The organism is Actinoplanes sp. NPDC026619 (genome assembly GCF_040638295.1).
Lineage (GTDB): Bacteria > Actinomycetota > Actinomycetes > Mycobacteriales > Micromonosporaceae > Actinoplanes.
The window spans coordinates 674,191-731,708 of sequence record NZ_JBEZYA010000001.1 but is presented as its reverse complement, the minus strand read 5'-3'; the positions used below and the strand labels follow the sequence as shown (position 1 = coordinate 731,708).

Annotated in this window: 44 protein-coding genes (2 of these 44 only partly in view); 24 read left to right on the top strand and 20 right to left on the bottom strand. The window is 72.0% G+C overall.

Going from position 1 to position 57,518, the window contains the following annotated elements; all coding sequences use genetic code 11:
* Both AB0E90_RS03485 and AB0E90_RS03480 read left to right on the top strand, forming a co-directional pair.
* On the top strand, window positions 1-1,662 hold the 3' portion of the coding sequence (locus AB0E90_RS03485; protein ID WP_360398543.1) for a BTAD domain-containing putative transcriptional regulator. It extends 135 nt beyond the left edge of the window; only the last 1,662 of its 1,797 coding nucleotides appear in the window; its start codon lies beyond the left edge, outside the window; its stop codon occupies window positions 1,660-1,662.
* A 22-nt stretch (window positions 1,663-1,684) separates the two neighbouring features.
* The gene (locus AB0E90_RS03480; protein WP_360398541.1) at window positions 1,685-2,071 is read left to right on the top strand and encodes a Rid family detoxifying hydrolase; all 387 of its coding nucleotides are present in this window, start codon (window positions 1,685-1,687) and stop codon (window positions 2,069-2,071) included.
* A gap of 82 nt (window positions 2,072-2,153) precedes the next feature.
* Here AB0E90_RS03480 and AB0E90_RS03475 read toward each other — a convergent pair whose 3' ends face one another.
* The 3 genes from AB0E90_RS03475 to AB0E90_RS03465 all read right to left on the bottom strand — a co-directional run bounded on the left by AB0E90_RS03475 (window position 2,154) and on the right by AB0E90_RS03465 (window position 7,869).
* A complete protein-coding gene (locus AB0E90_RS03475; protein WP_360398539.1) occupies window positions 2,154-2,348 on the bottom strand; it encodes a hypothetical protein in 195 nt (64 codons plus the stop codon).
* 92 nt (window positions 2,349-2,440) lie between these two features.
* Complete coding sequence (metH, locus tag AB0E90_RS03470) at window positions 2,441-6,076, bottom strand: methionine synthase (protein ID WP_360398537.1); 3,636 nt, start codon at window positions 6,074-6,076, stop codon at window positions 2,441-2,443.
* Window positions 6,077-6,195: 119 nt separating this feature from the next.
* A complete protein-coding gene (locus tag AB0E90_RS03465) occupies window positions 6,196-7,869 on the bottom strand; it encodes a bifunctional 3'-5' exonuclease/DNA polymerase (protein ID WP_360398535.1) in 1,674 nt (557 codons plus the stop codon).
* Window positions 7,870-7,967: 98 nt separating this feature from the next.
* Here AB0E90_RS03465 and AB0E90_RS03460 point away from each other — a divergent pair, with 98 nt between their 5' ends.
* Genes AB0E90_RS03460 through AB0E90_RS03445 form a run of 4 tightly spaced genes read left to right on the top strand, consistent with a single transcriptional unit; the run spans window position 7,968 to window position 11,683 of the window.
* Complete coding sequence (locus tag AB0E90_RS03460; RefSeq protein WP_360398533.1) at window positions 7,968-8,627, top strand: response regulator transcription factor; 660 nt, start codon at window positions 7,968-7,970, stop codon at window positions 8,625-8,627.
* Between the two features lie 10 nt (window positions 8,628-8,637).
* Window positions 8,638-10,002: a HAMP domain-containing sensor histidine kinase gene (locus AB0E90_RS03455; RefSeq protein ID WP_360398531.1), complete on the top strand. Its 1,365-nt coding sequence runs from the start codon at window positions 8,638-8,640 to the stop codon at window positions 10,000-10,002.
* A gap of 35 nt (window positions 10,003-10,037) precedes the next feature.
* Complete coding sequence (locus tag AB0E90_RS03450) at window positions 10,038-10,937, top strand: ATP-binding cassette domain-containing protein (RefSeq protein ID WP_360398529.1); 900 nt, start codon at window positions 10,038-10,040, stop codon at window positions 10,935-10,937.
* Window positions 10,934-11,683 carry an ABC transporter permease gene (locus tag AB0E90_RS03445; RefSeq protein WP_360398527.1) on the top strand — a complete coding sequence of 250 codons (750 nt, stop codon included), beginning with the start codon at window positions 10,934-10,936 and terminating at the stop codon, window positions 11,681-11,683. The genes AB0E90_RS03450 and AB0E90_RS03445 overlap by 4 nt, the downstream gene beginning before the upstream one ends.
* A gap of 293 nt (window positions 11,684-11,976) precedes the next feature.
* Here the strand turns inward: AB0E90_RS03445 and AB0E90_RS03440 are convergent, their stop codons facing one another.
* Window positions 11,977-12,342: a DoxX family protein gene (locus AB0E90_RS03440; protein ID WP_360398525.1), complete on the bottom strand. Its 366-nt coding sequence runs from the start codon at window positions 12,340-12,342 to the stop codon at window positions 11,977-11,979.
* 100 nt (window positions 12,343-12,442) lie between these two features.
* Here AB0E90_RS03440 and AB0E90_RS03435 point away from each other — a divergent pair, with 100 nt between their 5' ends.
* Window positions 12,443-12,811, top strand: coding sequence for a helix-turn-helix domain-containing protein (locus AB0E90_RS03435; RefSeq protein WP_360399426.1), 369 nt, complete (start codon window positions 12,443-12,445; stop codon window positions 12,809-12,811).
* Here AB0E90_RS03435 and AB0E90_RS03430 read toward each other — a convergent pair.
* Window positions 12,808-13,635: a metal-dependent hydrolase gene (locus AB0E90_RS03430; protein WP_360398523.1), complete on the bottom strand. Its 828-nt coding sequence runs from the start codon at window positions 13,633-13,635 to the stop codon at window positions 12,808-12,810. The genes AB0E90_RS03435 and AB0E90_RS03430 overlap by 4 nt on opposite strands.
* Before the next feature lie 76 nt (window positions 13,636-13,711).
* A complete protein-coding gene (locus tag AB0E90_RS03425) occupies window positions 13,712-14,170 on the bottom strand; it encodes a DUF1707 domain-containing protein (RefSeq protein ID WP_360398521.1) in 459 nt (152 codons plus the stop codon).
* A gap of 218 nt (window positions 14,171-14,388) precedes the next feature.
* On the opposite strand from AB0E90_RS03425, the gene AB0E90_RS03420 reads away from it, so the two are divergent.
* From AB0E90_RS03420 to AB0E90_RS03400, 5 genes are all read left to right on the top strand, one after another.
* Complete coding sequence (locus AB0E90_RS03420) at window positions 14,389-15,621, top strand: histidine kinase (protein WP_360398519.1); 1,233 nt, start codon at window positions 14,389-14,391, stop codon at window positions 15,619-15,621.
* Window positions 15,618-16,292 carry a response regulator transcription factor gene (locus AB0E90_RS03415; protein WP_360398517.1) on the top strand — a complete coding sequence of 225 codons (675 nt, stop codon included), beginning with the start codon at window positions 15,618-15,620 and terminating at the stop codon, window positions 16,290-16,292. Before AB0E90_RS03420 ends, AB0E90_RS03415 begins: the two co-directional genes overlap by 4 nt.
* 180 nt (window positions 16,293-16,472) lie before the next feature.
* Entirely contained in the window at window positions 16,473-16,829 is a 357-nt protein-coding gene (locus AB0E90_RS03410; RefSeq protein WP_360399423.1) for a YciI family protein, read from the top strand.
* Window positions 16,830-16,876: 47 nt separating this feature from the next.
* On the top strand, window positions 16,877-18,049 hold the full coding sequence (locus AB0E90_RS03405; protein ID WP_360399420.1) for a sigma-70 family RNA polymerase sigma factor: 1,173 nt from the start codon (window positions 16,877-16,879) through the stop codon (window positions 18,047-18,049).
* A gap of 96 nt (window positions 18,050-18,145) precedes the next feature.
* Window positions 18,146-21,529, top strand: a complete 3,384-nt coding sequence (locus tag AB0E90_RS03400) for an Hsp70 family protein (RefSeq protein WP_360398515.1) — start codon at window positions 18,146-18,148, stop codon at window positions 21,527-21,529.
* Here AB0E90_RS03400 and AB0E90_RS03395 read toward each other — a convergent pair.
* The gene (locus AB0E90_RS03395) at window positions 21,526-23,439 is read right to left on the bottom strand and encodes an amylo-alpha-1,6-glucosidase (RefSeq protein WP_360398513.1); all 1,914 of its coding nucleotides are present in this window, start codon (window positions 23,437-23,439) and stop codon (window positions 21,526-21,528) included. The two genes, AB0E90_RS03400 and AB0E90_RS03395, sit on opposite strands and share 4 nt — an antisense overlap.
* A gap of 91 nt (window positions 23,440-23,530) precedes the next feature.
* Here AB0E90_RS03395 and AB0E90_RS03390 point away from each other — a divergent pair, with 91 nt between their 5' ends.
* Window positions 23,531-26,140, top strand: a complete 2,610-nt coding sequence (locus tag AB0E90_RS03390; RefSeq protein WP_360398511.1) for a glucosidase — start codon at window positions 23,531-23,533, stop codon at window positions 26,138-26,140.
* 130 nt (window positions 26,141-26,270) lie between these two features.
* Window positions 26,271-28,577, top strand: a complete 2,307-nt coding sequence (locus AB0E90_RS03385) for a carboxypeptidase regulatory-like domain-containing protein (protein ID WP_360398509.1) — start codon at window positions 26,271-26,273, stop codon at window positions 28,575-28,577.
* A gap of 112 nt (window positions 28,578-28,689) precedes the next feature.
* On the opposite strand, the gene AB0E90_RS03380 is transcribed toward AB0E90_RS03385, so the two are convergent.
* Window positions 28,690-34,686, bottom strand: coding sequence for a LamG-like jellyroll fold domain-containing protein (locus tag AB0E90_RS03380; protein WP_360398507.1), 5,997 nt, complete (start codon window positions 34,684-34,686; stop codon window positions 28,690-28,692).
* A 180-nt stretch (window positions 34,687-34,866) separates the two neighbouring features.
* On the opposite strand from AB0E90_RS03380, the gene AB0E90_RS03375 reads away from it, so the two are divergent.
* Window positions 34,867-35,769 carry a class I SAM-dependent methyltransferase gene (locus tag AB0E90_RS03375; protein WP_360398505.1) on the top strand — a complete coding sequence of 301 codons (903 nt, stop codon included), beginning with the start codon at window positions 34,867-34,869 and terminating at the stop codon, window positions 35,767-35,769.
* Entirely contained in the window at window positions 35,766-36,593 is an 828-nt protein-coding gene (locus AB0E90_RS03370) for a hypothetical protein (RefSeq protein WP_360398503.1), read from the top strand. The genes AB0E90_RS03375 and AB0E90_RS03370 overlap by 4 nt, the downstream gene beginning before the upstream one ends.
* A gap of 5 nt (window positions 36,594-36,598) precedes the next feature.
* On the opposite strand, the gene AB0E90_RS03365 is transcribed toward AB0E90_RS03370, so the two are convergent.
* Both AB0E90_RS03365 and AB0E90_RS03360 read right to left on the bottom strand, forming a co-directional pair.
* The gene (locus AB0E90_RS03365; RefSeq protein WP_360398501.1) at window positions 36,599-37,114 is read right to left on the bottom strand and encodes a hypothetical protein; all 516 of its coding nucleotides are present in this window, start codon (window positions 37,112-37,114) and stop codon (window positions 36,599-36,601) included.
* Between the two features lie 230 nt (window positions 37,115-37,344).
* Window positions 37,345-37,836, bottom strand: coding sequence for a GNAT family N-acetyltransferase (locus tag AB0E90_RS03360; protein WP_360398499.1), 492 nt, complete (start codon window positions 37,834-37,836; stop codon window positions 37,345-37,347).
* 62 nt (window positions 37,837-37,898) lie between these two features.
* Here AB0E90_RS03360 and AB0E90_RS03355 point away from each other — a divergent pair, with 62 nt between their 5' ends.
* Window positions 37,899-38,654, top strand: a complete 756-nt coding sequence (locus AB0E90_RS03355) for a DUF899 domain-containing protein (RefSeq protein WP_360398497.1) — start codon at window positions 37,899-37,901, stop codon at window positions 38,652-38,654.
* Here the strand turns inward: AB0E90_RS03355 and AB0E90_RS03350 are convergent.
* Window positions 38,585-39,766 carry an MFS transporter gene (locus AB0E90_RS03350; RefSeq protein WP_360398495.1) on the bottom strand — a complete coding sequence of 394 codons (1,182 nt, stop codon included), beginning with the start codon at window positions 39,764-39,766 and terminating at the stop codon, window positions 38,585-38,587. The genes AB0E90_RS03355 and AB0E90_RS03350 overlap by 70 nt on opposite strands.
* A 71-nt stretch (window positions 39,767-39,837) precedes the next feature.
* On the opposite strand from AB0E90_RS03350, the gene AB0E90_RS03345 reads away from it, so the two are divergent.
* Window positions 39,838-40,434, top strand: coding sequence for a CGNR zinc finger domain-containing protein (locus AB0E90_RS03345; RefSeq protein WP_360398493.1), 597 nt, complete (start codon window positions 39,838-39,840; stop codon window positions 40,432-40,434).
* Between the two features lie 8 nt (window positions 40,435-40,442).
* Complete coding sequence (locus AB0E90_RS03340) at window positions 40,443-41,384, top strand: methyltransferase domain-containing protein (RefSeq protein ID WP_360398491.1); 942 nt, start codon at window positions 40,443-40,445, stop codon at window positions 41,382-41,384.
* On the opposite strand, the gene AB0E90_RS03335 is transcribed toward AB0E90_RS03340, so the two are convergent.
* From AB0E90_RS03335 to AB0E90_RS03305, 7 genes are all read right to left on the bottom strand, one after another.
* Window positions 41,385-41,822 (bottom strand): nuclear transport factor 2 family protein, encoded by a 438-nt coding sequence (locus AB0E90_RS03335; protein ID WP_360398489.1) that lies wholly within the window; start codon window positions 41,820-41,822, stop codon window positions 41,385-41,387. It abuts the gene before it with no gap.
* A complete protein-coding gene (locus AB0E90_RS03330) occupies window positions 41,819-43,189 on the bottom strand; it encodes an MFS transporter (RefSeq protein WP_360398487.1) in 1,371 nt (456 codons plus the stop codon). The genes AB0E90_RS03335 and AB0E90_RS03330 overlap by 4 nt, the downstream gene beginning before the upstream one ends.
* The gene (locus AB0E90_RS03325) at window positions 43,186-44,436 is read right to left on the bottom strand and encodes a pyridoxal phosphate-dependent aminotransferase family protein (protein WP_360398485.1); all 1,251 of its coding nucleotides are present in this window, start codon (window positions 44,434-44,436) and stop codon (window positions 43,186-43,188) included. Before AB0E90_RS03325 ends, AB0E90_RS03330 begins: the two co-directional genes overlap by 4 nt.
* 29 nt (window positions 44,437-44,465) lie before the next feature.
* Window positions 44,466-47,522, bottom strand: a complete 3,057-nt coding sequence (locus AB0E90_RS03320; RefSeq protein WP_360398483.1) for an EAL domain-containing protein — start codon at window positions 47,520-47,522, stop codon at window positions 44,466-44,468.
* A gap of 108 nt (window positions 47,523-47,630) precedes the next feature.
* Entirely contained in the window at window positions 47,631-50,174 is a 2,544-nt protein-coding gene (locus AB0E90_RS03315) for a hypothetical protein (protein ID WP_360398481.1), read from the bottom strand.
* Between the two features lie 49 nt (window positions 50,175-50,223).
* On the bottom strand, window positions 50,224-50,625 hold the full coding sequence (locus tag AB0E90_RS03310; protein WP_360398479.1) for a TIGR03668 family PPOX class F420-dependent oxidoreductase: 402 nt from the start codon (window positions 50,623-50,625) through the stop codon (window positions 50,224-50,226).
* On the bottom strand, window positions 50,622-51,452 hold the full coding sequence (locus AB0E90_RS03305) for an LLM class F420-dependent oxidoreductase (RefSeq protein WP_360398477.1): 831 nt from the start codon (window positions 51,450-51,452) through the stop codon (window positions 50,622-50,624). The genes AB0E90_RS03310 and AB0E90_RS03305 overlap by 4 nt, the downstream gene beginning before the upstream one ends.
* A 73-nt stretch (window positions 51,453-51,525) precedes the next feature.
* Here AB0E90_RS03305 and AB0E90_RS03300 point away from each other — a divergent pair, with 73 nt between their 5' ends.
* The 3 genes from AB0E90_RS03300 to AB0E90_RS03290 all read left to right on the top strand — a co-directional run bounded on the left by AB0E90_RS03300 (window position 51,526) and on the right by AB0E90_RS03290 (window position 54,041).
* Entirely contained in the window at window positions 51,526-51,690 is a 165-nt protein-coding gene (locus AB0E90_RS03300; RefSeq protein ID WP_360398475.1) for a hypothetical protein, read from the top strand.
* 137 nt (window positions 51,691-51,827) lie between these two features.
* The gene (locus AB0E90_RS03295; protein WP_360398473.1) at window positions 51,828-53,489 is read left to right on the top strand and encodes a hypothetical protein; all 1,662 of its coding nucleotides are present in this window, start codon (window positions 51,828-51,830) and stop codon (window positions 53,487-53,489) included.
* Window positions 53,490-53,519: 30 nt separating this feature from the next.
* Window positions 53,520-54,041, top strand: a complete 522-nt coding sequence (locus AB0E90_RS03290; RefSeq protein ID WP_360398471.1) for a pyridoxamine 5'-phosphate oxidase family protein — start codon at window positions 53,520-53,522, stop codon at window positions 54,039-54,041.
* Here the strand turns inward: AB0E90_RS03290 and AB0E90_RS03285 are convergent.
* Window positions 54,031-55,278: a protein kinase gene (locus tag AB0E90_RS03285; RefSeq protein ID WP_360398469.1), complete on the bottom strand. Its 1,248-nt coding sequence runs from the start codon at window positions 55,276-55,278 to the stop codon at window positions 54,031-54,033. The two genes, AB0E90_RS03290 and AB0E90_RS03285, sit on opposite strands and share 11 nt — an antisense overlap.
* Window positions 55,279-55,341: 63 nt before the next feature.
* On the opposite strand from AB0E90_RS03285, the gene AB0E90_RS03280 reads away from it, so the two are divergent.
* On the top strand, window positions 55,342-55,803 hold the full coding sequence (locus AB0E90_RS03280) for a DUF1203 domain-containing protein (RefSeq protein WP_360398467.1): 462 nt from the start codon (window positions 55,342-55,344) through the stop codon (window positions 55,801-55,803).
* Between the two features lie 687 nt (window positions 55,804-56,490).
* On the opposite strand, the gene AB0E90_RS03275 is transcribed toward AB0E90_RS03280, so the two are convergent.
* The gene (locus AB0E90_RS03275; RefSeq protein WP_360398465.1) at window positions 56,491-56,862 is read right to left on the bottom strand and encodes a hypothetical protein; all 372 of its coding nucleotides are present in this window, start codon (window positions 56,860-56,862) and stop codon (window positions 56,491-56,493) included.
* 6 nt (window positions 56,863-56,868) lie between these two features.
* Here AB0E90_RS03275 and AB0E90_RS03270 point away from each other — a divergent pair, with 6 nt between their 5' ends.
* Window positions 56,869-57,518, top strand: the 5' portion of a protein-coding gene (locus tag AB0E90_RS03270) for a hypothetical protein (RefSeq protein WP_360398463.1). 82 nt of this gene lie beyond the right edge of the window; the window shows 650 of its 732 coding nt (coding positions 1-650); the start codon lies at window positions 56,869-56,871; the stop codon falls past the right edge of the window.

Below are 57,518 nucleotides of genomic sequence, written 5' to 3'. Positions count from 1 at the left end.
CTGCTCGCCCTGGCCTCACTCAGCGAACGCCCGGTGCCACGGCGCGAGCTCGTGCGGATGCTGTTCCCCGACGCGAGCGACGCCCCGGCGGCGCTGCGCTGGTCGCTCTCCGAGCTGCGTCGTGGCCTGCGCTCCGACGCGCGCCTCGACGGCGACCCGGTGGCCCTGGACCTCGGCGGCGACACCGTCGTCGACGCGCAACTGCTGCTGGCCGGCCGCGCGGGCCCCGAAGTCGGGGCGGAGGAACTGCTGGCCGGCATCGACCTGGCCGACTGCCCCGAGTTCGACCTCTGGCTGGCGCACCAGCGCGAACGGGTGGCGACGGCGCTGCGTGCGGCGCTGCGAGCCGAGATCAACACCCGGCTGACCGCCCGGCGCCCGGCCGAGGCCGTGCCTCCGGCCCGCCGGCTGGTGCAGCTGGCGCCTTGGGAAGAGCAAAATCACGAGCTTCTGGTACGCGTCCTGGCCGCGACCGGCGATCGCATAGCCGCCCACGCCGCGGCCGCCGCGTGCACCGCCCTGTTCCAGCGCGAGCTGGGCGTCCGCCCATCACCCCGGGTCGCCCTGGCCGCCGCCCTGGCCACTTCCGGCGGTGGCACGGGCCTGCGCGAGCCCGGGCCGGCCGGGGGCCTCACTCTGCTGCCGGACGGGCGGCGGCTGATGGCCCGGCTCGAGGTGGAGGCGGGCAAGGCCGCGCTGGCGGCGGGCGCGACGGCGGATGGGCTGGATCGGCTGCGGTCGGCGGTCGCGATGGCCGGCGACCTCGGTGACCAGCGGGTCGAGGGCGAGGCCCAGGCGGCGCTCGGCGCGGCGATGGTCCACGCGGTGTCGCTGACCGAACCGGCCGGGGTGGCCGCACTCCGGCGGGCGGCGGCACTGGCCCGGGCGGCCGGCGACCGGGAAACCGCGGCCACCGCCGGTCGGGAGCTGGCCTTCGTGGCGCTCGGCTCGCGCGACAACGCCGGCGGCGCCCTGCTGCGCGCGGCCCGCGAACTGGCCGGCGACGACGACGGCAAGCTGTCGGCCGTGCTCGGGGTGGAGGCGTTCGCGCTCACCGACAGCGGCCGGGCCGGGCCGGCGTCGGCCCAATTCCGGCGTTCGGTCGAGTTCGCCGAGCGGGCCGGCGAGCCCCGCAAGGCGGCCTGGTCACTGACGCTGCTGGCCCGTTCCGAGCTGATCGACGGCAATCCGGAGGCGGCCCGCGAGCACATCGACCGGGCGATGGGGCTGGTCACCGCCGAGCGGTGGACCGCCTTCCGGCCGCTCGCGCTGGCCGTGGCGGCCGAGCTCGACCTGCACGAGGGCCGGCTCGACGAGGCCGGCCAGCAACTGGCCGCCGCCTGGACCGCCGCTGTCCGGCTGAGCGACCCGTGCTGGCTGTCGGTGACCCGCCGCGGGCTCGGTCTGCTGGCCGCCCGGCGCGGCAATCCCGCCGAGGCCCTGCAGTGGTTGGACGGCGCCTATCACCCTGCCACCGACCGGCCGCCGCCGATCTGCCGCTGGATGGACGCCGACACCCTCGACGCCATCTGCGACGTCGCGACGACCTTCCGGCTGCCGCGCGCGCGGGCGGCGGTGGCCGAGCTGGCGGCGCTGGGCTCACAGACCCGGATGCCGGTCTACGCGGCCAAGGCCCGCACCTACGCGACCCTGCTGCCGTGAAGACCCCGAGGGAAAGGACGTCATGGAACGAATCGCAGTTTCCACTGATCAGGCGCCGGCCGCGATCGGGCCGTACAGCCAGGCCGTAGTCGCCGGTGGCTTCGTCTTCTGCTCGGGCACCGCGGGAATTGACCCGCGGACCGGGGAGATCCCGGCCGGCATCGAGGAGCAGACCCGGCTCGCGCTGCGCAATCTCGACGCTGTCCTGGCCTCGGCCGGCGCTTCGATGTCGACCCTGGTCAAGACCACGATCTTCTATCGCAACCTGGCCGATTTCGCGACGATCAACGAGATCTACGCCCGCTACATGCCGGACCCGCCGCCGGCCCGCTCGGCCCCGGGCGGTGTCGAGCTGCCGCGCGGCCTGCTCATCTCGATCGAGGCGATCGCGACGGTGATCACCGGCTGAGGGCTCCGGGGAACGAAACGGCCACCGGCTGAGGGCTTCGGGAACGAAGCGGCCGGCCGCGAATCGCGACCGGCCGCTATCTTCACCAGAACCGGCGACGGCGGCGGTAGTGGCCGTGGTGCCGGTAGTGCCCGTGGTGTCGGTAATGCCCGTGATGACGGTAGTGACCGTGGTAGCCGTACTGCGGGTGCTGCGTGGGGCGCGCCCCGTGCCGGTGCGCCATCCGGTCGACCTTCGACTGGATCATCGAGAGCAGGAGACGCTTGAAGCCACTCACCGTGTGTGCCGTCCCTCCGTTTCGGAAGCTGGCACTTAACCGTAGCGAGTCGAGTCGAGCACTCCCTGTGACCGGCCTGTGCGGTTCCTGAGTCAGGCGTCGTAGGCGAGGTTGGGTCGCAGCCAGCGTTCGACCTCGTCGACCGGCATCCCGCGCCGCTTCGCGTAGTCGGTCACCTGGTCCTTGCCCAGGCGGCCGACGGTAAAGTAACGCGACGACGGGTGCGCGAAGATCAAGCCGCTGACAGCGGCGGCGGGCATCATCGCGTACGACTCGGTCAGTTTGATGTTGATCTTGTCGGTGCCGAGCAGGTCGAAGAGGTCCTTCTTCTCGCTGTGGTCGGGGCTCGCCGGGTAGCCGAGAGCGGGGCGGATGCCGCGGAACCGCTCGGCGTGCAGGTCGGCGAGGTCGGGCTGGGCGTCCGGCTCGAACCACTCGCGCCGGGCCTTGAGGTGCAGGAACTCGGCGAACGCCTCGGCCAGCCGGTCGGCCAGCGCCTTCACCATGATCGCCCGGTAGTCGTCGTTCTCGGCCTCGTATTTCTTGGCCAGCTCGTCGGCGCCGTGGATCGCGACCGCGAAGCCGCCCAGGTGGTCGCCCTGGCCGGCCGGCGCGATGTAGTCGGCCAGCGAACGGTTGGCCCGCCCGCGCGGCTTCTCGGTCTGCTGGCGCAGCATCGGGAACGACACGCCGTCGCCGAGCACGATGTCGTCGCCGTCGGAGTGTGCCGCCCAGAAGCCGTACAGACCGCGGGCCTGGAACGAGCCGTCCGCGATGATCTGGTCGAGCAGGGTGTTGGCGTCGTCCCACAGCTCGCGGGCGACCGGCTGCTCGAGGATCGCCGGGAACTTGCCCTTGAGCTCCCAGGCCAGGAACAGGAACGTCCAGTCGACCATCTCGCGCAGCTCGGCGATGGACGGCTCCACCATGCGCACGCCGGTGAAGGCCGGAGTGGGCAGGTCGCTGAAGTCGACCTCCTCGCGGTTGGCCCGGGCCTGCTCGAACGTCAGCAGCGGCTGGGCGTGCCGGTTGGCGTGCTGCTCGCGCAGCCGCTCCTGCAGGGCGCGGTTGTCGATGTCCAGCTTCTCGGCGCGGTCCGCGTCGAGCAGGTCGGAAACCACGCCGACGACCCGGGACGCGTCGAGCACGTGCACCGTGGAGCCCTCGTAGGCCGGGGCGATGCGCACCGCGGTGTGCTGCTTCGAGGTGGTCGCGCCGCCGATCAGCAGCGGCAGCTTGATGCCGCGCCGCTGCATCTCGGCGCCGACCGAGACCATCTCGTCGAGCGACGGGGTGATCAGGCCGGACAGGCCGATCACGTCGGCGCCCTCGGCCACGGCGGTGTCCAGGATCTTGGCGGCCGGCACCATCACGCCGAGGTCGATCACCTCGTAGTTGTTGCAGCCCAGCACCACGCCGACGATGTTCTTGCCGATGTCGTGCACGTCGCCCTTGACCGTGGCCAGCACGACCTTGCCCTGGCCGCGGTCGGCCTCGGCGCGGCCCTCGAGGCGCGCCTGCTCCTTCTCGGCCTCCATGAACGGCTCGAGGTAGGCCACCGAGCGCTTCATCACCCGGGCGCTCTTGACCACCTGCGGCAGGAACATCTTGCCCGAGCCGAACAGGTCGCCGACGACCTTCATGCCGTCCATCAGCGGGCCCTCGATCACCTGCAGCGGCCGGGGGAGCTGCTGCCGGGCCTCCTCGGTGTCCGCCTCGATGAAGTCGACGATGCCGTGCACCAGCGCGTAGGACAGTCGCTCGCCGACCGTGGCCTCGCGCCAGGACAGGTCGACCTCGCGCTGCTTGCCCTTGCCGGTGACGGTCGAGGCGAACGTGACGAGCCGGTCGGTGGCGTCCTCGCGGCGGTCGAAGAGCACGTCCTCGACCAGCTCGAGCAGGTCGGCCGGGATGTCCTGATAGACGGCGAGCTGACCGGCGTTGACGATGCCCATGTCCAGGCCGGCCTGCACCGCGTAATAGAGGAACGCCGAGTGCATGGCCTCGCGGACCACGTCGTTGCCGCGGAACGAGAACGACAGGTTGGAGATGCCGCCGCTGGTCCGGGCGCCCGGGCAGCGCGCCTTGATCAGCGGAAGGGCCTCGAGGAACGCCTTCGCGTAGCCGTTGTGCTCGCTGATGCCGGTGGCGACGGCGAGCACGTTCGGGTCGAAGATGATGTCGTCGGGGGCGAACCCGGCCTTGCCGACCAGCAGGTCGTAGGCGCGGCCGCAGATCGCGACCTTGCGGTCGCGGGTGTCGGCCTGGCCCTGCTCGTCGAAGGCCATCACGACCACGCCGGCGCCGAACGACTTGATCTTGCGGGCGTGCTCGAGGAAGGGCTCCTCGCCCTCCTTGAGGCTGATCGAGTTGACCACGCCCTTGCCCTGCACGCACTTGAGGCCGGCCTCGAGCACGGTCCACTTCGAGCTGTCGATCATCACCGGGATGCGGGCGACCTCGGGCTCGGTGGCGATCAGATTGAGGAACGTGGTCATCGCCTGCTCGCTGTCGAGCAGGTCGGCGTCCATGTTCACGTCGAGCACGTTGGCGCCGCCGCGCACCTGGTCGAGGGCCACGTCGACGGCGCTCTGGTAGTTGTCGGCCTCGATCAGCCGGCGGAACTTGGCCGAGCCGGTGACGTTGGTGCGCTCGCCGATCATCACGAAGCCGGTGTCCGGGCCGATCGCGAACGGCTCCAGGCCGCTGAACCGGGTGGTCGGCGCGGGCGGGTTGATCTCGCGCGGTTTGAACTGAGCGACCGCCTTGGCGATCTCGCCGATGTGCGCCGGCGTCGTCCCGCAGCAACCGCCGACGATGTTGACCAGCCCGTCCGCCGCGAAGCCCTGGACCAGCGACGAGGTCTGCGCGGGGGTCTCGTCGTAACCGCCGAAGGCGTTGGGCAGGCCGGCGTTCGGGTGGGCGGCGACGAAGGTGTCGGACAGCCGGGCCAGCTCGGCCACGTGCGGGCGCATCTCGGTCGCGCCGAGCGAGCAGTTCACCCCGACCACGAGCGGGTGGGCCCGCTCGATCGACCGCCAGAACGCCTCGACGGTCTGGCCGGACAGCGTGCGGCCGGACAGGTCGACGATCGTCACCGAGATCCACAGCGGCAGGTCGGGCGCGACCTCCTGGGCGGCCGCGATGGCCGCCTTCGCGTTCAGCGTGTCGAAGATCGTTTCGACCAGCAGCAGGTCGACGCCGCCCTCGACCAGGGCCGTGATCTGCTCGGCGTAGGTCGCCTTGACCTGGTCGAAGGTGACCGCGCGGTAGGCCGGGTCGTCGACCTTGGGGGAGAGCGAGAGGGTGACGTTGAGCGGGCCGACCGAGCCGGCCACGAACCGGGGGCGCCCGTCGCGGGCGGCGGCCTCGTCGGCGGCCTGGCGGGCCAGCTGGGCGCCGCGCACGTTCATGTCGTGGACCAGCGACTCGAGCCCGTAGTCGGCCTGCGCGATGCCGGTCGCGGTGAACGTGTTGGTGGTGGTGATGTCGGCGCCGGCCGCCAGATATTGTCGGTGGACGTCGAGGATCACGTCGGGGCGGGTGAGGATGACCAGGTCGGGGTCGCCGGTGACGTCCTGCAGATGGTCCGGCGGGATCAGGTCACCGCGATAGTCCTCGGGCTTGAGCTTGGCGCCCTGCAGCATCGTGCCCCAGGCGCCGTCGAGCACCACGATCCGCTCAGCCAGAAGTCGCTTCAGCTCGGCGACACGCGCGCTTCTTTCCATACCGACCACCTCCGTGGTTACAACGGAGGCGCCCTTGGTCGGAATTCACCGAGCGAGCGTGGCGGGTGTCACCCCGTTGCAGCGCCTCTCGCGTCGGACCAACAAAGCTACCCCACTCGTCACTTGCCATCGGCGTAGACACCAACTACTGAGACGTCGAGGGGAAAGCGCACCGAGGTGTCACCGAACAGCAACCGGCCGGCCCGCTCCGCGCTCTCGTGCACGGCGGCCACCACCGCCTCGGCCTCGCCGGCCGGGCAGTGCACCACGACCTCGTCGTGCACGAAGAACACCATCTCCGCCTTCTTGCCCACCAGCGCGGTGCGCAGCGTGGCCAGCAGGACCAGGGCCCACTCGGCCGCGGTGGCCTGCACCACGAAATTGCGGGTGAACCGGCCCCGGGCCCGGCCGGACGCGCCGCCCTGCGGCATCTCGGCCGAACCGGCCTCCTCCGGCGGGTCGAGGCCGGCCTCGCGCCAGGACGCCGCGGCGGGCGGGCAGGTGCGGCCCAGCCAGGAGCGGACCAGGCCGCCTGCCTCGCCGGTGCGGGCCGCGGCCTCGACGAACTCGAACGCCTTAGGGTAGCTCTTGCGCAGCACGGCCAGGGCCGGGATCGCGTTGCCGCCGGTCTGCCCGTACATCGCGCCGATCAGGGCGACCTTGGCCTTGGCGCGGTCGCCGTCGAACGAGTCGGCGGCCAGCGCGGCATAGAGGTCGCCGGCCGCGCCGGCCGCGGCGAACCGCTCGTCGCCGGAGACGGCCGCGAGCATGCGCGGCTCGAGCTGGCCGGCGTCGGCCACCACGAACTGCCAGCCCGGGTCGGCCACCACCGCGCGGCGCATGACCTTGGGCACCTGCAGTGCGCCGCCGCCACGTGCGCCCCAGCGGCCGGAGACCACGCCACCGGGCACGTATTCCGGGCGGAAGCGCCCGTCGCGCACCCACGCGTCGCACCAGGACCAGCCGTGCGCCACCCAGATGCGGTAGAGCTCCTTGTATTCCAGCAGGGGGCGCACCGCCGGATGGTCGACCTGTTTCAGCACCCAGGCGCGCGTGTTCGGCACGTCGACCCCGGCCTTGGCGAACGCGCGCATCACCTCGGCCGGGGAGTCGGGGTGCAGGCCGCGGGTGCCGAACGCGTCGTTGATCTCGGCGGTCAGCTCGGCGAGCCGGCGGGGCGGACCGACCGGCTGCGGCGCGCCGAGCATCTCGCGCAGCAACTGGTCGTGCAGGTCGGCCCGCCACGGCAGGCCGACGTGCCCCATCTCGGCCCCGACCAGGCCACCGGCCGACTCGGCCGCGACGAGCAGCCGGAACCGCCCGGGATGCTCGGTGGTGGCGATGCGGGACTGCTGATCCGCGTACACCTGCCAGACCGCCTCCAGCACGTCGAAGCCGGCGGAGGCGGGCGGAGCGCTGGTGGTCTCGAAGAGGGCGCCCTGGGCGAAGCCGGGCGGCTCGGCCGCCAGGCGAGGCGTGTCGGCCGGCACCGGCAGGCCGTGCAACCGGGCCCGGGCCGCCGCCAGCGCTCGCGGCGCGCCCCATCGGCCGGCCGCGCCGAGCAGCAGCGCCTCGGTCAGCTCGAGGTCGTGGCAGCGGTCGACCCGCACACCGGCCCGCAGCAGCACCGGGTAGAGATCGCTGGTGGCCGGCCACACCCAGCGCGGATGGTCGGCCGCCTCCTGAGCGGCGATCGCGGCGGCCAGATCGGGCACGTGCCGGGGCGGGCCGAGGGGAGACCCATCGGCCCGCAGATCCTGAAGGCGCCCGTCGGGCGCCACCGCTACCAGCACCCCGCCATTCTGCGGCCCGGGTATGACAAAAACCCGGGTCTGAGAGTTCTCTCAGACCTTCTCAAGCTGCTCTCAGCCGGCTCCGGGACAGTACGACGATGAGCACCCGACTGCTCGTGGTCGACGACGAGGACACCGTGCGCGGCCTGCTCGCCGACGCGCTGCGGTTCGCCGGCTTCGTGGTCACCGCGGTCGCCACCGGCGCGGACGCCGTGCGGGTGGCCCGCGACGACCCGCCCGATCTGATCGTGCTGGACGTGATGCTGCCCGGGATGGACGGTTTCGAGGTGGTGCGCAAGCTCCATCGGCGGGTGCCGGTGTTGTTCCTGAGCGCCCGGGACGCCCCCGAGGACAAGGTCAACGGCCTGACCCTGGGCGGCGACGACTACGTCACCAAGCCGTTCCATCTGCCCGAGCTCATTGCCCGGATCCACGCCGTGCTGCGCCGGGCCGGCGGCCTGCTCACGGTCGGTGACCTCAGCCTCGATCCACTCGACCACTCGGTCACCCGGGCCGGCGAGCCGGTGCGGTTGTCGCCCACCGAGTTCCGGCTGCTGCACTGCCTGATGACCAACGCCGGGCGGATCGTGGGGAAGCCGGAGATCCTCGAGCTGGTCTGGCGGTACGACTTCGCGGGCGACACCAGCATCGTCGACACGTACGTCAGCTACCTGCGCCGCAAGGTCGACACGGTCGCGCCCAAGCTGATCCACACCGTGCACGGCGCCGGTTACGTGCTGCGGGTCCCACGGCGATGAGAGAGCGGCGATGAGAGGGCTCCGCGGCCGGCTCCTGCTGATCACGACGATGCTGCTGGTGGCCGGGATCGTGGCGAGCGACGTGGTCGTCGTCGGGGTGCTGCGACACAACCTCGTGGAACGGGTGGACCGGCAACTGGCCCAGCTCGCCCAGATCCTGTCCCGGTTCGATCCGGCGCTCTTCGCCGGAGTTCCGGGCACCCAGATCAGCGATCTGGAGGTGACCGTCACCTATTTCTCGGCCGCCGGCCAGGTCCAGAGCACCGCCCACAGCGGCACCGAGTCGGCCCGCCTCGGGCCGGACCCCGCCGCCGAGGTCAGCGGCACCGGCGGTTCGCGCTGGCGGGTGGCGACCGTCCCGCGCCCCGCCGGGCGCGGGACGGTCGCGGTGGCCGGGAACCTGGCCGGTGTGCAGGACACGGTCGGCCGGCTCCGGCTGGTCTGCACGATCACCGGCCTGGTCCTGGTGCTATTCCTGGCCGCGGCCGGCTGGTTCGCGGTGCGCCGGGGGCTGCGCCCGCTGCGGACGATCGAAAGCACCGCCATTGCCATCGCGGCTGGCGATCTCACCCACCGCATCCCCGCCGCCGGGCCGCCCGGCACCGAGATCGCCCGGCTCACCGGCGCGCTCAACGGCATGATCGCCCAGCTGGACCGCGCCTTCGCGGCCCGCACCGCGTCGGAGGCGCGGATGCGCCGTTTCGTCGCCGACGTCAGCCACGAGCTGCGCACCCCGCTGTTCGGCATCAAGGGCTCCACGGAGCTGCACCTGATGGGCGGTGGCGGCGACCCGGAACAGGCCCTGCGGCGCATCGACACCGAGGCCGGCCGGCTCGCGGCGCTGGTCGAGGACCTGTTGCTGCTGGCCCGGATGGACGAGACCGAGCCGGTCCTGGATCGCGCGCCGATGGACCTGCGCACCCTGGCCGCGTCGGCCCGTGCCGACCTGCTGGCCCTCGACCCGGTGCGGCCGGTGCGGATCACCGGTCCGGGCGGGGCCGGCGAAGCGACGGCCGCGCCGGTCCACGGCGACGAGGCCCGGCTGCGCCAGGTGGTCGTCAACCTGGCAGGCAACGTGCACGCGCACACCCCGCCGGACGCGCCGGTCCGGATCGGTGTCGGCCGGGTCGGCGGCGCATCGGTCCTGGAGATCGCGGACAGCGGTCCCGGTTTCCCGTCCGATCTGGCGATCTTCGACCGGTTCGTACGGGGCGACGCGTCCCGGAGCCGGGCCAGCCGCGCGGGCGCCGGCCTCGGGCTCGCCATCGTCCACTCGCTCGTCACGGCGCACGGCGGCCGGTTGACCGCCACGTCCGACGGGTCCGGGGCGACGTTCCGGATCGTGCTGCCCACAGCGGACTCCCAGAACCTCTGACCGGATTCGCAGCCGCCGGCGACACCCTCGGCGGCATGATTGAACTGCGCGGACTCACCAAACGCTTCGGCGCTGCCACCGCGGTCGACGATTTGACCTGCACGTTCCGGCCGGGCCAGGTCACCGGCTTCCTCGGCCCGAACGGCGCCGGCAAGACCACCACCATGCTGATGACGCTCGGCCTGCAGCGCCCGACGGCCGGCCGGGCGCTGGTCGGCGGCCGTGGTTTCACCGCGATCGAGGCGCCGATGCGCGAGGTCGGCGCCCTCCTCGACGCGCGGGCCGTCCACCCGGGCCGGACCGGCCGCAACCACCTGCTCGCCCTGGCCGTCAGCAACGGCCTGCCGCGCCGCCGGGTCGACGAGGTCCTCGGCCTGGTCGGGCTCACCGCGGTGGCCGGCAAGAAGGCCGGCACCTATTCGCTCGGCATGAGCCAGCGGCTCGGCATCGCCGGCGCGCTGCTCGGCGATCCGCCCGTGCTGCTCTTCGACGAGCCGGTCAACGGCCTCGATCCGAGCGGCATCGCCTGGGTGCGCACGCTGATGCGGGACCTGGCCGCCGAGGGGCGCACGGTGGTGGTCTCCAGCCACCTGATGAGCGAGATGGAGCTGACCGCCGACCACCTCGTGGTGATCGGCCGGGGCCGGCTCATCGCGGACACCTCGCTGTCGGAGTTTCTGGACGGCGCGACGGCCGGGCTGGTGGTGCGGGCGGAGGAGCCGGCCTTCGCGTCGACGCTGCGCGCCGCCGGCGGCACGGTCGAGATCGGCGCCGGGAGCTGGGTGGTCACCGGACTCGAGGCGTACGACGTGGGCCGGCTCGCCCTGGCGAACCAGGTGATCCTGACCGAGCTCACCCCGCGCCGGGACTCGCTGGAACAGACGTTCATGCGGCTGACCGAGCAGAGCGTCGAGTTCTCCGGAGGTGCCCGATGACCACGATCCGCTCCGAATGGGTGAAGTTCCGCTCGCTGCGCTCGCTGCTCGCGACGGTGGTGGCGGTGATCGTGCTGACCGCGGGCCTCGGCTGCCTTTTCGCCTACGCCCGGGCCCGGCACACCGACGGCGATGCCTTCGATCCGACCGCGGCCAGCCTCTCCGGCATCCTCCTGGCCCAGATCGCCGTCTGCGTGCTCGGTGTGCTCACGATCAGCAGCGAATTCGCGAGCGGCACCATCCGGTCCAGCCTGGTCGCGGTGCCCGGCCGCAGCCGGCTGCTGGCCGCCAAGGCGGCCACGCTGACCGTGGTGGCGCTGGTCATCGGCTGGGCCGGCGGCCTGGCGGCGTTCCTGCTCGGCCAGCCGCTGGTCCGCGGCGAGGGCGTGGCCGCGGCATCGCTCGCGGATCCCGCGCCGGTGCGGGCGGTCGTCGGCGCCGGCCTCTACCTCACCATCGTGGCGCTGTTCGGCCTCGCGCTCGGCGCGCTCATCCGGTCCACGGCCGGCGCCCTGACCACCGCCATCGTGGTGCTGCTGATGGTGCCGATCTTCTCGCCGGCGCTGCCGGACGGGATGGCCGCCTGGGTGTCCCGGTGGTGGCCGTCGATGGCCGGGTTGCGGGTCGCGACGGTGGTGCCCGACCCGGCCGCCCTCGGTCCGTGGGAGGGGCTGTCGGTGCTGGCCGGGTTCGTGGCCGCCACTCTGCTGGCCGCCTTCCTGGGTTTCCGTCGCCGGGACGTCTAAACACGTTTCGTCGTCAAGGTCCGTTTCCGTCTCCCCTGCGCCGCGCGTCATCCGGAGGCTTGCGGAGGCCCGATTTCCAGAAAAGTGGCCTCTCCCGGGCACAACGAAGGCTCTACTTGCCGGAAAACGGCCTGTCCTGCCGCGGCGTCGCGCGTTTCTCTCATGCACTTTTTCGCGTACGTGGTGCCCTGCTCCCGTGCCAGTCGGTCCCGGCAGGTGCAGCCCACCCTCCGCGCGCCCGCTACGGGCGGGCCCGGCCCCGACACCCTCCCGGCGGACCACCGAAGCTCTCTCTAGAACCAGACCGTTGCCAGCCAGGCGGTTACGGCCGCGACGATCAGCAGGACGGCGTTGAGCCAGAGCACGCTCGTCTCGCCGCGGCGCAGGTGCACGATCAGGCCACCGACCTGGACCAGGACCAGGCCGATCGCCGCGGCGAGGGCGAGGCCGGCCGCGATGCCGGTCAGCGGGGGCAGGATCAGCCCGAGCGCGCCGAGGATCTCCAGCGTGCCGATCAGCCGGACGACCGGCATCGGGATCTGGTCGACCCAGCCCATCATCGGCCGCAGCTTCTCCTGGCTCTGGCTGACCTTCTGGACGCCGGCGAAGAGGTAGAAGACGGCGAGGAGGCCGGCGACGATCCAGTAGGTGATTTCCATGGCTGTCCCTTGGTTACGATCAGTAAGTAACCACATGATGGGGTACTCAAGAAGCATTTACAAAAGGCACATTCATGTGCCTGACGAACAGGCGGTGGCCATGAAGTACGTGCACAGTTGCATGATCCGCGGGGACGGCGGCAAGACGCTGCGGGCGATCCTCGACCAGATCTGCAACAAGTGGACCCTGCTGGTGGTGGCCACCCTCGAGGAGGGCACGCTGCGCTTCAAGGAGCTCCACCACAAGATCCCGGGCATCTCCCAGCGGATGCTGACCTTGACCCTCCGCAACCTGGAGCGCGACGGGCTGGTCTCGCGCACCGTGCACGCCGAGGTGCCACCCCGGGTGGAGTACGCATTGACCGTGACCGGCCGCAGCCTGCTGAAGCCGGCGCTGGCCCTGGCCGGCTGGGCGATCGAGAACGTGCCGGCGATCGAGGCCAGCCGGGCGGCCTACAGGAAGGGCTAAGGGGCGCTGCCCGCCGATGTCTCGAACTCGAAGCGGTGCAGCAGGCCCGGGGCGAACATCGCGGCGATCGCCACGACCGCGATCAGGGTGAACGCGGTGCGCAGCACGATCGTCTCGACCTTGCCGCCGACCCGGACGGCCATCCCGTTGGGCACGCCGACCATCCGCCACATCCGCCGGCCGACCGGTATCGGCCACAGGATCGGCACGCCGGCCGAGGTGATGATGTCGCCGAGCAGGTGCATGACGCAGCCCACGCCGACCGCGAAGCCGAGCATCGGGTAACCGCGGTCGCCGGGCAGGTTGCCGGCGGTCAGCCAGGCGATCACGGCCGAGCAGATCGTCACGATCAGCCAGCCGGCCCGCTCGGCCCACTCGTCGAACAGGCCGCGCAGCGCGAGACCGGCCATGAAGAAGATGATGCCCAGCACGGCCCACTTGCCGTAGTGCGTGGCCAGCGCCGTGGTGCCCCAGCCGACCAGGGCCGCGAACGGCAGCGTGTGGGTGAACGTGCGGTGCCCGTTGTTGCGCCGCGGGTCGCGGCGGAGTCGGGTCGCGGTGTAGATGCCGAGCGAGATCTTCTCGATCACCTCGGCCGCGAACAGGGAGAACACCCCGAACGTGCGGGCCACGGTGGCGCCGCCCTGGTTGCGGGTGACCTTGCCGGACAGGTCGAGGTCGGGCAGCAGCGCGCCGCCCGCGCAGACCGTGGCGCCCACCGCGACCGCCAGGGGCGACTGCCCGTAACCGGCGAAATGGTCCAGCGCCCAGGAGCCGGCCAGCCACGCGGCCGCCCCCGAAAGGGCGTGCGACGGTCCCATCATGTTGTGTTGTCCCTCCCCGCCGCACACTTTCGCAGAGCGGGGAGGGGCTTTCAACGACCGTCAGTCCACTGTGGAGTCAGCGCCACTCGGGCGCGTTCCACGGCGCCACCCGGTGGGCGTAGTGGAAGCGGCGCTCGTAGTGGCCCCAGCGGGCGTGCCGCACCAGGCCCATGACCAGGAAGACCAACGGGATGGCCGGCCAGAAGAACTGCGCTCCGGACAGCATCCACAGCCCGGTCAGGATGCCGGCGGCGATCAGCACGAAGCTGGTGTGCCGGCGCAGCGACCGGCGTGTCGCGAGCCGGGCCTCCGGCCCACGGACCTCGGCCATCGTCCGCGGGCTCGCGCCGGGGAGATCTTTCGTCAGCGGCCCCAGCTCATCGCGATATTTTGCGGCGTACGTCGCGGTCAGGCGCTCCTCGCCCTCCTGGAGGGTCAGTCGGCCCTCGGTCATCGCGGCGCGCAGGAACTCGGCGATCTGCTCGCGCTCGGAGTCGGAGGTTCGCATGCGGGCCGGGCCTTCGTTGGGATTCACGGTGTCCTCCTCGTGGGGTCGTGTCTCCAGAGTCGGCCTTTCGCCGCGCCGCGGCGTCGGCCCGGGGTCGCATCTTCCGGGCGGCTTCCGGGCCTTCCGAACCCGTGCGCGTACGCCGCCGGGGGCAGTCCCGTACCGCCGCCTACGCCCCTGGTGGTAGCCGCGCCTCAGACCCAGCTCCGATGTCCCGGCCGCTTCGGTGCCGTAGCTTCGGCCGCATGGATCAGACGCAGCCGTGGGGACCGCCGTGGCGGGAGGACCGCCGTGCCGGCCGGTTCCGCCGGCGCGGCTGGGCGCACCCCGGCGCGGCCGTCGTCGCGGGCTTCATCCAGGCGATGGGGGCCGACGACGTCACCTGGCACCCGATGACCCGGTGGATGGGGGCGGTGCTGCTGATCGGCCCGGCGGCGCTGGTGGCCCGCAAGCACTTCCCGGTCGTGGTCTTCATGATCGCCGCGGCCTCCTCGATCGGCTTCGCCACCTGGGCCAGCCCGCGCTGGACCTATGCGGTGGCCCCCGCGTTCGCCCTGTTCAACCTGGCCCGGCTGGGCCGGCCGCGGGCCGCCATGATCGCCGCCGCCGCGTCCTTCGCGGCCTATTTCACGGTCTGCTGGGCGTTCAGTCACCGGTTCGGCATGCCCGACTTCGTCCGCCCCGGCCCGCGCGAGGCCGTGCTGCTGGCCGCCGCCATGGTGGTGCTGATCTTCCTGGGCGGCGCCGCGAAGGTCCGCTCCGAGCACATGGCCGAGGTGATGAAGGCGCGGGCCGAGCGGGCGCGGGCCAAGGACGAGCAGGAGCGCCGCCAGGCGTCGGAGGAGCGGCTGCGGATGGCCCGCGAGCTGCACGACGTGCTCGGCCACCACCTGTCGCTGATCAACGTGCAGGCCGGTGTCGGCCTGCACCTGATGGAGAAGCAGCCGGAGCAGGCCCGCGAGGCGCTCGCCGCGATCAAGACGGCGTCGTCCGAGGCGCTGCGCGAGGTCCGCGCGGTGCTCGACATCCTGCGCGCGGAAAACGAGGCCGCCCCGCGGCAGCCCGCTCTCGGCCTGAGCCGCCTCGACGACCTCACCGCCGATGCCGGCCTGCCGATCACCACCAAGGTCACCGGCGACGAGCGGCCGCTGCCGCCCGAGGTCGACCGGGCCGCCTACCGGATCGTCCAGGAGGCGCTGACCAACGTGCGCAAGCACGCCGGCCCGGGCGCCACCGCGTCGATCGCCGTCGACTACCTCCCGACCGCCCTGCACCTGGCCATCCGCAACGAGGGCCCGGCTGATCCGGCGGCCGGGGCGAGCTCCGCCGACGGCGAGGGCACCGGGATCGCCGGGATGCGTGAGCGGGCGCAGACTCTCGGTGGCAGCGTGGAGGCCGGGCCGGTCGACGGCGGCTTCCTGGTCTCGGTCCTGCTGCCCACCCCCGACGCCACCCTCGACAACGGGAGCCCATCGTGATCACCGTGTTGCTGGCCGACGACCAGGCCCTGCTGCGGGCCGGGTTCCGGGCGCTGCTCAACGCCGAGCCCGACATCACGGTGGTGGCCGAGGCGGCCGACGGCCTGGAAGCGGTCAGACAGGCCCAGCAGACCCACCCCGACGTGGTGCTGATGGACATCCGGATGCCCGGCGTCGACGGGCTCGAGGCGACCAAGCGGATCGCCGCCGACCCCGGCCTGTCCGAGACGCGGGTGGTGATCCTGACGACGTTCGAGCTCGATGAATACGTTTTCGAGGCCCTGCGCGGGGGCGCCTCCGGCTTCCTGGTGAAGGACACCGAGCCGGTCGAGCTGCTCCGCGGGATCCGGGCGGTGGCGGCCGGCGACGCCCTGCTGTCGCCGAGCGTGACCCGCCGGGTGATCGGCGAGTTCGCCGGGATTCAGGCCCAGTCCCGGCCGGCGGCTCCGCCCGCGCTGCTCGACGCCCTGACCGACCGCGAGCGGGAGGTCCTCGTCCTGGTCGCCGAGGGCCTGTCCAACGACGAGATCGCCGCCCGGCTGGTGATCAGCCCGGCCACCGCCAAGACCCACGTGAGCCGCTCCATGATCAAGCTGGCCGCCCGCGACCGCGCCCAGCTGGTCGTCTTCGCCTACGAGGCCGGCCTGATCCGCCCCGGCTGGCTGGCGTGAGCCTCCCGCGGAGGCCGCCGCTGCGGGCTCCGCGGGGGCGTGGGCTGGGGGTTCCGCGGGCGGGATTCACTCTTGCGGGATTCTCGCCGATTTTTCTTACGGGTTTGTCGAGAACGGGTGGGCCACGGCGTCATCACTTCGCCGGCGTCGCAGAGGGCGGCGCCCGGGAGGGAGATTTCCATGCACTACGCGCTGCTGATCTACGGAAACGAGAAGGCCTGGGAGTCGCGGGACGAGAAGGAGGCGCAGGAGAACCACGAGCGGCACGGCCGGTTCATGGCGATGCTGCGGGAGCGCGGCGCCCTGCTGCCCGGCGGCCAGGAGCTCGCCTCGGCCCGCACCGCCACCACCGTGCGCAACAGCGGCGACGCGGTCGGCACCACCGACGGGCCGTACGCGGAGACCGCCGAGCAGATGGGTGGCTTCTACCTGATCGACGCGCCCGACCTGGACGCGGCGCTGGAGATCGCCCGGCAACTGCCCGAGCCGATCGTCGAGGTGCGGCCGGTCGTGATGCACCCGGAGATGGGCAACTGAACCCGGAGCAGGCCGTCGAGCAGGCGTACCGCGACGAGTGGTCACGCCTGCTCGCCCTGCTGGTCACCCGGCTGCGCCGCTTCGACGTGGCCGAGGACAGCCTGCAGGACGCGTTCGTGGCGGCCGCCCGGGTGTGGCCCGCGCAGGGTGTGCCGGAGCGCCCGGCGGCCTGGCTGTGGACGGCGGCTTACCGGCGGGCGCTCGATCGCGTACGCCGGGAGGAAGCCGACGCCCGGCGCCTGCCGCTGCTGATCGCCGATCCGGCGCCGCCCGGCGCCGGTGCCGAGCGGGCCGACGACGAAGGTGTCGACGGTGACGTTCCCGACGAGCGATTGCGGCTGCTCTTCGCCTGCTGTCACCCGGCGCTGCGGCCGGACGCGCGGGCCGCGCTCATGCTGCGCTTCGTGGCCGGCCTGACCACCGCCGAGATCGCCCGGCTGTTCCTGGTCAGCGAGCCGACGATGGCCGCGCGCCTGACCCGGGCCAAGGCGAAGATGGCGGTCGCCGGCATCCCGCTGCGCGCGCCGTCGGCGGCCGACCTGCCGGCCCGGCTCGACGTGGTGCTCAAGGTGATCTACCTGATCTTCACCGAGGGCTATCGCGCGACGGCCGGCGCCGAGCTGACCCGGCCGCGGCTGGCCGGCGAGGCGATCCGGCTCGCCTACCTGATCGGTGAGTTGCTGCCGGGCGAGCCGCGCACGCTCGCCCTGCTCGCGCTGATGCTGCTGCAACACGCCCGGCGGGATGCCCGGACGGCGCCGGACGGCGCCCTGGTGCTGCTGCCCGACCAGGACCGTTCCCGCTGGCGGCACGACGAGATCGCCCGCGGCGTCGGCCTGCTCGACCTGCTCGAGGCGGTGCCGATGGCCGGCGAATACCACCTGCAGGCCCTGATCGCCGCCGAGCACGCGAAACCGCCGCCCACCGACTGGCCGCGCATCGCCCACCTCTACGCCGAGCTGGAACGCCGCGACCCGTCGCCGGTGGTTCGCCTCAACCGGGCGGTGGCGGTCGCCGAGTCCGGCGCGCCCGAGGCCGCGCTGTCCCTTCTGGACGGCCTGGCCGTGCGCGACAACCACCTGCTGCCCGCGGTCCGCGCCGAACTGCTCGCCCGGCTCGGCCGCCGTCCGGAGGCGGCCGCGGCCTTCGACGAGGCGCTGGCGCTGGTCCGCACCGAGCCGGAACGCGAACACCTGCGGCGCCGCCGCGCCGATCTCTGACGGGGGCACCCGAACGGGCGGAACTGTCCGACTGACGGTGTCGGCTTCTGTGCGGAGCGTTCCGGCGGAGGCTGTGGCGCACCTAACATCCGGGGGATGGTTGAGTACGGCCTCGGGGTCGATCTCGGTACGACGTACACCGCTGCCGCGATCAATGTGGGCGGTGAGATCGAGACTGTCCGGCTCGGTGGGCGCGGGCCGGAGATGCCCTCGGTGGTGTTCCTGCGCGCCGACGGGGAAGTGCTGGTCGGCGACGCCGCGCAGCGCCGGGGCGAGGGCGAGGCGACGCGGCTGGCGCGTGAGTTCAAGCGCCGGCTGGGCGATCCGGTGCCGATCATGCTCGGTGGCACGCCGATGTCGGCGCACGCGATCACCGCGCGGCTGCTGCGCCACGTCGTGGCCACGGTGGCCGGCGGGCAGGGCGGGCCGCCCGCCCGGATCGTGCTCACTCACCCGGCCAACTGGGGACCGTACAAACGGGAGCTGCTCATGCAGGCGGCGCAGCTCGCCGACCTGCCACAGACGACCCTCCGGACGGAACCGGAGGCCGCCGCGGTGCGCTACGCGGGCACGGCGCGGGTCGCGGTCGGCGAAACCATTGCGGTGTACGACCTGGGCGGCGGCACCTTCGACGCGGCGGTGCTGCGCAAGACCGCGGACGGCTTCGAGATCCGGGGCGAGCCGCAGGGCGTCGAGCAGTTGGGTGGCATCGACTTCGACGAGGCGATCCTCGAGTACGTCCGCGAGCAACTCGGCCCGGCCCTGGCCGGGATGGACCTCGCCGATCCGGCGGTGACCGAGGCGCTGACCCGGTTGCGCTGCGACTGCGTGGAGGCCAAGGAGAGCCTGTCCTTCGACACCGAGGCCGAGATCGGCGTCGCCCTGCCCCGCCTGCACACCCGGGTGCGCCTGCACCGCTCCGAGTTCGAGGCGATGATCGCCCCGGCCCTGGCCGACACCGTCGCGGCCGTCGAGCGCGCGTTGCGCTCCGCCGGGGCCGACCCGTCCGACCTGAGCTGCATCGTCCTGGCCGGCGGCTCGTCCCGGATCCCGTTGGTCGGCTCGCTGGTCTCGGAGGCGTTCGGCTGCCCCGTCGCCGCCGACGAACAGCCCGAGCTGGGCATCGCCCTCGGCGCCGCCCGCCTGAGCGGCCCCGCGGGCAGCCTGCGCGAACCCGCCACCCCGGCCGCACCTACCCCACCACGAATCGCCGGCTCCCACCGCCCGCCCGCCCCGGCCGGCCACATCCCGATCCCACCGGGCCGCACCGCCACCCAGGGCAGCCGCGCCGCTGCCGCCGCGGCAGGAGGGCCGCCGGCCGCCGCCGCGCCGCCGGCGCGAGTTTCCGGTTCGGCACACGTGCCCGCCCACGACAGCGACGCCGCTTCCTCCGGCGCGTTCCCGCACCAGCGAGCGGCACCGCCGCCCGGCGGCCCGATCTCCGCCCCGCCCGGCGGCGACAGCTTCGGCTCGGCCAGTGGTGCTGCTTCTGTCCAGGCCGGCAGCAATCCTTCCGCCTTCCCGGGAGGCGACTCTTCCGCGCCGCCGGCCGGCGGCGCCTTCGGCACGCCTGGAGGCGCCGCCGGCCATTCCGGAGGTGTTTCTCCCGGCTCCCACGGAGGTGTTTCTTCCGTGCCGCTCGGAGGGGCGTCCTTCGGGACGCCTGGAGGCGCCGCCGGCCATTCCGGAGGTGTTTCTCCCGGCTCCCACGGAGGTGTTTCTTCCGTGCCGCCCGGAGGGGCGTCCTTCGGCACGCCTGGAGGCGCCGCCGGCCATTCCGGAGGTGTTCCTTCCGGCTCCCACCGAGGTGCTTCCGCTGCACCGCCCGGAAGCTCTTCGTTCGCGTCGCCGGGCGGGAGTGGACCTGTGCCGGTGGGCGGTGTTTCGTTTGGCTCGGCCGCAAGTGCTCCGGCCCAGGGAGGTGCTCCCTGCGCTGCGCCCGGAAGCGTCTCCGCCGCGCCGCCTGCGGGGGCTGCGCAGGCGGCACCGGCCGGTGCCGCCGGGCATTCGGCCGGGGGACTGCGGCCCGGGGCCGGGGTTGCTGCCGTGGGGGCGTGGCCGCCGGAGGCGGCGCCGATGAACGCGTCGCCGGTCGACACCGCGGCGGGGGCCTGGGGCGCGGGCGGGGGGAGGAAGCGGTCGGTCAAGTGGCCGATCATCGGGGGGTTCGCGGCGGTGCTTGTCATCGTGGCCGCGGTTACCGCGATCGCGGTCTGGCCCAAGGGCGGGGACGCGCCGGCCGGGGCGGGGGAGCCCGGCGGCGGCGGGTCGGCGGCGGTGGCCGGCGTGCCGGTGGTCTGGAAGGCCGCGACCGGGGTCGGGGCCGGTGAGCCGCCGGCCGTCGGCGCCGAGCTGGTCTTCGTCAGTGGGCAGGACGGGACGCTGCGGGCCTATCGGCGCAGCGACGGGGGCAAGGCCTGGGAGCTGCACCTCGGGGACGGGCTGCGGGCCTCCACCCGGGTGGTCGGCGGGGTTGTCTACGCCGTCACCGGGGACGGTGGGGTCTATGCCGTGGACGGGGCCAAGGGGACCGAGCTCTGGCATCGCAACACCGGCAACCCGGTCGTGGCGCGGCCCTTCGCCGACGCCGAGCGGGTGTTCGTGGGTGGCAAGGACGGGGTGCTCTACGCCTACAAATATGCCGAGGGGCACGGGCGGTGGCGGGTGTGGGCCGCGGAGATCAGCTATCCGCCGACGGTGATCGGCGACGTGGTCGTGGTCGCCGGCTCCGACGGGCGGCTCTTCGGGGCGAGCAGCGGCGGCGCCGAGTTGTGGAAGGCGCAGGTGGGCGTCGCGAGCGGCGGGCCGGTGCCGGCCGGGGACGCCGCCTGCGTGGCGCTCGAGGCCGGGACGGCGCGTTGCGTGCGGGTCGCCGACGGCCGGGTGCTGGCCGAGATCAGGGCCGAGGGTACGACTCTGACCAGGATCTATGCGTCCGACGGCGTGGTGTTCGGGGCGGGCGCGGACGGGTCGGTGGGCGCCTGGGACGCGGTCACCGGCGAGCGGCGGTGGCTGGTCCCGGGGGCGGGCGGGGCCGGCTTCCCGCTGGTGCGGGCCGGTGAGGTCGACGTCACCTTCCCGGACGGGCGGATCGCCGGGCTGGACGCGGCCACCGGGAAGACGCTGTGGGAGTCGCGGACCGGTGACCACTTCTCGGCGGCGGTCCGTGGTGACGAGGCCGGGCTCTACGCGGTGGGTGAGGGCGGCGTGCTGTACGCGCTGCGACCCCCGGGCAGTTCCACCGCGCTGCCGTCGCCCACCGTGACGACCGCGACGGCCACCCCGACGCCGACCGCCGGGCAGGAGACGAAGAAGCCGACGACCAGGCCCACCCGTCGGCGCCCCACGTCCGCGCCGGTCACCTATGAACCGACCTCGCCGCCTCCGCCGACGAAACCGACCAGCACTCCGCAGGGCACCGAACCGACCTCCAACGGCAACGACAACAACGGCAACAACAACGGCAACGACACCGATTAGAGGCGGCGGGCGCGCAGGGTCTCGGCCACCGACCACGCCTGGAACGGGCAGCCGGTCCCGCCGTGCGGCGCGTCGCCGTCCGCCGTCTCCGAGACCGAGCCCAGGCCGTACTCGCCCAGGTGGTCGTCGGCGTCCGAGATGGTCTGGTCGGCGTCGACGCCGAGCCGGCGCCACGACTGCACGAACGGGCCGGTGAGCCAGGGCCAGACCGTTCCGGTGTGGTAGGCCGTGTCCCGCGCCGCCGAGCCGCCCCGGTGCCGGCCCTGGTAGCCGGGTTCGCCGGGAGCGAGGCTGCGCAACCCCAGCGGGGTCATCAGCGCCGACCCGATGGCCTGCAGGGTGGCCGGTTCCGGGCGCAGCGGCGCGTACGGCAGCGACCAGGCCAGCAACTGGTTCGGCCGCATCGCCGGGTCGTCGCCGGCCGGGCCGTCGACCACGTCGTACAGCCAGCCGGTCGGGGCCGGGAACCGGCGCGCGAAGCCGGCGAGCGCTTCCGGATGGGCCCGGACCGCCGCCCCGGCGCCGGTGCGCGCCTGCCAGGCCAGCTTGATCACGGTGGCCAGGCCGTTGATCCAGAGCGCGTTGACCTCGACCGGCTTGCCTGCCCGCGGGGTTATCGGCACCCCGTCGACGCGGGCGTCCATCCAGGTCAGCGCCTCACCGTCGGCGCCCGCCCGGAGCAGGCCGTCGACCGGGTCGGCGGCGATGCCGTAGCGGGTGCCCGCGAGGTGCTGGTCGATCACGTCGAGCATCGCCGGCAGCAGCTCGGCGGCCAGGTCGAAATCGCCGGTGCCGGCCACGTGCCGGCCGGCCGCGTGCAGGAACCACAGCGTGCCGTCGGCCGTGTTGTACTCCACGCTGCCGGTGTCGGCGGTGTTGGCCAGCATGCCTTCGGACAGCGTGGACGCGTACGACCGGAGCAGCTCGCGGCCCTCGGCGGCGCGGTTGGTGGTGAGGAACAGGCCCTCGTAGCTCAGCATCGTGTCGCGTGACCAGGCGCCGAACCACGGATAGCCGGCCACCACGTCCGGGCCGGCGGCGGTGCGCACGATGAACGAGTCCGCGGCGAGCGCCAGGGTGGCCTGCGCGTCGTCGGCGGGGCAGGCGGCGGCGACCACGGCCCGGTTGCGCTGCCGGGCGGCCTTCACGACCTCGGTGGCGGGCGGCGGCGGTTCGCCGAGCTCCGCGGCCCAGGCCGACACCGAAGCCGTCGAACCGGGCTGGCGCAGCTCGGCATGGAAGCTCCCGGCGTACCAGAAATCCTCTGTCGGTGGGAGCCCGCGGGCCGCCTCGGCGCGGTGCCGCACCCCGCGCCACCACGCGCCCCGAGTGCGGAATTCCGGGCCGCGCAAGCGGTACGCCCCCTCGACCACGCACCCGCCCTCGACCGGCTCGACGACCGGCGGCGGACCGCCCGCCGTCCGTTCGGTGTGGGCGTCCCGCCAGGTGACCAGGGCTTCCAGGGATAGGCTGACCGGGCCGCCGGTGAGCAGGCGGTGCACGACGGCGACCGCGGGCCGGCCGTGCGCCATGGCGAGCTCGCGTTCGATCACGATGTCGCCGATGCGCCAGCGCCAGCGGGGGAGGCCGTCGACGAGCTCGAAACCGGCGAGGAGTTCGTGCCCGCGTGGGGCGATCGTCCCGTCCGCCCACTCATGCGTGCCGAGTCGCACCGACCTGCCCGACGGGAGGGTCAGCACCGGGTCGAGCGCGGCCAGGCCGAGCTTGCGGGCGGCCGGGCCCTCGGGCGAGGCGACGACCAGCAGGCCGTGGTAACGGCGGGTGCGCAGACCGCTGACCGTGCCCATGGCATAGCCGCCGCACCCGTCGGGTACCAGCCATTCCCGGGCGGCGCCGTCGAGGCCGCTGCATACCTGAGGGCCGAACGCCAGGCGGCGGACCGTAGCCATCAGGTGACCTCCAGTTGTCGGGCAGAATCATTGGTAGTCAACAGACGTAACACGCAACGGTCAGAATGAAGTTATGGGGGTGAGACACGGCGTGGAGCTCTTGCGCTTGGCGCAGGCCGACTCCGGTGAGCAGCCGTGGCGCTCGTGGGGCCCCTATCTGGCCGAGCGTGCGTGGGGCACGGTCCGTGAGGACTACAGCGAGCACGGCACGGCGTGGGACTACTTCCCGCACGACCATGCGCGGTCCCGAGCGTACCGGTGGAACGACGACGGCATGGGCGGCATCTGCGACGACCGGCAGACGTTCTGCTTCGCGCTCGCCCTGTGGAACGGCAACGACCCGATCCTCAAGGAGCGGATGTTCGGGCTGGGCGGCGACGGCGGCAACCACGGCGAGGACGCCAAGGACTACTGGTGGTACCAGGATTCGACGCCGACCCACTCGTGGATGCGCTGGCGTTACCACTATCCGCAGCAGGAATTCCCGTACGACCAGCTGGTCCAGGTCAACGGCACGCGGTCGCGCGAACAGCCGGAGTACGAGCTGGTCGACACCGGCGTCTTCGACGACGACCGGTTCTGGGCGGTCACCGTCGACTACGCCAAGGCCGGCCCGAAGGACATGTGCATCGCGGTCACCGTCTCCAACCGCGGCCCCGATGCGGCCACCCTGCACGTGCTGCCCACGCTGTGGTTCCGCAACACCTGGTCGTGGGGCACGCAGAACCGGCCGAAGCCGTCGCTGACCGGTGAGCCGGGTCGCCTCGCCGGGACACACCACACGATCGGCCGGCTCGTCCTCGAAGGGGAGGCCGGGGCGCCGACCCTGCTCTGCGACAACGAGACCAACGCGCAGCGCCTGTGGGGCCAGCCCGGGACCAGCATGTTCCCGAAGGACGGCATCAACGACCACCTGGTCACCGGCGCGCCCACGGTCAACCCGGCGAACGTCGGCACCAAGGGGTCGCTGCACTATGAAGTGACTTTGGGGCCGGGCGAGACGCGTATTCTCCGGCTCCGCCTCGCCCAGGGCGAGGGTTTCGACGAGCCGGAAAATCTCGACCTCGGCGCCGGCTGGGAAACGGTGATGCGTGCGCGGGCCGGCGAGGCCGACGAGTTCTTCGACGACGTGATTCCGGCGGAGGCGTCGCCCGACGAGAAGGCGGTGGCCCGGCAGGGCATCGCCGGGCTGATGTGGGGCAAGCAGTTCTACCACTTCGACGTGAAGCAGTGGCTGACCGGCGACCCGGGCTCGTCACCGCCCCCGCCGGGCCGCCGTTACGGGCGCAACAACGCCTGGTGGCACATGAACAGCTTCGACGTCATCTCGATGCCGGACGCCTGGGAATACCCGTGGTACGCGGCGTGGGACCTGGCGTTCCACTGTGTCTCGATCGCCCGCGTCGACCCCGGCTTCGCGAAGTCCCAGCTGCTGTTGCTGCTCCGCGAGTGGTACATGCACCCCAACGGCCAGATTCCGGCGTACGAATGGGCCTTCGGCGACGTCAATCCACCCGTACACGCGTGGGCTGCTCTTCAGGTCTTCGAGATCGACGGCGGCCGGGACCACGACTTCCTCGCCCGCATCATGCACAAGCTGCTGCTCAACTTCACCTGGTGGGTCAACCGCAAGGACGTCGGCGGCAACAACGTCTTCGAGGGCGGCTTCCTCGGGCTGGACAACGTCGGCCCGTTCGACCGGTCGGCGGCGCTGCCGGTGGCCGGCGTGCTCGAGCAGTCGGACGGCACCGGCTGGATGGCGATGTACGCGCTGAACCTGCTCGACATGGCGATCCGGCTGGCCCTGCACGACCGCACCTACGAGGACATGGCGACGAAGTTCTTCGAGCACTTCGCGTACATCGCCGAGGCCGCCTACCGGCAGGGCCTGTGGGACGAGGAGGACTGCTTCTTCTACGACCAGCTGCGGCTGCCGGACGGCCACAAGCTGCCGTTGAAGGTGCGCTCGATCGTCGGCCTGCTGCCGCTCGCGGCGACCACCCGGCTGACCGCGGGCACGCTCAACCGGCTGCCCGAGCTGAACGCGCGATTGCGCTGGCTGCGGCACTCCCAGGGCGAGGTCGCCGACGTGATCAGCGCGCGCCGGCTGTCGGCCGAGGGCCGCCAGCACCGGCTGCTGTCGATGGTGGGTCAGGACCAGCTGCTGCGGGTTCTGGCGCGGATGCTCGACCCGGAGGAATTCCTTTCGGAGTACGGGATCCGGACCCTGTCCCGGTCGCACCTGGAGAAGCCGTTCACGGTGTCGCTCGGCGGTTCCGACTTCACCGTCGGCTACGAGCCGGCCGAGAGCACGAGCGGCCTGTTCGGCGGCAACTCCAACTGGCGCGGCCCGGTCTGGATGCCGGTGAACTATCTGCTCATCGAGGCGTTGCGGGAATATGCCGCATTCTTCGGCGACGACCTGATGGTCGAATACCCGACCGGCTCGCAGCAGAAGATGTCGCTGTCCGCGGTGGCCAACGACCTGTCCCGGCGGCTGATCTCGCTGTTCCTGCCGGACGCCGACGGCCACCGGCCGATCTACGGCGCGAACGAGATCCTGCAGGAGCACCCGGACTGGAAAGACCTGATCGTGTTCCCGGAATACTTCCACGGCGACAACGGCGCGGGCCTCGGCGCGTGGCACCAGACCGGGTGGTCGGCACTGGTCGTCGACCTGATCCTGACCCTCCGGCGCTGACCCGTAATCCGTCTTTTTCCATACGTCGATGTAAGGCTACGATCCAGCCACACACCGACACACGGGGGAAATGATGGGCCGCTCCACCATGGCTCGTCTTGGCTATGCCGTTGTCGCCGGGCTGGTTGCCGTGGGTGCGCTTTCCGCGCCCGCGTCGGCCGCGGCCGGCGGCACGGTCCAGGGCGACTTCACCACGGCCGGCAACGCTGCGATCGCCGGAGCCTACGTCACCGCCTACAACGGCGACGGCGACTATCTCGCCGACACCAACACCACCAGCGCGGGCCACTACAAGTTCACCGGCCTGCCGGCCGGCGGGATCAAGCTGCAGTTCGACGACAACGGCCGCCAGCAGTGGTCGCCGGGCGTGTTCGACAGCGACGCCGCCACCGTCTACCAGCTCGCCGCCGGCGGCACGCTCACCGTCAACGAGCGTCAGCCGGCGACCGGCCGGCTCACCGGGCACTTCATCGACGCCGCCGGCAACCCGGCCTTGGCGAACGTGACCGCCCGCGGCGTCACCTCGGGCGCCTACCTGTACGCCTACACCGACGAGACCGGCGCGTGGACGATCGACGCGTTCCCGGGCGCCTACACGGTGAGCTTCAACTGGGAGAGCGCCAAGCAGTGGGCGGTGTCGAAGGCCGCCGAGGACGCGGCCACCGTCTACGACGTCACCGCCGGCCAGACCGTCACGGTCGACGACCACAAGCTGCCCACCGGCTCGGTCTCCGGCCACCTCTCGAAGGCTGACGGCTCGCCGCTGACCAACGCCTACGTGACCCTGCATCTCGGCGACGAGCAGGTCGGCTGGGCGAGCACCTTCGACGACGGCAACTACAACTTCGGCGAGGTGCTGGCCGGCGCCGGCTATCTGGTCTCGTTCAACGTGGACAACGGCGCCGACCAGTGGGTCAGCGGCACGCTCGACCGCGACGAGGCGCGCCGCATCACCGTCGGCGAAGGCGAGGCGGTCACGGTCGACGACACCCAGCTGGCCCCGGCCGTCGTGCACGGCACGCTGGTCGACGGCAGCGGCGCGCCGCAGGCCGGTTACGAGGTCAGCGTCGTGCTCGACGACCCGGACAACTGGGTCAACTACCCGGCGACCACCGGCGACGACGGCACCTGGAGCGTCTCCGGCGTGCTGCCCGGCAAGTACAAGGTGTCCTTCACCGCCCCCGACTACTCGCGCGAGCAGTGGGTGCCCGGCAAGGCCACCCAGGCCGAGGGCACCGCGTTCACCGTCGCGGCCGGCGCCGACGTGACCGTCGACGAGACCTGGCTGGCCGGCGCCACCCTGGTGGTCAACGCGATCGACGCCACCACCGGCGCGCCGATCGCCGACACGTGCGTCTTCGTCTACACGCCACGGGACGGCAGCGGCTGCGACGCGGGCACCTCGGTCACCGTTCGGAACCTGCCGTCCGGCACGTTCCCGTTCGACGTCACGCCCGGCGAGAGCTCGTACTACCTGCGGTCCGGCCAGACGTCGGTGACGCTGACCGCCGGGCAGACCACCACCGTCTCGGTTCCGCTCGCCCTCGGCGGCAAGATCTCGACCAGCGCGGCCGACCGGGTCACCGGCGCGGCCGTCGAGCGGACCTGCTCCATCTTCCGGACGCTCGGCACCGGTGGCCTCGGCGAGGGGTACGGCGACTGCACCGACGCCGCCGGCCAGGCGCTCTCCCAGCCGATGGCGGCCGGGACGTACGAGCTGTTCGCGGTGGCGCCGACCGGTTACGGCCACCAGTGGGTCGGCAAGAAGGGCGGCACCGGCGACCAGAAGGCGGCCGCCCGGATCGTCGTGCAGCCCGGCCGGACCGTGGCCGCGCCGGCCGTGAAGCTCGACAAGCCCGGCACGATCACCGGCGTGGTCTCGGACGCGGCCGGCGCCCCGCTCGCCGGCTTCGACGTGGCCTACAGCGCGTGGAGCGACTCCGGCCCGACCTGGGACGCGGTCACCGACGCGAAGGGCACCTACCAGATCGACAAGCTCGGCCCGTACGCGTGGCCGCTGCTCTTCGGCAAGTACGGCTACACGCGGGAGTGGTCCGGGCACACCGGCAACCGCTTCCAGGCCGAGACGGTCACGGTCGTCACCGGCGGCAGCACCACCTACAACTTCACCCCGCGCAAGACGTCGACGATCAAGGGCTCGGTGACCATCCCGGCCGCGCCCACGGCCAGCTGGCGGATCCACACCTACAACGCGGCCACCGGCGACGACCTGGGCTCCTTCGACAGCTACGGCACCGACGGCAAGTCGTACGAGGTGCCGGTCGCGGGCGGCCAGCAGGTGAAGGTCGGCTGGCGCTACTACCTGGACGATCACGACACCCAGGGCTTCTACGACCACGCCGCCGACATCGCGTCGGCCACCAAGGTCGGCATCCCGGCCAACGGCACCAAGAAGCTGAACCTGACGTTCGGCTGAGACACCGCACGACGAAGCGCCCGGGGCGGATCGCCCCGGGCGCTTTTTCGTCCGTTCAAAAAAGTGGCGCCCGGGCCGTGAAGCCCGGGCGCCACCTGTGTCACCTATCTCGTCAGGACTCGATCAGTTCGTTGATCAGGTCCTCCGTCGCCGCGCCCTGGTAGACGCGGACGGAGTCCACGGCGCCCGGGAAGTAGTCGGTGACGTGGTCGTCCCACCTGCTGCGGCCGATCAGGAACGATCCGCCGGCCTGCCACGGCGAGAGTGGCACCTCGGTCTTCGTGGCCACCGGCTCGCCGTTGATGTAGAGCACCATGGTCCCGGCGGCGGCGTCGTAGACGCCGGCCACGTGGGTCCACACCCCGATCGGCGGGGCTGTCATCGTCGGCCCGACGACGGCGTCCGTCTCCGGCGCCGCGGTGTCGGTGCGGCAGAGCGTGAACTGCCAGGCCTGACTTTCCACGCTCCAGTGCAGCGAGAACCGGCCGACGTGGGCGCCCTCCTGGCTGACGATCGCGTGGTTCCACGTCGCCGCGTCCAGGCGGACCCAGGCCGCCACCGTGAACGACTGGTCGGTGCGGAGCAGCGGGCCCCGGCTGACCGTCGCGTCGGTGCCGTTGAGGTGCAGCGCGCCGATGTCCCAGCCGCTGCGCCCCGGGTATTCGTAGGCCGCGCCGCCGTCGAACGTGGCGTCGTTGCCGTGGAACGTGGAGTCCTTGGCGACGGTGGCGACGCTGTCGTCCTCGAACTCGTAGTCCGCGATCGGCTCGGCCGCCGACCGCTGGTCGACCTCGCCCGCGTTCACCGCCCGCGCCCAGATCCGCACGTCAGCGATGTCACCGGCGAACCAGTTGGTGCCGGCCCGGCCGATGTACGCCGACCCGGTGGTGTCGTTGAACGGGGTGACCTCCTCGATGAGGGTCTCGGCCGCGCCGTTCACGTACAGCGTGAGCGTGCTGAGATCCGCGTCGTAGGTGGCCGCCAGGTGGGTCCACACGCCGGCCTGCGGCACCGAGTCGGACAGCGCGTCGAACCACTTGACCTCGTCGCCGCCCGCGGTCGCCGACGGCATCTGCGCCAGCCACCGGTCCTCGGCCTTGTTGTACTGCAGGTACAGCGAGCCCCAGCCGGTGGAGCCACGGGCGAAGACGGTCCGGTCGGTCGTCTTGTCGGACAGCTTCACCCACGCCGCCACCGAGAAGCTCTTGGCCGTGTTGACCTTGTAGTCGGTCGTGCCGTAGCTGCTGGTGCCGTTGAAGGTGCCGGCCTTCGAGTCGAGCATCCGGCCGGTGCCCCACGCCACGTTGGTGAGGGTGGCGTTGTGCGTGGTGCCCGCCGGGACGCCGATGCCGGTGTCCTTGGCGACGGTGCCGGTGCCCTCGTCGAAGTTCCAGACCGCCACCGAGTCGTCACCGTCGTGCGTGCCGGTCTCGTCGCTGACCCGGTCGATGCGGTCCGAACTCGCGAGGTACTCCCACGCCAGCTGCTCGTAGTAGACATCACTCGGCCAGAGGTGCCCGGCACCGTCGTCCCAGAGGTAGTCGGATCCGACGGTGTCGGAGTTCTCGTCGCCCTCGGTGGACACTGCCGCCGCGAAGTTGATCACGCCGTCCGCGTACCCGCTGAGGTTGCTGTCCAGGATCGCCGCGTTGACCATCTCCCGGGCGGATTCCTGCACCGCCGTGTGGGTGCCGGTGAACGGCGGCAGCGTCGCCACGTACACCTTGATGTTCCCGGATGGGTTCGGCAGAACGACCCCGGTGTTCGACGAGTCGTCGGTCTTGAAGTTGCCGATCTGGGCGGCGAGCCCGCTCAGCTTCGCGATCACCGGTGCGGAACACGCGTCCGCGGTGCCGGTGCAGGCGAGCAGGTCGGTGGAGCCGGCCGAGATCAGCGCGGTCCGCACGTTGGCCTGGCTGAAGACCGACCGGTCGAGGTCGGTCAGGGCGCTCTGCGCCAGCGTGGTGCTGGTGTTCGGCAGTTTCACCCGGTTGCCCCAGCTGCTGCTGCCCTGGTTCAGTACGCCGAACGGCACCTTGCCGTTGCCGTCGTCGGCATCAGCCAGGAAGTCGGCCAGGCGTTCGTCGAACTGGTGGTAGCCGTCCTGGCCGGCGGTGTCCGAGTTGATGGTCTGGTCACCGAGCAGCACCAGCGCACCGGCCGGGTCGGAGGCCGAGGTGGTGACGTCGAGGCCGGCCACGTACGGCAGGCCGCTCAGCGGGGACAGGGTGAAGTTGCCGGCACCCAACTCGCCGGTGTGGTCCACGCTGTCCGGGGCGCTCGTCCAGATCGGAAGCCGCGGGTCCTTGTGCCCGGGTACCGCGGTGACGGTGCCGTTCACCTTGATGCTGACCAGCACCCGGCTCCGCTCGGAGACGCTGAGCGTGACCGGGTCGCTGAGCACCTCGGTGCCCGGGACCAGAGTGGTGGTGGTCGATCCACTGAAGGTCAGCCTGCTCGGCGTCCCCGCCGCGGTGGCGTCCTCGGTGGTTCCGTCCTGCAGCGCAATGGAGGCCGCGCCGAACGTGACCGGGGTCTTGCCACGAGCGTTCGACAGGCGTACCCGGATCTGTTGGGTGGCGCCGGCGGTGCCGAGCGAGACCCGCAGCGGGATCCGCAGCGTCTGCCCGTTCAGCGTGGCCGGGGCGTCGTTCGGGTCGACGTTGACGACGTCCGTGTCCTGCGCCGCCGACCAGGTGCCGACCCAGTGGGCCGAGTCGCCGGCCGAACTCGGCCGGATGCCCATCCCGAACAGGTGCAGGGTGTCCACCCCGTACTGCGGGATGCCGGTGACCACCGGGAGCACGACGCTCTCGACCACGGCGCCCGGGCACTGCAGCGGCACGGTGACCGAGAAGATGTGCAGCGCCGTCGCGACGCGGGTGGCGTTGCTCTTGTTGTAGCGCGGCAGCGTGAGCACCGCGTCGGAGTTCTGGGTGTTGTTCGTCCAGTCCGGCATCGTGCTGAGGGTGAACGACTGGCTGTTCAGCCCGCAGCTGGTGCTCGCGTAGTTGATCGTGCCGGTCGAGTCGTTGGTCGGCCCGTCGGTGGCGAAGCCCACGAAGACCAGGGCGTTGCCCTTGTTGACCACGCCCGAGGTGGGGATGTTGACCACCTGGCCGTTGGCCATCATGTTGTCCTTGGCGCCGGTGCCGAAGATCCCCGGGAGCTTGATCTTGGCGCCGTTGACGGTGACCGTGCTGCCGGCCGTCCAGCCCGCGGCCTTCAGGTCGGCCGCCTCGATGCTGGAGCCCGGACCGTCGGCGTTGGCCACCGTGATGGTCGGCGTGGTGCCCTCGGTCAGGGTGCTGGTCGACGCGTTGTTCAGGCACGTCGCGGTGTTGTCGATGGTGCAGATCGGCAGCGGCGAGATGCGCAGCAGGTCGATGCCGGCCTGGTAACCGGTCGAGGCCGCGTTCTTGCCGGTCATCGTGAAGGTGATGCTGTGCGCGCCCTTGTTCAGCGTCATCGGCTTGCCCGCGGCGTCCTTGACCACGCCGAAGTGGACGAACCGCGGGGACCCGTTGGCGCCCTGGTACCCGTCGAAGCCGGTGAGCAGCGTCTTCTGGGTCGCCTGACCGGAGTCGAGGGTGATGTCCCAGATGCCGTCGGCGCTGCCGGTGGTGAGGTTCGCGCCGATCTCCCACGCCCCGGTGGCCGGGACGTTGAAGTACATCGTCGCCTTGTCACCCTGGGCGACCTTGGCGGTGCTGCTGGTGTCGGACAGCACCAGCTGGTAGCCGTCACCGAAGTACAGCCACGCCGCCGCCTGCGAGATGATCTGGCCCTTGGCACTGACCTTGGTGGCCGCCGGGGTGGTCGTCGTGGTGCCGTCGGAGTTGGTGAACGTCGCGCCGGAGACCAACTGCTTGCCGTAGGTGAACGACGGCGTCTGGATGCCGGCCGAGAAGGCGTACGCCGTCTGCGGCGAGGTCGAGCCCGCCTGGTCGACCGCCTTGGCGAACAGCCGGTGCGCGCCCGCGGTGATCGGGGCGAACTGGACGCCGGCCGTGCCGTTGACCACGACCGTGCCGGTGCCGCCGGCGTTGTCGGCCTTGGCGAAGTAGATCGTGTTCGCCTTCAGCACCGTGGTCGCCGTCCACTGGGTGCCCTTGTTGGTGGCGTACACGGTGTTGGCCAGGTCGATGTCGAGGCCGAACAGGTAGCCGGTCACGTTGTTGGTCTTGTCGTTGCCGAAGGCGAACGTGCCCTTGTCGGTGTACGCCCCGCCGAGGATGTTCGGCGGGAACTGACTGGACCGCACGGTGGGCGCCTTCGGGGCCACGGTGTCGATCACCATGGTCTGGGTGGCGGTGTAGACGCCGGCCCACAACCCGGAGGCGTTCTGCACGGTCGCCTTCCAGGTGTAGGTGCCGTCCGCCAGCGAGGCCGTCCGGTAGGCGCCGCCGTTGAGGCTGTAGCCGCTGTAACCGGTGAGGACCCGGGTCGCGCCCTTGAACACCTGGTACTCGATGCGGACGTTCTCCTGCAGCTTGTTGACCTTGGGGTTCACGCCGTACGCGGTCAGGGTCGGGGTGTGTGTCGTGGTGACGTTCTTGCCCTGGTCGACGATGCTCGGCGTGGTCTTCGGGCTGCCGGTGCCGTTGAGCAGCTTCGGCTTGTAGCTGTACTTGACCGACAGGGTCGCGCCGCCGCCGTAGCCCAGCTGCTTCCACGAGTACTTGTCGTCCATGTCCTTGGCCTGGACCACGAACGTCGCGTTGGCCTTGTTGCCCTTCGCGATCGTCTTGACGTAGCTCAGCACGTTGAACTTCAGGCTCGCCGGGCTGACCCGGATCGTCTTCTTGCCGCAGTCCAGCTCGCGGCCGTTGACGGTGGACAGCACGCCGGTCGCCTTGCCCGGCTCGTGTCCCCAGTAGAGGCTGCCCGAGCCCCAGCCGCTGGGCGCGGCGGTGCCGTACACGACGGCGGCGGTGTTGGAGCAGGACGCCGCCCACCGCTCGGTCACGTACAGGTTGGCCTCGAAGATCTCCGCGCCTTTGATACCGGACGTGTTCATCTGGTAGTAGGTCTTGGCGCGCTCGCCGGCGCCGCCGCTCTCCGGCCAGTTGTCGTAACCGATGCGGGCGCTGGTGGAGCCGGTCTTCGAGGTGGAGTTGTAGACGTTCCAGCCGTTGCTGGAGATCCGTGCCCACTTGATCTGGCTCGGGTTGCCCGACCAGTACGGGTCGACGTAGACCGGGAACTTCGTGGTCTTCGCGGTGAGCAGCTTCTGGTCGAGGGTGAGCGACTGCCTGCCGCCCTTGATCCCGACCGCGATCTTGGACCGGTTGGCGCCGATCCGCCCGGCCGCGGTGCGCGCGTCCATCTTCGCGACCTCGGCGGCGGTCTCACCGGTGCTGGGGGTGCTGTCCCACATCACCGCGCTGCCGGTGTGGAAGATGGCCTCGCCGGACTTCGGGTCCTTCGCCTCGGCCCCGCCGTCCTTGGTCGTGCCGAGCTCGACGCCGGTGCCGCTCAGACCGAAGTCGATCGTCGGCGGGATGGCGGCCTGTGCGTTCTTCACCACGAACATCGACGAGTAGCCGGTGGCGTCCGCGATGATCTGCAGGTCGACGCCCGGGTACACATTCGCGTACGTGGCGGTGTCACCGTCGATCTTCGGCGCCGGCAGCTTCTTCGGCCAGCTGAACTTCAGGGATCGGGAGCCGTCGCGCATGGTCAGCAGCCCGGTGCCACCTCCGCTGGACACCGAGAGCGTGGACAGCGTGGCCTTGGGGGCGTAGCTGCCGTCCTTCTGCTTGACCAGGGTCGTGTCGATCGGGACCCACTTCGTGCCCTGGCGGACCCGCTGCGGGGCGGTCGAGTAGGTCTGCGTCAGCGTCCCGTCGGGGTTCGCCGAGGTGGTCGTGTACTCGTCCAGCAGGGACGGGATCTGGACGGGCTCGCCGTCGGCCCGGGCCTGCTTGACGGCGGCCGAGACCGGGTCCGCGGGGGGCGTGCTCTTCGAGGGGGTAGCCGTGGTTGGTGTCCCGCGCTGGGGCGTTGCCGCCCGCGCTGGTGTTCCGACCCCCGCTAGCCCCGCGGCGAGCAACGTGACGACCGCGGCACCCGCGGTCAGACGAAACCGTTGCGTCGTTCGCGACATGTGCTCTCGAAACCCTTCTGAGGTTGGCGCGATCTTGAGTCGCGCGGAGCACATTGTGGCGGTCCGGTGCGGGGTTCATCGACCCCGTCCGATCGAAACAGGCAGAAATGTGGATGTGATGTCTGCCGATCGATCGCTATGGTCGCGCGGGAGCCCCGTACTCAGATCGGTGGACTTTTTATGGTTTATCAAGATCCGCTGCATTATCTGCTCGGCATCGAAGGGCTGGCGCTGCTGCGGACGTACGCCGGCGAGCACGGCCCGGAGTTCGGCGAGGCGCGGGTCGCGGAGATCCGCCGGCTGCTGGACAGCGCGCTGCCGCAGGGGGTCGAGGCCGCCCGGGTGGACACCACGGCCGGCTACCGGGTCTGGTCGGAGACGTACGACGAGCCGGGCAACGGCCTGTTCCCGGTCGAGGAGCCGTTCGTCCACGAGATCGTCGACGCGCTACCGGCCGGGGTCGCCCTCGACGCCGCGTGCGGCACCGGCCGGCACGCCGCTCATCTCGCCGCGCGCGGGCACCGGGTCATCGGCGTGGACAGCTCGCCGGAAATGCTGGCCCGGGCCCGCGAGCGCGTTCCGGCCGGCGACTTCCGGGCCGGCGAACTGGACCGGCTGCCGCTGCCGGACGCGCACGTCGACGTCGCGGTGTGCGCCCTCGCCCTGGCTCACCTGAGCGACCTGCGGCCCGCGTTCGCCGAGCTGGCCCGGGTCGTCCGCCCCGGCGGTCACCTCATCGTCACCGACATCCATCACGAGATGGTGCTGCTGGGCTCGGAGCCGCACCACCGGACCGCCGCCGGCGCGCCGCAGATCATCCCGTCCTACCGGCACCGCGCTGCGGACTACCTCGACGCCGCTCTGCCGGCCGGGCTGGCGGTCCGGCGCTGCGCGGAGCCCCGCTCGACGCCCGCCGAGGTCACCGCCGGGCTGGCCGAGCGCCTGACCACCGGGCCGTGGGAACTCTGGCCCTGGACATTGATGGAGCTCGCGCCGGCCGCCGTCGCCGCCGCCTCGGCCGGCGTCCCGTCCGTCATCCTCTGGCACTTCCAGCGATCGGGATCCGTTACCGTCGTGTCATGACGGTGCGCACGGCGACCAGGCGCTTCGCCCTCTGGCGGGCCGATCTGCAGGGCGGCGTCTGCGCGGCGCCCGACGAGTGCGTCGACCACCTGCGGCACCTCGACGTGGTGCCGGTCGTGCTGGAGCACCGGGTGCACGGCGTCGCCGCCACCACCGAGACCTTCCTGACGTCACTGCACGACGGGCATTTCACCGGCGTCGTCTGGCCGGGCGACCTGCGGCCGGGCGTGCAGGTCACGGTGGTCTGGCAGGCCGGTCAGGACCGGATCGTCGCGCACACCACCCCGCTGGACGAGCCGGTGATGATCGACGGCGTCGACTACTTCCACGAGTACGACCCGAGGGTCGTCACCCGCGAGTTCGAGGCCGGCACGTCGAACTGGAGCAAGACCCTGCACGCGCTGTGCCGCAACGGCCGGGTGCTCGACGACGGCAGCGCGGTGTTCGCCGAGGCGAAGCTGGCCGCGAAGGCCGGCCTGGGCCGCGGCGCCAAGGGCGCGTTCCTGCTCAAGAACGCCATAGATCAACTGCTCCGGGAGGGGTACGTCACCCGGGTCACCGGCAGCGGCGACTCGTCGTTCCCGGCGGACGAGGGGGCGGAGCCGGTGGACATGCTGTTCTACGCGCCGCTGGTCGACCCGGCCACCCCGCCGGACGGCCGCCACGACCACTGGGTCAACGGCTTCCTGCGCAAGCTGCCGGCCGGCGCCCAGCCGTCGGAGAAGCAGCTGTCGCTCTACCAGCGGGCGGTCGAGAGCGACCAGATCGACGTGCCCGAGCTGGCCCCCGGCTACACCTTCGTGAAGAAGCACCACCGCAACTAGTCGGTTCAGTTCTTGGTGACCGGGATGTGCGCCACCGCCGACAGCCAGTCGGCGAACGGCCGGGCGATCCGCCCGTCCTCGTCGTCGGCGAAGATCTCGTCGCGGCCGCCACCCCGGTGGTTCGCGTACAGGCGCAGCCGGGTGTTGTCGTCCGTCTCGTGTTTCTCGAGCACCAGCTCGGCGGCGTCGCAGGTGTGGCCCCGCCAGTTGCCGCTGGCCACCCACACCCGCCCGCAGCGCAGCCGGCCGGGCGTCACGGTGAAACCGTCCTGGGTCAGGGTCAGCGCGACGGCCACACCGGAAACCGCGATGGCGCCGAGCACGACGAGACCGCCCGCATACAACCACCAGACGAAGAGCACTGCCCCGCCGGCCGCGGCAGCCGCGGCGACCCACCGCCGGACCGGGCTCTTGCGCATGAGAATCACCGGTTCGCCGGTCTCACGGTCGAACCGGCGCACCGCCCGCCAGCCCCGGGGCACCGGGGTGACGCCCAACTCCGGAATCCAGTTCCCGGTCACCCCTCCATTGTGCGGTCCGGCGCAATAGGGTCGCGCTTGCACCTCCGCAATATCTGCACCAACCAAACCGCATTTATTGCGTACGGTCGTGAAGTGCCCCGACCACCGCAGATAGTCCTGGCCGCGACCCTGCCGGCGGCGGGCGGCGCCCGCCCTGATGATCCTGGCTGCGATCGCGCTGCCCTGGTCGGCCAGACCGTGCCCCGAGCCGACGCCTACTTCCGCCGTCTTCAGCTCAGATCGCGCTGGAACCAGGTGCCCGGCTTGCCGCCGAGATCGGCCGGGTCGGCCGGGCCGGCCAGGACGAAGCCGGCCCTGGTCAGCACCGTCCGGGACGCGGCGTTCCGGTCGGCGGTCGCGGCCCGCAGGGTGCGCAGCCCGTGCTCGGCCGCGGCCAGCCGACACAGCTCGCGGACGGACGCGGTGGCCACGCCGCGGCCGGCGACCTGCTGCGCGACCCGGTAGCCGAGGGTCGCCGCGTGGCCGGCGATGTCGTACAGGTTGAATCGGCCGAGCACCGCGCCGTCCTCGGCGACCAGCACGTAGAAGGCGCAGACGCCGGTCTCCTGCTCGGCCAGCAGGGCATGGTGCCGGTCGGCGAACCGGTCGAAGTAGTCGTCGCCGCGGTCGGAGATCGATGCGGCGAAGTAGGCGCGGTTCGCCAACTCGAAGGCCAGGACCGCGGCGGCATGATCGGCGCGCAACCGCTCCAGCTCGGGCATCGCCCGACATTACCCAGGTGGCTCGCCGATGACTTTCGGGGGCGCCGGCGGTCTGCACCGGTATGACGGAAACGAATCTTCCCGAGATCGTGTCGCGTGAGCAGTGGCTGGTCGCCCGCAAGGAGCTGCTGGTCAGCGAGAAAGAGGCGGTGCGCGCCAAGGACGCGCTCAACACCCGGCGGCGGATGCTGCCGATGGTGCAGGTCGACAAGGACTATCGGTTCGAGGGGCCGGACGGGCCGGCCACGCTGGCCGATCTGTTCGACGGGCAGCGGCAGCTCGTGGTGCAGCACTTCATGTTCCACCCGGAATGGGAGGACGGCTGCAGCAGTTGCACGGCCGCGGTCGACGAGCTCTCCGACGGGCTGCTGCGGCACCTCCGGGCGCGCGGCACGACCTATGCCGTGATCGCCCGGGCGCCGCTCGCCAAGCTGGAGAAGTACCGCGCCAAGCGGGGCTGGACGATCCCGTTCTATTCCTCGTTCGGCTCCGACTTCAACTATGACTTCCACGTCACGCTCGACGAGTCGGTGATGCCGGTCGAGTTCAACTTCCGCGGGGCGGACGAGCTGCGCGAGGCGGGGCTGGGCTGGACGCTCGACACCGCGAACCAGCCGATGGAGCAGCCGGGGATGAGCTGCTTCCTGCGGGTCGGCGACGACGTCTTCCACACCTACTCCACCTTTGCCCGCGGCAGCGAGCAGGCCGGCGACTCCTACGGCATCCTCGACATGACCGCGCTCGGCCGTCAGGAGGAGTGGGAGATCCCCAAAGGACGCTCCGGCTCCGATCGCGGGCCGATTCCCGATTTCAGCTGAAGCGCCGGCAGCAGCGCTACCACCGTTATCGCCGCCGCCAGTAGCGCGGAGCTCCGCACCCCGCCGCCGGCCAGCACCTGGCTGCCGATCAGCGCGCCCGCCGTGATCCCCACGTTGAACGCGGTGGACGAGCCGGCGGCGGCCATGTCGGTGCTCCCCGGCGCGACCTCGAGCACCATCACGGCGAGCACCGCGGTCATCGCGGACAACACGAAGCCGCTGACTGCTACCGCCGTGATGGCGATGGCCGGAACGCCGCTGCCGGCGAACTGCACGGCCAGGGCGAGAGCCTGGACTCCGACCAGGACGGCCATCGTGCGGCCCGCGTGCCGGGCCGGCAGGAACCCGGCCACGATCACGCCGGCCAGACCGGCGACGCCGCGCACCAGCAGGACCGCGCCGACGGCCGGGACGGAGATGCCGGTCGCGCCGGTCAGGAACGGACTGATGCAGGTGAACGCGGTGAACGCCCCGGTCACCATCACCGCGACGGCGATCACCAGGCGGCGATAACGGCGGGCGTCCGGCGCCCAGCCCCGCTCGGCGTCGCTGCTGCCCGGCGCGATGTCCGGCATCAGCGTCACGAGCACCGCCGAGATGGCCAGCCCGAGGGCGGCGAGCGCGAGGAACGGCGCCTGCCAGCCGAACTGCTGGCCCAGCCAGGTGCCGGCCGGGACGCCGAGCAGCGGGCCGGTCGAACTGCCCCCGTAAAGGATCGAGATGGCCCGGCCGCGCATTGCCGGCCGGAACATCGCGGCCGCGGCCGGCGTCACCACCGCCCAGAACAGCGCCTGGCTGAGCGCGGTCACCACCCGCGCGGCGAGCAGCGCCGGATAGGCCGGCGCGAACGCCGACAGCACGGTGGCGACGGTCGAGACCAGCAGCAGGGCGACGAGCAGGCGGCCGCGCCGCCACCCGGTGGTGAGCCGGGTGAGCGGGATGGTCGCGGCGACGACCATCAATCCGTACGCCGTGACCAGCAGACCGACCGCAGACGTGGTCGTCCCGAGATTTTCGGCTATCTCGGGCAGCAAGCCGATCGGCAGGGTCTCGAGGGTGACGTAGAAGAAGGTCGACGCCGACAGCGCCACAAGAACTGCCCAGGCCCGCATTGCTTCCTCCTTGACCGGGTCTTGGTGGTAGCAATTTCGACGCTACCACCAAAACCGAGTACGGTGGAAGCATGGATGCGGGCAACCTGAACGAGCTGCGGATAGTCGGCGGCCACCTGGCGCTCGACCTGGCCAACACGGTGGCGCCCCGCCCGCCGGCGGTCGCGGAGCAGGATTTCCTGTCCGACCTGCCGGCCACCCTCGCCTGGGCGCAGCGCCTGGAGATCGTCACTCCGGCCGAGTCCGAGATCATCGACGAGTGGCCGGGCGACACCCTCGCCGAGGTCCACCACTTGCGGGCCCTGGTCGACGAGGTGCTGGCCGGCCGCGAGCTCGACACGCTGAAGAGCCGGTGGGCCGAGGTGATCAGCCGCTCGGAGCTGGTCCCGGCCCAGGGGGTCGGCGCCGCTCTGATCGTCGGCACCGCCCCGTCGACGATGCTCGGCGACCGGCTGACCGTCGCCCTCGTCGACCTGCTGCGTCACGCCGACCTGATCCATCTGCGCGCCTGCCCGCTCGACGAGGGCGGCTGCGGCTTCCTGTTCCTCGACCGCAGCCGCAACCACTCGCGCCGCTGGTGCTCGATGGCCGACTGCGGCACGAACGTCAAGGTCAAGCGGCTGACCGCGCGGCGCCGAAGCACCAACAAAAGCCGCAGAAGTCGATAAAATGCGCCATGCGCTGGACCAACAAGGCGAAGATCCAGAAGGCGTGCGCGCTGCTGCCCGGCGGTGACGTCCTCTACCGGCAGATCCAGCGGAGGTATGGCCGGCTCAACGCCGACCCGTTCAAGCGCCTGCCGCAGCACGCCGCCATGCTGCGCCGCCTCCACGAGCTCGGCTTCCGGGTCGAGGGGGCCCGCTGCCTGGAGGTCGGCACCGGCCATCTGCCCATCGCGCCGCTCGCGTTCGTCCTGCTCGGCGCGGCCGAGGTGGTGACGGTCGACCTGCACCGGCGGCTCGACACCGAGCTGACCACCGAGATGATCCGCCGCCTGGTCGCGGCGGGCGACGAGATCGCCGAGCTCTACCGCGGGCTGGTCGACCCGGCCCGGCTGGCCGACCGGCTGGCGGCGCTGGCCGCGCTGCCCAGCGGCAGCCCGGCGGACCTGCGGAAGGTGCACGTGCACTACGCGGCGCCCGGCGACGCGGCCCGCATGCCGGACGCCGACGACACGTTCGACCTGAGCTTCTCGATGACCGTGTTCGAGCACGTCACGCCGCCGGCGCTGGCCGCGATCCTGGACGAGGCGCGCCGGGTGCTGCGCCCGGACGGGTTCGCCGCGCACCTGATCGACCCGAGCGACCACTTCGCCCACCAGGACGCCGGCATCACCCGGATCAACTTCCTGCGCTTCTCCGAGCGGGAGTGGCAGCGGGTCGGCGGCAACGAGTTCTCCTACTGCAACCGGTTGCGCGCCCCCGCCCTGGAACGGCTGTTCACCGACGCCGGCTTCGCCATCGAGCGCCGCCTGCCCACGGTCGACGAGCGCTCGGTGGCCGCGGTCAAGCGCGGCTTCCCGGTCCACCCGGACTACCGCGACTACGACCTCGAGGACCTGTGCACCACCGAGCTGGAGATCTACGCCCGCCCTCGCGCAAAGGTCCACCAGCGGTAGCTATGTCGGCTCGCCACCCTGACAGTGTCGCCAGAGCCAGCGGCCGCCGCTCAGCTCCACGATCCCGGAGACCCGGTAGGGGAACGCCTCGGTCTCACCGGCGTCGGTGCGGACCTCGCCCTCGGCCTCGGCGAAGACATACGCCTGGGCGCCGTAGCGATGCACCGTCGAGGCGGTCGCCGTCCACGCGTACGCCTCCGGCCGTTGAAAGAGCTCGCCGAGCAGAGCCGTCACCGCATCGCGGCCGGAGGCCGTCTCCGCCTTCTCCGACCCGGCGTAGCCGATGTCGCCGCCGGCGAAGCAGGCGAGCGCGGCCCCGAGGTCGCGCGCGGCGAAGGCGGCGCTGAGCTCGCGGACGGCATCCAGAGGCTCGGTCATGCCCTCCTGGCCCTTGCCGGCGATGGGTGCGGCGGGGTGCCGCTCGGTGCGGGCGGTCATGAGACGAGCACACTCTCTTTCATCGGCTCGGCCCGCAACGGCTCGGAGGCCATCGGTTCGGCTCGGATCGGCTCGGGGCGTTCGATGTACTGCCGGGTCTCGGTGGAGTGCCGGGCCCGGTAGGCCGCCTCGCGTTCCGGGCCGCGCATGCCCGGCAGGAACAGGAAGCCGAACGTCACCGCGGCGCCGATCAGGCCGGCGCCGAGCAACGTCCCGCGGACCCCGATCCAGCCCGCGACCGGCGCGGCCAGGGCGTAGGACAGCGGCAGCAGCGCGGTGGAGACGAACCAGTCGACGCTGGAGACCCGGCCGAGCATGTGGCCCGGCACGAACGTCTGCTTCGTCGTCGCCCACGCGATCGTCCCGGCCGCCTCCAGGCCGTTGACCAGCACGCACGCGAGCGCGAGCTGCCACGTCGCGGTCGCCGCGCCGTAGCCGGCCACGGCCAGCGTGGCGACCGCCCAGGTGCCGTACATGTAGCTGATGAACCGGCGCGGGATGCCGATCCAGCCGACCAGCACGGCCGCCGCGATCGCGCCGAGGCCGCCCGAGGTGAGGACCAGGCTGAGGGCGGCGGCGCTGCCCCCGAGCTCGGTCTTCACCACGTAGGGGAGGAGGACCTCGGTGGGCCCGACGAACAGCAGGTAGGTGAAGGTCGCGGAGAGGAACGTGCCCCAGAGCCAGACGTGCCGCCGGACATATCCGATTCCCTCGCGCATGTCCCGCCACAGGGATTCGGACGCATCCGCTTCCTCCTCCACGGCCGGTGGGGCCGACCCCATCGCCAGCAGGCAGACCACCGAGAACGCGAACGTCGCCGCGTCGAACGCGATCGCCCACCCCGCTCCGGCCACCGCGATCATCCCGCCGGCCAGCATCGGCCCGAAGATCTGCGCGGCGGCCGGCCGCATGAACTGGTCGAGCGCGTTCGCCGTGACCAGCTCGTCCTCGGAGATCAGGCGGGGCACGAGCGCGTCGAAGGACGGCCCGAAGAAGCCGGCCCCCGCGCCGTACACCACCATCAGAGCGAGCAGCATCCACAGCGAGGTCAGCGCCCCGCTCAGGATCAGCACCGCGACCCCGGCCATGACCAGGCCGCGGATCAGGTCCGAGCAGAGCATCACCTTGCGCGGATCGAACCGGTCGCTGATCGCCCCGCCGAGGAGCAGCGTGGCGATCTGGGGCAGGGAGAGCGCCACCCCGACGGCGGACATCGCGGCCGGCACGCCGAACAGGTCGTAGACCTGCCAGGCGAGCGCGACCAGCAGCATGCCGTCGCCGATCAGGGAGGCGCTCATGCCGGTCCACAGGAGCCGGAACTGCCGGTGGCGCAACGGCGCCAGTGGACCGGCGAAGAGCGTTGTCACTGCTTGCGGAGCTTGCCCGCCGCGGCCAGCTCGGAGATGACGGCGTTCAGCTCGTCGATCTCCTCGTCCGTGTTGGCCGCCGTCACCTGGGCGCGGAAGCCGACCTCGTGCCGGGGGACCAGCGGGTAGGCGGCGAGGGTCACGTAGATGCCCCGCTCCCAGAGCAGCTTGCCGACCGCGTCGATGTCCTCGCCCTCGGCCAGCGGCAGCTCGATGACCGGCGTGGTGCCGGTGTTCGGGGTGAAGATGCCGAGCGCACGCACGTGGTCGAGCACCTTCATGCTCTTGCGGTACAGGTCGGTGCGGATCGCGTCGCCGCGCTTCTCGTTGACGTCGAAGCCGGCCAGCACGGTCGCCAGCGACGCGGTCGGGGCCGGGCCGGAGTACAGGTACGGCGGGGCCGAGACCTTGAGGTGGTTCTTCAGCCAGGTCGGCAGGGCCAGGAAGGCGAGCAACGAGGAGTACGACTTGGAGAAGCCCCCGACCAGCACGATGTTGTCGTAGGTCTCGCCGCAGTACTTGACGATCGCGTTGCCCTTGAGGCCGTACGGCGAGGTCTCGTTCGGGCCCCGCTCGCCGATGACGCCGAAGCCGTGCGCGTCGTCGACGTAGAGCAGCGCGCCGTACTCGCGGGCGGCCGCCGCGAACGACACCAGGTCGGGCGCGTTGCCGGTCATGCTGTTGACGCCGTCCATCGCCACGATCTTGGGGACGCCGGCCGGAACCGTGCGCAGCAGCTCACGGAGGTGCTCGACGTCGCCGGTGCGGAACCGCTGCACGGTGGCGCCGAGGCCCCGGGCGTACATGCTGCCGTCGTAGATCGTCTTGTGGGCCTGCGAGTCGAGGAAGATGAACCCGTTGCCGGCCAGGATCGGCAGCACCGACATGTGGATGTGGGTGATCGTCGGCAGCACGAGCGTGTCGGGCGCGTCGAGCAGGGCGGTCAGCCGCTCCTCGATCTGCGGGTAGAGCGCCGGGTTGCCGAGCAGGCGCGACCAGCTCGGGTGCGTGCCCCAGCGAGCGACCTCGGGCGCGATCGCGTCCATGATCTCCGGCTCCAGGTCGAAGCCGAGGTAGTTGCAGGAGGCGAAGTCCGCCAGCCAGTGGTCGCCGACCCGGATGCGCCGCCCCTTGATCTCCTCGATGGTGGCGTCGTACATGGGGTTGCCGCTTCGCAACCGCTCCAGATCAGCCCAGCGGCCTTCGCGCTGGACGTAGTCAAGACCGGTGAGGGGAGCGAGGGACATGTGGTTCCTTCCGTGCAAGAGGGGATTCTTCAGTGGTGCGAAGGGGACGCGACCAGCCACTGCCCGATCTCATCGACCGTTGCGGGGCGGGAGAAAAGGAAACCTTGGCCATAAGGACAGCCCATTTGGACGAGTGCCTGGCGGTGCCCGTCGAGCTCGATGCCCTCGGCGACGACGTCGAGGTCGAGGGTGCGGGCCAGGCTGACGATGGTCTCGACGAGAGCCATCTGCTGGCCGCTGTGCAGGATGTCGTCGATGAACGACTTGTCGATCTTGAGGACGTCGACCGGCATCTGGCTGAGGTAGCTCAGCGACGAGTAACCGGTGCCGAAGTCGTCGATCGCGATGCGGACGCCCATGGCACGCAGTTCCCGCAGGTCCTGCCACACCTGCTCGGCGTCGTGCAGCACCAGGCTCTCGGTGATCTCCAGCAGCAGCCACTCGGGCCGGGCGCCGGTCTCCTGCAGGACGTCGCGCACCTGGTCGACGAAGCCGGGGGTGCGGAACTGGCGGGCCGAGACATTGACACTGACGTACCGCAGCCGGCCCCCGATCGGGGAGTTGCGCCAGCCGACGAACGTCAGCAGCGCCTCGCGCAGCACCCACCCGCCGATCGCGACCACCGAGCCGTTCTCCTCGGAGAGCTCGATGAACTCGTTCGGGCCGAGCAGGCCCTTCGCCGGGTGCTGCCAGCGCACCAGGGCCTCGAGGCCGATCACGCCGCCGGTCGGCAGGTCGACGATCGGCTGGAAGCGCAGCCGCATCTGGTTGCCGGGCACCGCCTCGACCAGCGCCGAGCGCATCTCGAGCCGGCTGACCATGGCGTCGTGCATGGCGTCCTCGTAGCGGCGCCAGGTGCTCTTGCCGTCGGTCTTGGCCACGTACATCGCCACGTCGGCCCGGCGTAGCAGCTCGCTGATGCCGGCCGCGTCCGCGCTGGTCGCGACGCCGACACTGCTGGCCCCGCTGACCAGGTGCAGGCCACCCTGGCCGTCGCTGACCTCGATCGGCTCGCTGAGTGCGGCCACGATCCGGGCGGCGATCGCCTCGGCGTCGGCGGGCGAGCTCAGGTGCTCCATCAGCACCGCGAACTCGTCGCCGCCGGTGCGGGCGGCCGTGTTCATCGGCCCGGCCACGGCGGTGATCCGCTGACCGACCGCGACCAGCAGCTGGTCGCCGGCGGCGTGCCCGAGGGTGTCGTTGACCTCTTTGAAGTCGTCGAGGTCGACGAACAGGACGCCCACCGAACCGCGTGCTTTGCCGGCCACCGCGGCGGCCTGCTCGAGCCGGTTCTGGAACAGCGCCCGGTTGGCCAGCCCGGTGAGTGTGTCGTGGAACGCCTGGTGGGCCAGGTCGTTCTCCAGCCGGCGGCGCTCCGTGACGTCGCGGATCGTGATGACCAGGCCGTTGACCGCCTTGTCGTCGCGCAGGTCCCGGCAGGTGACCTCGACCTGCAGCAGCAGGTCGTCGCCGGAGATCGCGGTGAGGTCGACGCCGTCGCGCGGGCCCCGGCCGGTGAGCACCTGCGACAGCAGGTCGCGCAGCTCGGCGTGGTCGGTCGCGGCGAACAGCCGGAACAGCGACGTGCCGAGCAGGTCGGTCTGGCCGAACACCGGCAGCGCCGACGGGCTGGCGTAGCGGATGTTCTCGTCGTCGCCGACGATCAGGATCACGTCGGACGCGCTCTGGATCAGCGCCCGGAAGTAGTCCTCGCTGGCCCGGCGGTTGATCTCGCCGTTCAGCGCGATCCGCTCGATCGCCATCGTGCCCTGGGCCATCAGCGCCTCGAACGACGGCTGCAGTTCGACCAGGAGCTCCTCGTCGGCGGCCAGGTAGGCGATGCTGCGCTGCGGGGGACGGTCGGTGCCGAGCGGGGTGGTGACGACCTCGCCGTACAGCGCCCAGGAGAAGTTGCCCAGCTCGGCGGCGACGTGCCGGGGCAGGTCGGCGGTGTGCACCCGCCCGGTGATCAGCATGCCGGTGGCGTCGCCCGGCGCGGCGTCGGTGCGGAAGTAGTGCATCTTGTAGGGCTCGCCGTCGGGCACGATCGAGCTGATCGCCTTGCCGACCGCCCGGCCGGCCTCGACCTCGTCGGCCGCGGCGACCAGGTCGGCCGCCGACATGCGCAGCGTCCGCTCCCGGGTGGCGTTCTCCCGCTGCGTCTGCAGCAGGCCGGAGACCCGCGCCACGACCAGCAGGAACATCGTGGCCGACGCGGTCGCGATCATCAGGGCGTCGTCGACGCCGCCGGTCAGGTCCTCCACCAGCAGCACGGCCGGGGCGATCAGCGCGGCCACCGACATGACCGCGATCCGGCGGCCGCCGGCCATCACGGCCGTGGAGGGGGTGCGCAGCGCGGTCATCTCGCGCATCGACGGGTGCAGCGCGGCCAGGGCGGTCGCGGTGTAGAAGAGGATCCAGCCGGAGTCGACCGGGCCGCCGACCTGCCAGGTGCCGTCGAGCTGCCGCAGGCCGTAGACGACGTCCGTGACCAGCAGGCTGAAACCGCCCGCGGCCAGCGTCGACAGCGCGATCGGCTTGCGGCCGCCGGCGGTGATCAGGCGCAGCAGCATGGCCAGCGCGAGTACGTCGCCGAGCGGGTAGCCGGTCGAGGTGAGCTTCTCGAGGATGCTCAGGTCGGTGTTGCGGATGTACGGCGAGATCAGGAAGACCCACGACAGCAGGCCGAGACCGGCCGTCGGCACCAGCGCGTCGAGCAGCGCGGCCCGGTTGTCGCCGCCCGCCCGGGATCGGATGAAGACCAGCAGCGCGCCTGCCAGCATCGGGTAGACCAGCAGGTAGAACACGTCGGCGACGGACGGGAACGGGTTGACGATCCCGAGGTAGTCGATCTGGATGTTGTAGATCGTGTCGCCGGCGGTGAAGCTGACCAGCACCGCCGACAGCAGGTACCACGGCAGCGGCTTCGACGGCCGGTGCACCCGCACCCCGACCAGCACGGCGGCGGCCGCGGAGAACCCGATCGCCGCCCAGGAGTACATGCTGAGGCTGGGGAAGGCGTAGAACATCGCGGTGAGCGCGATGATCCAGGCACCGAAGCACGCCTGCATCCGTGTGGCCGACATCCGTGCTCCGATCTGCTGGAAGTCCTGCGTTGAGGACCCTCCGCATCGGCATCGCACGGGCCGGGTTGAGACTTGGCGCTCGAATTACTCCATTTTCGGTGTGGCCGGTCAGCCCATCCGGGCCAGCGCGCCGCGGAATCGGGCCAGGTCACGGCGCCGCCGCTCGAGCGTGGTGGCGACCAGCACGAGCAGCAGACCGCCGGCGGCGAGCGGGATCCAGCGCGGCACCAGGTCCCAGATCTCGGCCAGCTCGTGCAGCGCCAGCAGGGCGAGGGCCACGCCGCCGGCCAGCACCGGGGCCCGCAGCCGGGTCCGCACCCCGGCCAGCAGAATCGCCAGGGCGCCCAGTCCGACCAGCAGCCGCCGCAGGTGCTGACCGTCGTCCGTCATGATCAACACCAGGCTGGGGCTGAGCGCCGTCGTCAGCGCCGGGCCGTAGGAAACCCAGCTGGGCGCCGGGTCCCGCCGGGCGAGGAGGGCGGCGGCGAGTGCCAGGCCGCTTGCCGGGAGTGTGTACGCCTCCAGCACCGCCCCGTCCGGCGCCGCGAATGCCACCCCCCACCCCGCCAGGACCCCGACGGCCGTGCCGAGCCCCCGGAACGCGACGGTCCGCCCGGCCGTCGCGGTGACGGCGGCAGCCGCGAGCAGAGCCCCGAGCGCTACCAGCGTCGCGATCCGCACCGGTAGCAGCCCGCTCAGCAGCGCCGTGACCAGCACCGCCCCGGCCGCAGCCGCCACGGCGATCTCCGGAACCCGGCCGAGCAACGCGGCCGGGTTGGGCGAGGCGGCCGGGTTGGGCGAGGCGGCCGGGTTGGGCGAGGCGGCCGGGTTGGGCGAGGCGGCCGGGTTGGGCGAGGCGGCCGGGTTGGGCGAGGCGGCCGGGTTGGGCGAGGCGAGTGGGCCGGGCGTTGCGGCTGGGCTTGGCGTCGCGTTCGCGGCGCCGGCCGCCAGGAGCAGGGCAAGCACCGTGTAGACGACGACCGGCTCGCCGGCCGCCAAGGCCCACAGCGGCAGGGGAGCGGCCGCTGCCAACGCCGCGAGCAGCGCGAACGGGCGGCGGATCGGCCGCAGGCGCAGCGCGATCACCAGCGCCGCCGCGGCCACCGCGACGGCCCGCACCTGGCCGGTCGGGCCGAAGCCGAACGCGGCCGCGGCGGTCCAGGCGATGGCGGGCACACAGAGGAGGCCGACGAGCAAGGCGGCGCCGCTCAGGGCGGCGTGCCGGGCGCGGGCCGCGGTGGCGAAGCCGAGCAGGGCGATCGCGGTCAGCACGGCGGCGGCCATGCCGGGGCGGCCGAAGCCGGCGGCGACGGCGTGCGCGCCGAGAAGCGCGGCCGCGACCAGCTGACCGGCGAAGCCGCCCGTGCCACCGAGAATGCCCGTGCCACCGAGAATGCCCGCGCCGCCGAGAGCTCCGGTGCCGCCGAGAGCGCCTGCGCCGGCCTGGCCGCCGAGGAACGAGGCGATGGAGGAGGCGGCGGTCGGGGAGGCGGTGGCGGGGTGGGCGGCTACCCGGGCGGCCGGGGCGGCCAGGGCCGGTGCGGCGTGGCGGGCGGCCAGGGCCAGGGCGGCGGCGATCACCACGAGGTCGAGCAACGGGGCGTTCCACCAGGGGAGGTGCAGGCCGGACGGGGCGGCCAGGGCGATCGCGGCGGCGCCGGCGAGGGCGGCGGTGACGCGCAGGCGGGGCGGCAGCGCGGCGACCAGGGCGACGGTGGCCAGGGCCAGGGCGGCCGGGAGGCGCCAGCCGGTCGGCGGGACGGTCGCGGTCCAGGCCGCGTGGAAGACCGGGCCGGCGGTGTTCAGGGTGCGGACCGCGGCGACCAGGGCCGGGGTGACCGCGGCCAGGAGCGCGAGCGCGGCCAGGGCGTAGGCGGCCGGGGCCAGGCGGGTGCGGCGGACCGCGACGTTCGCGGCGGCCAGGATGCCGAACGTCAGGGTCCAGCCGGCGAGGCCGGGGTTCGTGGCCAGCACGAGCAGCGGGAGGACCGGCTGGGCGGCCAGCAGGGCGGCGTAGTGCGGGCCGGTCAGGCCGGTCACCAGGGCGTAGCCGGTGGCGATGGCGGCGGTCACGGCGAAGGCGACGCCGGCGTAACGGGCCGGGTTGGCGCCGGCCAGGCCGAACAGGTTCACGTACCAGGCCGCGTATCCGTCGAGCAGGGTCAGCAGCAGGCCGACCGCGGCCACCGTCTCGGCGACGCCGCGCAGGCCACGGCGCAGCGCCAGGGCCGGGATCTCCAGCGCGGTCACGGTCAGGACGGCGAGGATCACCGCGCGGCCGACGGTGCCGAACTGCGACCAGGCCACGGCGGTGAAGACGATCGCGGCGACGGCCAGCAGGAGCCCGCCGAGCAGGAACAGGACGTTCTGCAGAGCGCGGGACGAGGTCTCCGGAGCGGATTTCGGCCCGTTCGGCCGCAGCCCACCGCGTACCCTCTCGGCTGCTAGATTGCGCCGCGCATAAGCGTGACCGAGCCGCGTCTCCAGGTTTTGCACCGCGCTCCGCGCGGTGGCGAGTTGCGCGAGGAGCCCGGCGATCTCCTGGTCGGTCTCGATCACCTGGATCGCGTCGGCGTCCGGGCCGCGCCCGCAGGTGGGGCAACCGGTCTCGCTCGACGCCGCGGCACGGCAGTGGGGGCATGGGTAAGTCACGACGTCGATCCTCGTCGGGGCGGGCGACGCGGATCCTGAGCTTGCGTACTCAGCGGTAGTGCGCGGATACCCAGCTCGACCACCGGTCGACCGCGATCCGCAGGTAGGGACCGGCGGGCGGAATGTCGAGATATTGGGGGTATTTCGCCTGCAGCGCCGCGAGTGTTTCAGGAGATTCGTCGAGAACGGTGGCCGCGCCGTCCGCCCGCACCCACCACAGCTGCGACCAGTCCTCGTCGTAGTGGTCGGCCAGCACCGTGACCCGCGGATTCGCCGTGATGTTGGTGAGCCGGCGGAGGTTGCGGGTGTGCTTGGGCTTGTGGTCGACGGCGGTGTGGATGGTGCTACCGGTGACCGCGAAGACGATGGGAACAAGGTGCGGCGTGCTGTCCGGCCCGACGGTGGCCAGCCGGGCCACCCGGGCCGACGCGAACAGCTCCGCCGGGGTCACCGCCCGACCAGGTCGCCGATCGCCCGCTCCCATTTCTCCAGAGCCGGCTCGATCACGCTCCACGGACCGGACGGCAGCCAGGACGACGCCCGGTGCACGCCCGCCTCGGCCAGCTGCTCCAGCACCTTCGGGTCGGGCGGCACGCTCAGCAGCTGCACCTGGAGGTGCCGGTCGGCGCGGGCGCGCAGCTCGCCGATCCGGGCCAGCAGGTTCTCGTCCTGCCACTGCGGGAACCAGCCGTCGCCGTACTCCAGGACGCGGTCCAGCACGGTCGGGCCGCCCCCGCCGACCAGGATCGGCGGCCACGGCTTCTGGGCCGGCTTCGGCCACGACCAGATCCGGTCGAAGTCGACGAACTTGCCATGGAAGCTCGCCTCGTCCGAACTCCAGATCTCACGCATCGCCTTGACCCGCTCGCCGAGCAGCGCGAGCCGGGTGCGCGGGTCGGTGCCGTGGTTGGCCATCTCCTCGCGGTTCCACCCCGAGCCGATGCCGAACTCGAACCGCCCGCCGCTGAGATGGTCGACGCTGGCGACCTCCTTGGCGGTGGTGATCGGGTCACGCTCGACCACCAGGCACACTCCCGACCCGATCCGCAGCCGGCGGGTCGCCTCGGCGGCCGCGGTCAGCGCCACGAACAGGTCGTAGGTGTGCCAGTACTTCTGCGGCAGCTGCGACCCGCCGCCCCAGGCCGTCTCCCGGCTCGCCGGGATGTGCGTGTGCTCCGCGAAGAACAGCGCGTCCTGCCCGCGCTCCTCGACCCGCCGGGCGATCTCGCCGGGCCGCACGCCGTCATGGGTGGGGAAGTAGCCGACACCGAATTCCATGGACCGATCGTATGATCCTGAACCGGTGCCGGGCGCCGCGGCGTGTGCATGTCACAGCCCCGAGGAGGATCCGATGATTCTCACCATCGCTTTCGTCACGTTCGCCGCCGGCTTCCTGGCCGGCCTGCTGAGCTTCAAGAAGTCCAACCAGTTCTGCGACCGGCACGGCGTGACGCGGCTATGCCCGCTTTGCCCGTCCGCGCTTGCGCACGCGAGCCTGGACGAAGCCCACCACTAGCGACACGATGATGCCGTCACCGACCCGTGCCAGGAAGGTCTCAGGAGGTGCCGTTACCCTCAGCGCGATTTGGGCGGCGGGCGTTGCGGTTGATCGCTAAAGTCCGCCCGGGGCTGATGGGAAGGCAAACGGGGTTGATGAGCACGCTCGAGGCCGAAACGCCGGCGCCGGTGCGGAAGGCCCGGCCGTGGGGCGCGATCGTGGCCGGCGTGGCCGCACTGGCCGCCGCCGCGCTGACCGGGCTGGCGTCGCTCAACGGCGACGTGACCTACGCGCTCGGCGGCATGGAGACCGCCGGCCGCGGCGGGGTCAGCGTCTGGGACGTCTTCGTCGCCCGGCCGCTCGCCTACCGCCTGCTGCTCGACGGGCTCGACTTCACCGGCGGCCACCCGATGGCGCTCACCCACCGGCTGATCCGCGCCGAGACCGACCTGCTCATCGTGGTCGTGGCCGTGCTGCTCTTCGTCGGGCTGCGCCGGCACCTCGACCGGCGGGCCGCCGCCGGCATCGCGGTCGCGACCGGGCTGGCCCTGGTCATCGCGCCGCCCTGGCACTTCCTCGAGCCGGACTGGATGGCGGCGCTGGCCGCCGTCGTCGCGGTCGGCGCCGCCCTGGCGCCCCGCCGGTTCTGGCTCGGCGCGCTGCTCGGCGGCGCGGGCGCGGTGCTGGTCATCGCGCTCAAGCTGGCCACCGTGCCGATCGCGCTGCTGGCGCTGCTGGCCATCGCGGTGCTCGACCGGCGGCGGGCGATCTGGGCCACGGTCGCGACCGGCGTGCTGGCCGTCGTCTGGTACCTGACCACCAAGCACTTCCTGCCCTGGGAGTGGATCTGGCTGACCGACCAGGCCAACCTGGTCGCCGACTCGCCCATCCACCACGGGCTGCGCTTCTCCGACTTCCGGGAGCTGTGGCACGGGCTCGGTGACGTGGCCGTCCTCAGCCCGGTCGTGGCGGCCGCCCCGCCCGCGTTCGCCGCGCTGATCCGCCGCGTTCCGACCACCCGCGGCCGGTTGCTCGGCGCCGCGGTGGCGGTGGTCGCGTCCGGCTTGTCGGTCGCGTCGGCGTACGGCCAGGCCGAGTTCTACATGTACCACTACGCGATCGTCCCGGTGCTGGCCGCCGCCGTGTGGGGCGCCGCGTTCGCGCTGTGCCCCGGCGCCCGGCTGCCGCTGGCCGCCTCGACACTGCTGCTGGCCGCGATGAGCTTCGTGGCGCTGCGCCGGCCGGCCGGCTGGCGGCTGGCCCACTTCGAGCTGGTGGAGAACGCGTACCTGCTGGTGGCGGTGCTCGCCGTCCTCGTCGTGTGGTTCCGGCCGGCCGGTTCGGCGCCGTGGCCGGTCGGCGTGCTCGCGCTGACCGTCGCGCTGGTGCCCCCGGTGCTGCTCGGCGCGCCGTACGCGTTCAGCACCTACGACTACCAGATCTCCGCGGCCCGCCCGAACGCGACCGGTTACGCCCGGACCAGTGAGCGGATCGGCCGCGACACCCCGGTGCTCTATCTGTCGTTCGGCGCGATCAACCACGTCATGGGCAACCCGACAACCTGCCGCTACCCGTCGCCGCAGTGGCTGCAGCGAGGCACCTGGCTGGCCCGGGTCCGCGAGTACCAGAGCTACGCCGACAACCTCGCCTGCCTCACCAGCGACCAGCAGGCCCGCTACCTGATCGTGCAGAACGACTGGTTCAAGCTCGACAAGGCGCCCGCCGACGTCAAGGAGCTGCTCGACGCCCGGTTCGACTGCTCGCCCGCGGCCCGCCTCCCGCACACCGGCAACCTCACCGTCTGCCCGGCGCGATGAGTTCCGCCGCCGCGACCGGTCTGTCCTGACATGAGCGAGCTGACGCCAACGGAAACCACCAACCTCTGCCGGTACGGCAGTGCCCCGCTCGAGTGGTCCCGCGCCCTCGCGGCGCTCCAGGTCAACTCGAGCCCGACGCTCACCCACTGGCTCGGCACCTGCCGCCCGGACGGCACCCCGCACGCGGCCGGTGTCGGCGCCCAGTGGCGCGACGGCTTCTTCTACTTCACCAGCAACCCCGCCACCCGCAAGGCCCGCGACCTGGCCGTCAACCCGCGCTGCACGCTCTCGGCGCCGCTGCCCGGCCTGGACGTGGTGCTCGAGGGCACCGCCGAGCGCGTCACCGACGCGCCGACCCTGGAAGCGGTCGCGGCCGGCTACCGCGACGGCGGCTGGCCGGCCGAGGTAGCCGGCGACGCCCTGACCGCCCCGTTCAGCGCGCCGAGCGCCGGCCCGCCACCGTGGGAGGTCTACCGCTTCACGTTCCACAGCCTGGTCGGCGTCGCAACAGCGGAACCACACGGCGCAACCCGCTGGCGCTTCAACCGCTAATCGAAGTCCGAGCCGGTCGTCTCGCCACCCGTGTGGGTGGCCAGGCAGTGCAGCAGCCAGCCCTGGCCCAGCAGAGCGGCTCGACCGGGCAGAACGCCGCACCGCATCGGGTGAAGCCGGCCGGCACCGAAGCCGCCGCCGAGCCGGCGGTTGCCGGCGTGGCGCCGACGGCCCCGCCGCTGTCGCTTTTGTCGCGGTTGAGCCTCCACGTCGCCGCGCCTCCGGCGACAAGCACGAACGCGATCAGCCCGGCGAGCACGAGCCGCCGCCGAGCCTTAGGCCCGGCCGCCTCCGGCCCGGCCGCCTCCGGCCCGGCCGCCTCCGGCCCGGCCGCCTCCGGCCCAGCCACCTTCTGCCCGGCCGCCGGGCCCGGAGCGCCGCCGGATGCCGGGCCCGGAGCGCCGCCGGATGCCGGAAGGGGAGCTCCGGCGGCTGCCGCGCGGGCCGCGGCGGCGAGGTCGGCCGCCGACGGCCAGCGGTGCGCCGGGTCGGTGGCCAGGGCTTTTTCGAGTACGACGAGGACCGCCGCGGGCAACGTGATCCCGATCGTGCGCGGGGCCGCCTGCAGCCGCTGCAACGCGACGGCATACGGGTTGTCCCCGTCGAACGGCTTCTGCCCGGCCAGGCACTCGTAGGCGGTCAGCCCGAGCGAGTACACATCGCTGCGCACCGTCGCCGCCTGCCCGAGCACCTGCTCCGGCGACAGATAGCTCGGCGTGCCGAGAATGGCCCCGGAAGCGGTCAGCCGGCTCGCGTCGTCACGCCGGGCGATGCCGAAGTCGGTGATCACGACCGATCCGTCGCGGCGCAGAAGCAGGTTGGCCGGCTTGATGTCGCGGTGCACGATGCCCTGGTCGTGCACGGCCTGCAGCCCGTCCGCGGCCTGCGCGACGAGGCGCATGGTGTCGGCCGGGGAGATCCGCCCGTCGCGGGCGAGCCGCTGCGCGATCGACTCACCGTCGACGAACTCCATCACCAGATAGGCGTGATCGTGGCTGCGCCCGAAGTCGTGGATCGACGCCACCGCCGGATGGTTGACCCGGGCCATGGCGGTCGCCTCGGCGAGGAACCGCCGCCCGAAGTCAGGATCGGCGGCCACCCCGGGCAGCATCACCTTGACCGCGACGGTCCGGGTGAGCAGCTCGTCGACGGCCCGCCACACCTCACCCATGCCACCGGCGCCGACCCGGGCCTCGAGCCGATACCGATCGCCAAGCCGCACTCCCGCACCCAGCACGCGCGAAAGCTTAGGGCCGATTCCCGCCAGCATTCGCGCGGCGGTCGCACCACGATCGAGGGCATGACTTTCGTCGTCTCACCCATCCCACCCGAATGGCTGACCTCGGTGCGCCGCCACGGCGTCGATGACTCCGGCGCCTGCTACGACTCGTTCACCGCCGACGAGCCCGGCGAAGCGCTGCGGTGCTGCCTGCGTGAAGCCGAGGCGGGGGAGCGGCTCGCCCTCGTCGCCTACCGGCCGGCCGGCGCCACCGGCGCGTACCGCGAGATCGGCCCGGTCTTCGTGCACGCCGACCCCTGCGAGGGCTACCGGGAGCCTGGCCACTACCCGGCCAGCTTCCGCCCCCGCCGCCAGGTGCTGCGCGCCTACGACAAGGCCGGCCGCATCGCCGACGCGATCATGGTGGAGGGGGAGAACGCCGAAGCCGGCATCGAGCAACTCCTGAACCGGCCGGAGATCGAGACCGTCCACAGCCGCAACGTCCTGTACGGCTGCTACATGTTCGCCATCGACCGCACCTAGACACAGAGTTCCGCTGTCAAGGCCAGGTTCCCTTCTCCTGCCCGCCGCGCTCCGCCCGGAGGCCGACGAAGGCCCAATTTCCAGAAAAACGGCCTCTCCCCGCAGCATGAAGGCCCGACTTGCAGAAAAACGGCCTCGCCCACTACCGCAGCGCGTTTCACTCACGCTCTCTTTTCGCGTACGTGATGCCCCGCTCCCGTGCCAGCCGGTCCCGGCAGGTGCAGCTCACCCTCCGCGCGCCCGCTACGGGCGGGCCCGACCCCGGACGCCGGCAGATCTCCGGATCACCCGCACTGACCTGGACGGACAGTGGTCTTGTCGGCGCTTTGCTTTGCTTACGTATACGCGCGGATCCGCGCGTATACGTAAGCAAAGCAAAGTGGTCACGGGGGTGTGGGGTCCGGTCGCGCGAAAGGCGCGGCGGGTGCCGGTGTGGCATGCCGGTCGCGTGGTGCCGGCGGTCGCGCGAAAGGCGCGGCGGGTGCCCGTGTGGCACGCCGGTCGCGTGGTGGCGCCGGTCGCGTGGTGGCGGTCGCGTGGCGCCGGTCGCGTGGTGGCGGCGGTCGCGCGAAAGGCGCGGCGGGTGCCGGTGTGGCATGCCGGTCGCGTGGTGCCGGCGGTCGCGCGAGGGGTGCGGTTGTGGACATCGCGGCCCGTGCGGGAAGGCTTTGATCGCACGAAAGCTCTCTAGTCGCCCCAGTCGAGCTGGGCCTCGGGGATGCCCAGGTCGCGGCCGTAGGTCACCGCCTCCGCCCGGCCCCGGGCATCACCGACGGAGTAGCGGAAGATCCGGCCGGGGAAGATCACCACGTGGTCGTCGCCGGCCCGGAAATCGGCGTACCAGTCAGGGCCCTCGGCGAGAGCGCCGGCCAGCGTTTCGGCGAGCTCATCGGCGTACTCGTCGGGGGCCTCGAAGTTGATCTCGGTGAAGATCTTCGGCTGCGTCGGGGAGGCGGAGGCGGATACGTCGGCGCGGTGGATGCGGGTGATCCGCATGTCCGGGAAGCGCAGCTCGGCGCCGACTCGCAGGCTCTCGGCCAGGATGCATCCGGTCAGCATGGGTGGATGCTCGCACCTCCTATGCTCGGGCGCACGATGAACACCACTGCGATGATCACGGGGTTCGGGCTGGTCGCGCGCGGCCGCCATGTCCTGCTGACCGCGGCCCTCGGGCTCGCGGCCCTGTTGTTCCTGGCGGCCGGCGAGCACTGGCTGCTCGCGGTCGGGGCGATGGCCGGGCTGACGGTGGCGCTCTACGCGCTGTCGATCCTGGCGATCCTGCGCTACCACCCGCGGGTCCTTCTCGCCCGGCCGGACCGCAACGCGTTCGACGCGCCGCTCAACCCGAGCCGGGTGCTGCTCGCCGGGGCGTTCACGTTCATGGGGGCCTCACTGCTGTGTCTCGAGCCCGGCGCGCAGACCTGGCCGGTCCGGGTGGTCGCGTCCGGCGTCATGGGGATCGCGGGCGCCGGCATCTGGTATCTGGGGTGGCGCTGGAACGGCGTACGCCTGACCTCGGAGGGCCTTGCCGACCTGCAGCCGTTCGGTTCGCTGTTCGTGCCGTGGGCGGCGTTCGACGCGCACGACCCGGCCGTGTCGATCGGCCGCAACCAGCTCGCCCTCTATTTCGACCACCCGGAGCTGGTGGTCCGCCGGGGGTTCCGGCCGGGCAGTTCGCACTTCCTGACCGCCGGCGCGGACGCCGACCTGCTCGC

Excerpts from the sequence above, each read along its gene's own strand:
- AB0E90_RS03480 (WP_360398541.1), top strand. The coding sequence starts at position 1,685 with ATGGAACGAATCGCAGTTTCCACTGATCAGGCGCCGGCCGCGATCGGG.
- metH (WP_360398537.1), bottom strand. The coding sequence starts at position 6,076 with ATGGAAAGAAGCGCGCGTGTCGCCGAGCTGAAGCGACTTCTGGCTGAG.
- AB0E90_RS03460 (WP_360398533.1), top strand. The coding sequence starts at position 7,968 with ATGAGCACCCGACTGCTCGTGGTCGACGACGAGGACACCGTGCGCGGC.
- AB0E90_RS03455 (WP_360398531.1), top strand. The coding sequence starts at position 8,638 with ATGAGAGGGCTCCGCGGCCGGCTCCTGCTGATCACGACGATGCTGCTG.
- AB0E90_RS03450 (WP_360398529.1), top strand. The coding sequence starts at position 10,038 with ATGATTGAACTGCGCGGACTCACCAAACGCTTCGGCGCTGCCACCGCG.
- AB0E90_RS03445 (WP_360398527.1), top strand. The coding sequence starts at position 10,934 with ATGACCACGATCCGCTCCGAATGGGTGAAGTTCCGCTCGCTGCGCTCG.
- AB0E90_RS03440 (WP_360398525.1), bottom strand. The coding sequence starts at position 12,342 with ATGGAAATCACCTACTGGATCGTCGCCGGCCTCCTCGCCGTCTTCTAC.
- AB0E90_RS03435 (WP_360399426.1), top strand. The coding sequence starts at position 12,443 with ATGAAGTACGTGCACAGTTGCATGATCCGCGGGGACGGCGGCAAGACG.
- AB0E90_RS03430 (WP_360398523.1), bottom strand. The coding sequence starts at position 13,635 with ATGATGGGACCGTCGCACGCCCTTTCGGGGGCGGCCGCGTGGCTGGCC.
- AB0E90_RS03420 (WP_360398519.1), top strand. The coding sequence starts at position 14,389 with ATGGATCAGACGCAGCCGTGGGGACCGCCGTGGCGGGAGGACCGCCGT.
- AB0E90_RS03410 (WP_360399423.1), top strand. The coding sequence starts at position 16,473 with ATGCACTACGCGCTGCTGATCTACGGAAACGAGAAGGCCTGGGAGTCG.
- AB0E90_RS03400 (WP_360398515.1), top strand. The coding sequence starts at position 18,146 with ATGGTTGAGTACGGCCTCGGGGTCGATCTCGGTACGACGTACACCGCT.
- AB0E90_RS03395 (WP_360398513.1), bottom strand. The coding sequence starts at position 23,439 with ATGGCTACGGTCCGCCGCCTGGCGTTCGGCCCTCAGGTATGCAGCGGC.
- AB0E90_RS03380 (WP_360398507.1), bottom strand. The coding sequence starts at position 34,686 with ATGTCGCGAACGACGCAACGGTTTCGTCTGACCGCGGGTGCCGCGGTC.
- AB0E90_RS03375 (WP_360398505.1), top strand. The coding sequence starts at position 34,867 with ATGGTTTATCAAGATCCGCTGCATTATCTGCTCGGCATCGAAGGGCTG.
- AB0E90_RS03370 (WP_360398503.1), top strand. The coding sequence starts at position 35,766 with ATGACGGTGCGCACGGCGACCAGGCGCTTCGCCCTCTGGCGGGCCGAT.
- AB0E90_RS03360 (WP_360398499.1), bottom strand. The coding sequence starts at position 37,836 with ATGCCCGAGCTGGAGCGGTTGCGCGCCGATCATGCCGCCGCGGTCCTG.
- AB0E90_RS03355 (WP_360398497.1), top strand. The coding sequence starts at position 37,899 with ATGACGGAAACGAATCTTCCCGAGATCGTGTCGCGTGAGCAGTGGCTG.
- AB0E90_RS03350 (WP_360398495.1), bottom strand. The coding sequence starts at position 39,766 with ATGCGGGCCTGGGCAGTTCTTGTGGCGCTGTCGGCGTCGACCTTCTTC.
- AB0E90_RS03345 (WP_360398493.1), top strand. The coding sequence starts at position 39,838 with ATGGATGCGGGCAACCTGAACGAGCTGCGGATAGTCGGCGGCCACCTG.
- AB0E90_RS03340 (WP_360398491.1), top strand. The coding sequence starts at position 40,443 with ATGCGCTGGACCAACAAGGCGAAGATCCAGAAGGCGTGCGCGCTGCTG.
- AB0E90_RS03335 (WP_360398489.1), bottom strand. The coding sequence starts at position 41,822 with ATGACCGCCCGCACCGAGCGGCACCCCGCCGCACCCATCGCCGGCAAG.
- AB0E90_RS03325 (WP_360398485.1), bottom strand. The coding sequence starts at position 44,436 with ATGTCCCTCGCTCCCCTCACCGGTCTTGACTACGTCCAGCGCGAAGGC.
- AB0E90_RS03320 (WP_360398483.1), bottom strand. The coding sequence starts at position 47,522 with ATGTCGGCCACACGGATGCAGGCGTGCTTCGGTGCCTGGATCATCGCG.
- AB0E90_RS03305 (WP_360398477.1), bottom strand. The coding sequence starts at position 51,452 with ATGGAATTCGGTGTCGGCTACTTCCCCACCCATGACGGCGTGCGGCCC.
- AB0E90_RS03300 (WP_360398475.1), top strand. The coding sequence starts at position 51,526 with ATGATTCTCACCATCGCTTTCGTCACGTTCGCCGCCGGCTTCCTGGCC.
- AB0E90_RS03295 (WP_360398473.1), top strand. The coding sequence starts at position 51,828 with ATGAGCACGCTCGAGGCCGAAACGCCGGCGCCGGTGCGGAAGGCCCGG.
- AB0E90_RS03290 (WP_360398471.1), top strand. The coding sequence starts at position 53,520 with ATGAGCGAGCTGACGCCAACGGAAACCACCAACCTCTGCCGGTACGGC.
- AB0E90_RS03280 (WP_360398467.1), top strand. The coding sequence starts at position 55,342 with ATGACTTTCGTCGTCTCACCCATCCCACCCGAATGGCTGACCTCGGTG.
- AB0E90_RS03275 (WP_360398465.1), bottom strand. The coding sequence starts at position 56,862 with ATGCTGACCGGATGCATCCTGGCCGAGAGCCTGCGAGTCGGCGCCGAG.